This is a genomic window from Paenibacillus sp. PK4536, from assembly GCF_028594455.2.
GTDB lineage: Bacteria > Bacillota > Bacilli > Paenibacillales > Paenibacillaceae > Saccharibacillus > Saccharibacillus nuruki.
In genome coordinates this window covers 299,842-357,512 of the sequence record NZ_CP126313.1, presented here as the reverse complement: position 1 = coordinate 357,512, position 57,671 = coordinate 299,842, and the positions used below count along the sequence as shown (strand labels likewise).

The following is a 57,671-nucleotide window of genomic DNA, read 5'->3' as shown; positions in this document are numbered from 1 at the left end:
TACCAGTATATTAATACAGACAGAACCGAATACATAGAGTGCAACAGGGATCATAAATAAAGCCACATTGCCTTCAAATCGACTACCACCGACCCATTTCAAAACCCCCATCGCAAAAATCAATCCTGCTGTTGAGAACAATACATAAGGTAATATACGAATAAGTGGATTGAATGGATTACGGAGTTCACCCGCTAATCGATGCGATACCCGAAGTCTAGCGATGATAGGAAGACTGTTAATATTGAGCATCATAAACGAGAACATACATATAAATGTAAGAATGGACGTATTGTCGTAACTACTGGTCGGATTGAATAATGATCTGACTTCTACCGCCAGATTACTAGCTGTTCCTTGTGCTTGCTCTATACTCATGCCTGTTCTGGATAAGGCAGGGATAGCCAATTGCATATTTTCATAGCCTGTAATTTCTTGCATGGCGGTTCGAATAAAGGTAACCGCTTGAGAATTGGTATTATCTAAAATCAACCCGATTCGATTCGGTAAAGAGCGATTATGATTTTCTTCAAGTCCTTTGGGCAAAGAGATTACGGCTAGATATTGCTCATGGTAAAAGTAAGATTCAGGATTATTCGTATAGGAAATAATCTGATCGACCTGTATATATTGAGAAGCATCTATCTTCTGAATCAATTGCCGGCTATAGGAAGTATTATCTTGATCCACTACAATCACTTTGGATTCATTGATTTGACTGCTTGGTAGTAGCAAAGAGTAAGCTAACACAGCTACCAATGGGAAAATGATCGCAATGATAGGATATTTCGATTTGATTAGATAATGCCATTCATCAAGAAGTGATTTCATCAATATTCACCTCAGTAGTCATGCCGGGCAATAAGCTAGCTGATTTGTCTACATAAATACGAACCTGAAAAGTAGCCACATCGGCTTCGCCTTTTTCGCGTGCCATTTTAAGATTTGCAAATTGAGGAGCAGCGGTAATATAACGAACTTCACCATTTAAGTCTTTATGAAGAGCAGGAATATTCACTTTTATTTTTTGTTTAGCATGGAATTTGGTGGCTTGATCTTCACTCACATAAAGATCAAAATACATTTTATTCGTCTCTAAGGTAACGATAGGTGCGCCTTGACTGATATTTTCGCCTACTTCTGTACTGATTGCTGTAATTTTACCGTTACTTGGGGCTTTGAGAATCAATCTTGATTTTTTGAGTAATAATGTTTTTAATTCGATTTGTTGTGCATCTTTTTGTTGTTGAAGTAAATCTACAGCAAGTTCTTGATCTGCTAATTGTTGACGTGCTTGTTGGACAGTATCCAATTGGGTCTGAGAAGTCTGAATCGCTAATTCTGCACCATGTAATTCTGTCTGCGCTTGTGTCACACTTACATTTGCTTGATTGGATTGTTCTACTGCTTGTTGGGTACGTTCATTGGCTTGTGCTCGTTCTTCTAAAGTTGCACCGTTATTCAGCTTCACTAGCGCTTCTTGTTGTTGGTTTAATTGATTTTTAGCAAGGGTCAAAGACTGTTCTACATTGTCCATATCGGCTTTGGTACTGAGCCCGGAATTGTATAATTTTTGTGTACGATCATGATTGATTTGAGCCGTTTGAAGACTTTGGGTCGCTGATTGGATAGCAATTTGTTGTTGCTTGATATCTTCTGCTCGTGCACCATTGTTGACTTCTTTTTCAGCCGCTTGTACTTGACGATGAGCAGACTGTGCTTGGCGCTGAGCCGCTTGAGCACTTTTAAGAGCAGACTGACTTTTACTCTGAGATACTTGGGATTGTTCTATCGCTAATTGAGCTTGTTTTTCCTGTGTGCTTGCTTTGGAATAACCCAATTGAATCGATTTTTGCTGTTGCATGATTTGTGTATCATACTGTTTTATTTGTTTTTGAAGTTTTTCAATTTGCAAGTCGACATCTGTAGAATCAAGAGTCATTAAGATGTCTCCTTTTTTAACTATTTTTTCTTCTGTAAAAGGAATGTTGACGACTTTACCACCTACTTCTTCAAAAGAAACATGGACGCTGTCTGAACTTAAAGTAGAACTTTTGGAAGTTTGTGAGACTGTAACTTGATCATGCCCTTTGGCTTGCAACAAGAATCCACCACTAAGTAAACATACAATAGAAATAACAGGAATAATAAGACTAGCCACTTGACTGCGATTCATGAATTAAACGCTCCTTAATCTAATATAGAGAATGTTATAATGGATTTCTGAAAATAAAGTAAGCCGGCTAACTAAATGATAGAAAAGACATTATTTATGTCTGATCTGATAAGAGTTATAGACTTCTTCACCTTCAGGAATACCTAATTTGATTTTTTGAAGCAATAACAATAGCATTTCTTTTTCTTCTTCAGAAAGACCGCTCATAATTTTAGAAGTACTGAGAAAATGAACAGGTAATAACTCATTCATTAATGCCATGCCGGTATCTGTAAGATGCGCAATACTCATACGACGATCAGAAGGATGATCTTTTCTAAAAATCAGATGATCACGTTCCATACGTTCTAACAATCCTGTTACGGTTGCTTTGGTAATACCCGCTCTTTCAGCTAGTTCTGATGCAAGAAGCCCTGTATTTTGATTGCGATATAACAAGATCAATAGAGCGAACTTACCACTAGAGACATCGAATTTTTCAAATCCATTTGAACTGACTTTGAAAATGTTAGAAGCGGTACGCATAAAAAGAAGCATGGCTTCTGTAGCCGAAATATCAATTTCAGGTACAGATTTTGAAAATTCTTGAAGCATTTCTCTGGTAGGTAGATCACGTATATCAAAGTCCATATCTAATTCGTCCCTTTCAAACAGATTAGCCGTCATATCCATGTATAGTGAAGCAATTTCGACAGCTGCCCGATTCGTTATCACCTGATTATACAATGGAAGTTCTTGAGATGTCTCATGTTCTGACGAAATTAAATAATCCAAAAATACCAAACTCCTTTATTATTTATTTTTTAGTAAGCCGGCTAACCATTTGATAAAAAAATATAGAACGACTTTTAGAATAGGATTGTGATTCCTTTAGCTACGTTATAATAATTCAAATTTATTCTTTTGACAAGCTAAATATTTTTGAATATCCTACTTCTTAGCATCCCCAAACCTGAAGAGACGCATATGTAAACGCCATCTCCAGAAGGGAACAAGATCATTTTTTAGCTGTTATTATTTCTTAATCCAATCGGTTGTCTGTTGCTCTTCTTTAGCAGCACGACGTGCAAACCATGTGGCTAACAATGATCCGGAAATATTATGCCATACACTGAAGATTGCGCTTGGAACAGCCGCTAAAGGATTAAAGTGAGCTGCGGCAAGACTTGCACCTAGCCCTGAATTTTGCATACCAGTCTCAAAAACAATCGCTTTACGTTGAGCAGGATTCATACGGATCGCTTTGGCAAATAAATAACCAAGCAGATATCCTAGCCCATTATGTAAAATCACTACTAGGAAAATCAACAATCCTGTTTCTACGATTTTGTCACGATTTAAACCGACCACTATCGAGACAATCAGTACGATTGCGAGTGTAGATACAAAAGGCAAAGCCACGGTAGCTGCTTCAGCTTGTTTGCGAAATAATGATTTTACGATCACACCCAGTACAATCGGAACGATAACCACTTTAAGAATATCAAGAATAAGACTGCTTGCACTGATATCCATCCATTGTCCAGCAAGTAATGAAATCATCGCAGGTGTAGCTAGTGGAGCAATCAAAGTCGATACAGAAGCAATAGATACTCCAAGCGCTACATCTCCTTTGGATAGAAAAGTCATCACATTAGAAGATGTTCCACTTGGACAACAACCGACTAGAATAACACCTACAGCAATATCCGGTGGAAGTTGTAACGCAATCGCTAGACCATACGCAAGCAAAGGCATAATAATATAGTGTCCGACTACCCCGAGCGCTACATCCAGTGGACGGCGAAAAACTTCGCGGAAGTCAGCGGAAGATAATGTTAACCCCATACCAAACATCACAATTCCAAGCAACAACGAAATCTGTCCTTTCAAACCGGTAAATAAAGTGGGCATAAAAAATCCAAGTAAAGCAAACAATATCACCCAGATCGAAAAGGTATCCCCTACAAACTTACTTACTTTGGCAACAGCATTCATGATGTGATCTCCTATTCTACGTAATATAGTTCATCCAACGTTGATTGTCTCGACAATAATATTCAGGTAGATAGCACCTTAATTATATTATTCTCCACCAACGCTTTAATGCGTAAAAACTAAAGTATGCAAATTTTACTATAAAAGATTTTACATGGCTATTGTTTTTTATTTCACATATAAGGCATGATAGATACATAAAAGCCAACTTCATTTGATAAAAGGAGAGTCAAATATGCCTACAAACAGTGATATTGCTCAGCGTTATCAAGTCGGTATTTTGTTATTTGATGAAGTAGAAGTGATGGATTTTGCAGGGCCGTTTGAAGTGTTTTCGCTTGCTGAGACTGTAGATAAGCAGAAATTATTTCAAGTCCATACGTTATCTCCAGAGGGTGAACTTATCAGCGCTCGTAATGGATTAAAAGTACAACCTGACTATGCGATTCAAGATATGCCAATACTTGATATTTTGGTTATTCCAGGCGGGTATGGGGCGGAAGAGATCATTATTCATGATCCAGTGATTATCGAGTGGATTCGTACACAAGCCAGTCAGGTCAAGGTACTAGCTTCTATCTGTACAGGCGCATTGGTGTTAGCAGAAGCGGGATTATTGGATGGACGGGAAGCCACCACACACTGGATGGATCTTGATCGGTTACAACAAGATTATCCTGAAGTAATCGTCAAATCAGGTGTGAAATTTGTAGATCAAGGATTGATTATGACCTCCGCAGGCATCTCCGCAGGGATTCATTTGGCATTACATATTGTAAGTAAATGGGTTAATATAGAGTGTGCTCGTACAGTGATTAGACGAATGGATATAGATATTGAGATGTAACAGCAAGCACTTATTATGGAGAAAAGAGTGATTAACGATGTTTCACGGTCAGGCGATTTTGCCAGCAGCCAAAAGTATGAAGCAATTCGAACAAATCTTATCCAGTTCGTATGAATATGGTGTGTTTTTGGATACTCATATTGCACAACTCAAAAATATTTATAAAATGGCAAATCAACATCAGAAGAAAATGTTTTTGCATGCCGATCTGGTACACGGACTTAAAAATGATGAATATGCCGCAGAATACTTATGTCAGGAAATTAAGCCTCATGGGATTATTTCTACGCGTGGTAATATGATTTTGAAAGCCAAGCAAAAAGGGGTGATTGCGATTCAGCGTGTATTTATGCTGGATACAATCGCATTAGAAAAAAGTTATGCTCTACTGCAAAAAACGCAACCTGATTATATCGAAGTGTTGCCGGGTGTTGTACCACATATGATTAAAGAAGTGATTGAACGGGCGAATATTCCTGTTTTTGCAGGAGGCTTAATTCGGACTGCTGATGATGTAGAACAGGCGCTTGCGGCAGGTGCTACAGCGGTGACGACATCTAACGATCATCTGTTTGCTCACTACCGTACAGACAAGTGAAAAACACCAATCATGAAGATCACATGAAAATTGTCATGTTGACACCGCTTACATGTTACGATATGATGAACTTATCAAGTTAATAATGTGACGGAGAACCGGAGAGCCACGCAAAGACCCCCTGTACCTGATGGGGTGGTTTGCAGTGGCTTTTTCTGTTGTCTATCGGTTGAAATAACTTGCTACTTTGAATGGAGGGAATTTAATGTCACCATTTATAGCTGAATTAGTAGGAACCATGATTCTTATTGCATTAGGCGCTGGCGTTTCTGCAGGTGTTGCTTTAAAAGGATCATTTGCAGAAAGTTCAGGCTGGATGGTTATCACTGCAGGTTGGGGTCTTGGAGTAGGAATGGCGGTGTATGCCGTAGGCGATATTAGTGGCGCACACTTGAATCCAGCTGTAACCTTAGCACTTGCGTTTAATGGCGATTTTGCATGGAGTCAAGTTCCATCGTATATTTTGGCACAGATGATCGGAGCGATGGCAGGTGCATTGCTGGTCTACTTACAATACTTACCACACTGGAAAGCAACTCCAGATGCGGCTACCAAATTAGGCGTATTTTCAACGTCTCCAGCGATTAAGCATCCTGTGGGAAATATGTTGAGTGAAATTATCGGTACATTTATTTTTGTCATGGTATTGTTATCTATGGGTGCAAATCAATTTACAGAAGGTGTTCATCCATTAATTGTAGGTTTATTAGTGGTTAGTATCGGCTTATCGCTTGGAGGAACAACCGGATATGCGATTAATCCAGCGCGTGATCTGGGCCCTCGTCTGATGCATACTTTATTACCGATTGCAGGTAAAGGACCTTCCAATTGGAGATATGCTTGGGTTCCATTTATCGGCCCATTGTTAGGCGGTTCAATTGGCGGCTTATTTTACAAAAATGTATTCCAGGGTCAAAGCACACCGATATTATGGGTGCTGTTAGTGGTGACGGCTGTTTGTTTATTTGTCGCTCATCGTTCAGGTCGCAAAACACAAGATTCTGTTTCTCACAAAGCAACAGCTTAAATTAAATATATTTATACTACGTATATCACTCGAGGAGGAACTTATTTATGGAAAAATATATTATGGCACTGGATCAAGGAACAACAAGCTCACGCGCAATTTTGTTTAACAAAAAAGGTGAAATTGTGTATATGGCACAACGTGAATTCCCGCAATATTTCCCTAAACCAGGTACTGTTGAGCAAAATGCGAACGAAATTTGGAGTTCAATTCTAGCGGTTATCGCTTCTTGCCTTTCTGAATCGGGTATCAAGCCTGTACAGATCGCAGGAATCGGTATTACAAACCAACGGGAAACGACAGTAGTCTGGGATCGTAAAACAGGTGATCCAGTCTATAACGTACTGGTATGGCAATCTCGTCAAAGTGCTGAAATTTGTGATGATCTTAAAAAACGTGATCTTGAACAGACATTCCGTGACAAAACAGGGTTGTTAATCGATCCTTATTTCTCCGGTACTAAAGTCAAATGGATTCTGGATCATGTAGAAGGTACACGTGAACGTGCAGAACGTGGTGAATTGATGTTCGGTACAATTGATACATGGCTCATCTGGAAATTATCTGGCGGTAAAGCACATGTGACGGATTACTCCAATGCTTCTCGTACTTTAATGTACAATATTTATGAGCTGAAATGGGACGAAGAATTACTGGATATCTTGGGTGTTCCTGCTTCCATGTTGCCAGAAGTACGTCCGTCTTCTGAAGTGTATGCACATACCGTTGATTATCATTTCTTTGGTCAAAATATTCCGATTGCTGGTGCAGCAGGAGATCAACAAGCTGCATTGTTCGGACAAGCTTGTTATGAAAAAGGATCAATCAAAAACACATACGGTACAGGTTGCTTTATGCTGATGAACACAGGGGAAGAACCGATTCGTTCAGAGCATGGTCTAATTACAACGATTGCTTGCGGTGTAGACGGCAAAATTCATTATGCGCTAGAAGGAAGTATCTTTGTAGCTGGTTCTGCTATTCAATGGTTACGTGATGGTCTACGTATGTTCCGTGATGCCGCAGACAGTGAAGCTTATGCTGCTCGTGTAGAATCGACAGATGGCGTATATCTTGTCCCTGCTTTTGTCGGACTAGGAAGTCCATACTGGGATAGTGAAGTTCGTGGAGCGGCTTTCGGTCTTAGCCGTGGCACAACCAAAGAACACTTTATCCGTGCAACACTTGAGTCATTAGCGTATCAGACCAAAGATGTATTAACCGCTATGGAAAGTGATACAGGACTTAAAGTCGAATCACTTAAAGTGGATGGTGGGGCAGTGAAAAATAAATTCTTAATGCAGTTCCAAAGTGATATTCTAGGTGTTCCTGTAGATCGTCCTGTAGTGAATGAGACAACTGCTTTAGGCGCTGCTTACCTTGCAGGACTTGCAACAGGATACTGGACAAGTCTAGATGAGATTGCAGCAACACATGAAGAATTGAACGATCAATTTACACCGAATATGGAAGAATCTCGTCGTGAAAGTCTATATGCTGGCTGGCAAAAAGCGGTTCATGCAACTATGGCTTTTAAATAAACGATCCATTTTTATAGCTCTAAAGTAGAACCCTTTCTCGCAGTAAGAGAAGGGGTTTTGCTCTGCCTATTTTCAAAAAGTTAATGCAATACCATTTATAATATGCTAACATTTCAAATGATAATGATAATCTTTATCATTTGAAAGAATCATATACTATAAATAAAAGGCGGTTATAGAGCATGTGTATTTTCAAAACATTCGGTATGATCTTTACCACAATTCTCTGTGTGGCAATTCTAGCAGCTTGTGGTCAAAGTACAACACCAACAGCTTCAACATCTGCACCAACATCAACAGATACACCAGCACCAGCGACTGATTCCACCATTACATATCAAGCGGCAAATGGAGAAGTTAAGGTTCCTAACCATCCTCAGCGTGCTGTAGTACTTGCAGATAGTTATTACGGGTATTTATATGCGCTAGGGATTAAGCCTATTGCAACGATCGATTATGTTTTTCAAAGTACATTTTTGAAAGAGTCAACAGAAGGTGTCACTAATCTTGGCGATAAGCCAGATGTAGAAAAAATATTAGCCCTGGATCCAGACTTGATTGTCGTCTGGGATAATGATGCGAATATAGAAAAATATCAGCAAATTGCACCTACAGTAGCGATTAAGTATGGTCAATATACGTATCAAGAGCAATTACAAGAAATCGGCAAAATGACAGGTACAGAAGATAAAGCCAAAGAATTAGCAGCAACATGGGAATCTAAAATTAAGGAAGCCAAACCTAAAGTACAAGCGGCTGTAGGTGACAAAACCATTTCTATTCTTCAGCCATATGCAAAAGGCATCTATGCTATGGGTGATACCTATGGTCGTGGTGGAGAAATTATCTATGGAGCACTAGGTCTCAAAGCTACACCAATGATGCAAAAAGAAGGAATCGATAGCGGTGCAGGTTTTGCGAGTATTTCTTTAGAAAATCTACCTGATTTTGCAGGCGATTATATTTTCACTTCACCATGGGGTGGAGATGATGATAAAGATGGGAACACCGTATACAACAGTAGCCTATGGAAAGACTTGCCGGCTGTGAAAAGCAATCATGTGTACCGAATTGATCCGGTCGCCTATTATTTCAACGATCCTATTTCAATGAATGCACAGTTTGATTATATTGTGAAAAGCTTAACTCAATCCCAATAGATCGCTCAAAATGTCTAAAAAATTGTCTAAATTCTTTGCTACCCTAAAGCATCTATGGTACAATAGAGTTAACAAGTTAATAATAACGTCATGAGACTTTGGAGAGACCACGAGTACACGCGGTAGATAGTAGCCGTTTTAGTGTAATTATTCGTGGTCTCTTTTTTATTGCTTATGATTGGTAAAATAAACCATGTACAGCGTTAAAAATAAGGAGGACGTAAAAATGAATACAACATTTTCGGCACAAAATAGAGCAAATGCTTTAGAGCATATGAGTAGTGAAGTACTAGATGTATTGGTTATCGGTGGCGGAATCACTGGATCAGGAATTGCACTAGATGCGGTCACACGCGGTATGACAACAGGTCTAGTCGAAATGCAAGATTATGCAGCAGGTACATCCAGCCGTTCTACCAAATTAGTGCACGGTGGATTGCGTTATTTGAAGCAATTTGAAGTGAAAATGGTAGCTGAAGTGGGTAAAGAACGTGCAGTCGTTTATGAAAATGGCCCGCATGTCACTACACCGGAATGGATGCTTCTTCCTTTCCACAAAGGCGGAACATTCGGTAGCTTCAGTACTTCGATCGGTCTACGTGTATACGATTACTTAGCAGGCGTCAAAAGAAATGAACGTCGCAAAATGTTGAGTGTCAAAGAAACAATGGGTAAAGAGCCATTGATCAAAAAAGACGGTCTGCAAGGTGGCGGTTATTATGTAGAATACCGTACCGATGATGCTCGCTTAACGATCGAAGTGATCAAAGAAGCGGTAAAACGTGGTGCTTATGCAGCTAACTATACCAAAGCTTCTGAATTTATTTATGAAAATGGCAAGCTGAAGGGTGTTAAAGTCACCGATACGATCAGCGGTCAAGAATATAGCATTTTCGCACGTAAAGTGATTAATGCAGCGGGTCCATGGGTGGATACGCTTCGCCAATTGGATAAATCCAAAAAAGGTAAAGTGTTACAAATGACGAAAGGAATTCATTTGGTGATCGATCATGAGCGTTTCCCACTGGAACAAGCTGTGTATTTTGATACACCAGATGGTCGGATGGTATTTGCGATTCCTAGAGATGGCAAAACGTATGTAGGAACAACCGATACGGTCTACAAAGCAGATCCTATTCATCCGCAAATGACACTGGAAGATCGTGATTATGTATTAAAAGCGATCAACTATATGTTCCCAACAGTCAAAGTAACAGCGGCTGATGTCGAATCAAGCTGGGCAGGTGTACGTCCACTGATCTATGAAGAAGGTAAAGATCCTTCTGAAATTTCGCGTAAAGATGAAGTATGGCAATCGGCAAGTGGATTGATCACCATCGCAGGTGGTAAATTGACCGGATATCGTAAAATGGCTGAAATGGTTATCGATCTAGCTGCTGAATTGATCGGTAAAGAGCAAGGCAAAAAGTTCAAAGCTTGTCAGACCAAACACATGGCGATGTCTGGTGGCGATGTCGGTGGTTCCGCTAACTTACCTGCTTTTATTTTGCAACAAGGGGATAAAGGTAGACAAGCAGGCTTAACACATGAACAAGCTGAATATTTAGCAGGATTCTACGGATCAAATGTAAGTAAATTATTTGATCTGGTACGTCAAGCCGATCCGATTGCAGATGAGCTAGGATTACCAGCAGATATTCGCGCACGTATTGCTTATGCGATTCAAGAAGAAATGACTGTAAAACCTGTCGATTTCTTTATCCGTCGTACAGGCGCATTGTTCTTCAATATCAACTGGGTACATGAATGGAAACAACCTGTGATCGAGTATATGTCTAGACGCTTCAACTGGACAGCTGATCAAAAACGTCGTTATACAGATGAACTAGAAGGTCATTTACATGATGCTGTAGTGCCTTCAGATGCTCCAACTAAAAGCGAATTTGCTGTTTAAAATAGATTGAAATATAAATGTTCTCTAATCCAAGACTCTTCCTTTATAGGGGGAGTCTTTTTTTGTATTTAGAGTAGTCAACTACGACTTTAGTCTAGGGTCTTTTTCTTCTATAGACTGATGAGTTGCTGATCAAGATATGCTACAGTGTAATTAAGAAAAAAGGTATAGAAAAGGGGTGTGTAAGGATTATGATTAAACGGGCTGTTCTTGCACCAGTATTGTTGTTATTAGGAGTATATTTATTTTTGAATCCAGGTGGATCGACAGGAGTAGGTACGATTTTTGCTACATTTTGGCCAACACTATTTGTGATTCCGTTAGGGCTATTTTTTCATTGGTTACACTTTTCGCTTTTGGAATCGAAAAAGACAGGGTTGTTAATTCCAGGAGGTATTTTACTTGGAGCAGGTGTAGTGAGTCAGATTGCTGCATTATTTGATCTATGGTCAGTCGTATGGCCGGGTTACATACTTGCAGTAGCAGTAGGATTATTTGAATTTTACTGGTTAGGTTCGCGTAACAAATGGTTGTTAATTCCGATTAATATTTTAACGGTATTGGGATTGTTGTTTTTGGCTGTATTCTCTTTAGATTCGATGTTGCATCATGTGGTATTTGTACAACCTTTAATCGCACTGGCTTTTCTATTAGGTGGAGCATGGTTGTTAGTAGATCGGAAGCATAAAGTAAAATAACATATCGTACGATGTGCCAAAGCAAATAAAAAAGCGATTAGCCCCTACATAGGATGCTGATCGTTTTTTTGTGCTTGATATCTAGCCTTTTTTTGAATTTTCTAAAGCATAATTAGCAAAAATGGGTAATATACTTCATATGTCTACATGTATACATACATTGATCTTATATATAGATAGATCATACAAAGGGGAGCAAGGTATGGAATTTTTGAATTTGATATTGGTTATTGTGCTTATTTTATTAACAGCCTTTTTTGTAGCATCTGAATATTCGATTATTCGTGTACGTATTTCTAAGATTAATCAACTGGCTGAAGAAGGCAATAAAAATGCAGTCGCTGTCCAGAATATTATTTCTAAATTGGATGAATTTCTATCTGCTTGTCAGTTGGGGACAACATTAACCTCGCTAGCACTAGGTTGGTTAGGAGAATCCACGATTGAAGAATTACTGCATCCTGTATTTGTTTGGGTACAAGTACCAGCAGGATTGGAATCGATTATATCGTTTATTATTGCTTTCTTATTATTGACCTATTTCGAAGTGTTGATCGGCGAACTGGTTCCCAAATCGTTTGCGATTCAATTGGCAGAGCCGATGGCGTTATTTTTTGCTCGTCCGATGATGGTCTTTTACCGAATCACATATCCGTTTAACTGGGTGTTAAGTCGTTCGGCACGTCTGATTACAGGTTTATTTGGAGTTAAGCCGATCTCTGAGCAGGATGCAGCGCAAAGTGAAGCTGAATTGCGATTCGCACTGTCTGAAGGATTCAAAAGTGGAAATATTACACCGACCGAATATCGTTATTTGAATAATGTATTTGAATTTGATGAATTAGTCGGTAGTGAAATTATGGTGCCACGTACAGAGATGAAGTATATTGGACATGAAGCCCAGTTGACTGACTTCTATGAGCTGGTTAAAGAAGAACCGTACAGTCTTATTCCGGTGGCTCTAGATGGAGATAAAGATCGAATTATTGGTTTGCTCAATGTCAAAGAAGTCTTGCGTGATGCTGTTAGTCATCCGCATACACCAACAGATCCTATCGCTCCCTTTATCAAGCCAGTACTACAATTAATAGAGACGGTGCCTGCTCGTGAATTGCTCGGACAAATGCAAAAACAAAATATTCATATGGCGGTATTACTAGATGAATATGGCGGCACAGCAGGTATGGTGACATTGGAAGATATTTTGGAGGAAATTGTCGGTGATATTCCGTCCAAGTCCGATATCGAACCCGCGGCTACGCCTGCTATTCATAAGCTAGGTGACAAGCATTATCGTCTACAACCGTTAGCATTGATTCATGAAGTGAATCGTCGTCTAGGCACAGATATTGAAGCGGGTGAAGCCTATACGATTGGTGGTTGGATCTGGGCGCAGAAATTCAATATTCATGAAGGTGAATCGGTACGGGTGGAAGATTATGAATTTACGGTGACTCGTATGGAAAATCGTCATATCAAAGAAATCGAAGTGACTACGTTTGAGGAAGAAGATGAAGAAGAGCAAGACTAATCATTTTCGTCTATTCCATGAGAATGGTATACTATAACAAGTTCGTATACTCAAAGAGGTGATTATAGATGGCTAAGAAAAATAGAGCATCTGCAAGACCGACAGCTACACCAGCACAAGATCGACCAGCCACACTCAAAGACATGCTAAGCGCTGATGTACTGGATAAGCTCAAAGCACAAGCCAATGAGCTTAAAGTCGAAGAGCAACAACGCAAAGAACAACAGCAACAAGAAGCAGATGATGCACGTAAAGCAGAACAAAAACGTCGTGATAACGATTTTGAATATTTGCTTGAAAACACCAAACAAGACTGGAAAAAGTTCAAATAAATAGATCAGTTATGGTGCTGAATCTACAAGCATTATAGTCTTGAACAGGTATACAGAAATGAACTAAATGCCGGTATTGTGCTCGCAGGAGTGCCGTATCGGCATTTGTTATACATGCTAAATACAGAAAGTAGGAATAAGTTATGAGCGGGCAGACAAGAGCAAATATCAAAGCAGGAATTGAAGTCGATATTGTACTCAAACAAGATCAACGAACCAATAAATTAACAAGAGGGATTGTCAAAGATATTTTGACTAATTCACCGAATCATCCACATGGAATTAAAGTGCGTCTTCAATCAGGAGATGTAGGACGAGTTAAAAATATTATTAATAGCAACGTGTAATGTTTAATGTCTAGTAGAAACAGTCGAAAGGATGATCACTAATGAAAAAGAATAGACTCGGTACATCCGATTTAATCGTAGGTGAGATTGGACTAGGTTGTATGTCTCTTGGAACAGACGAGAGCCAAGTGATTCCGCTACTTCATGAAGCACTTGATCTAGGCATTAACTTTTTGGATACGGCTGATATTTATGATAACGGGCACAACGAAGAATTGATTGGAAAAGCGATCAAAGGTCGCCGCAGTGAAGTGATTATCGCCAGCAAAGTAGGAAATACCCGTGTAGAAGGTCAAGAAGGCTTAGTCTGGAATCCTTCCAAAGCGCATATTATGGAAGCTGTGAAAGACAGCTTACGACGCTTACAGACAGACTATATTGATCTATATCAATTGCATGGTGGTACATTGGATGACAATATGGATGAAACGATCGAAGCTTTTGCGCAATTAAAAAGAGAAGGGCTTATTCGCGAATATGGTATTTCGTCGATTCGTCCGAATGTTATTCGAGAATATGTGGATCGTTCCCATATTGTCAGTGTCATGAGTCAGTACAGTATTTTGGATCGTCGTCCTGAAGAAGAAGTATTGCCATTACTCACGCAAAAAGGGATCAGTGCGATCGTACGTGGAGCTGTAGCAAGTGGAGCATTAGCAGATGGACGCGAAGACAAAGCACAGAAGGGCTACTTGGACATTAGCGGGGAAGATGTTGTAAGTCTACGACAACAATTAGAACCTCTTACACAAGCAGATAGAAGCCTTTCACAGACTGCTATTCAATATGTGCTGGCTCATCCGGCAGTTGCTGTACTTGCAGCAGGAGCAAGTTCTTCCCAGCAACTTCGTGAAAACGTAGAAGCAGCTTCTTCACCTGCGTTAACCGATGATGAATTGCAATTGATTCGTTCAATTCGTCCAGCTAATCAATACACACAACACCGTTAAACTTAATCGTTAAATATATGAAAAAGCATTCATATTCGCATTTTAAATAATTATTCTATTTTTTTGTGCTCATATCGGTCTAACGGTCTTATTTTGGGTTAATAATAAGACAGTGTAGTTGAGAGGAGAATAACAATGTGGAATGCGCTAATGTGGGGTGCGATAGCAGGCTCTGCTGTTTTATTGGGAGCTTTAGTTGCAATGTATTTCAATATGCCCAAAAAGATTATCGGCTGGATCATGGCATTTGGTACGGGAACACTGATCGGTGCGGTTGCTTTTGAATTACTATCGGATGCGGTAGAAGATGGAGGGATCTGGGCAACAGGTATAGGATTTATGGTAGGTGCGATTGTATATACAGCATTTGATCTATACATATCCCGTAAAGGGGGAGCCAACCGTAAACGTTCCTATATGAGCAATGGAGAACCTTCTTCATCGTCTACGTCATCATCCAAAGAAAAAGAAGGAAGCAGTCAAAGTGGACTTGGGATATTTGCCGGTACAGTAATGGATGCGATTCCTGAATCGATTATGATCGGAGCCAGTCTACTTGCAGGTCAAGGTGTTAGTCTGGTATTGGTTATTTCTATCTTTGTCAGTAATATTCCTGAAGGGTTATCCAGTACGGTAGGACTGAAGCAAAGTCATTACTCACGAGGCAAGATTTTTGGTATGTGGGCAGTCGTGTTAGTGATCTCTGCATTAGCTTCAATGGCAGGCTATCTATTTTTAGAACTACTACCTAATGAGATCAAAGCAGGTATCGGTGCTTTTGCCGGTGGAGGTATTATTGCTATGATCTGTTCTACGATGATGCCAGAAGCTTATGAAGACGGTGGCCCATTAGTAGGATTGATCGCTTCACTAGGTCTATTAACAGCACTATTATTAAGCATTGGATCGTAATTGTTAATCACATTCTAGCTGTGTTACAAAAAGAGCTTATTCGGTGTATATTCTATCGATAAGCTTTTTTTGTCATCTTCTCAATCATTTGGTATACTAATTGATAATCATTATCAGTAGGGGGAGAGAGTCGTATGCGGGGAACACTTTTTACAGAAATGTACGCAGGTAGAGACTTGCTGATTTATTTACCACCTTCTTATGATAAAGCATCGTATCCGTTGCCAGTGGTATATGTCCATGATGGTGGAGATGTATTTGATTTGGTATTGAACGGGACATTATATAATTTAGAACAACGCTTTGCTGCTGGAACTTTACCTGAATTAATTCTAGTAGGGATTGCTGCATATGATCCTCTGGTTGAATATACGCCGTGGTATGCACGTGCTCTTTATCCGGGATTGGGTCATGGGGATTTTGGCGGACGAGCAACTGAATATTTGAATATGATTGTCCATGAGATCAAACCGTGGATTGATCAGCACTTTTATACAGATGATCGTCCAGAGATGACAGGGATTGTGGGTAAGTCTTTGGGTGGTCTGGTGTCTTTATTTGCCGCTTATGTCTATCCACATGTATTTGGTAGAATCGGATTAATGTCGGCTTCGCTCTGGTATGAAGGCTTTATCGAATTTATGAGAGAGCGTCAGCATTTATCTTCTGATCTGCGGATCTATATGGATCTAGGCAATCTAGAAGGTGTAGGCAAAGCGAATCGTCAGCGCTTGATTCAGACCTGTACAGATGAAGCAGTGGATATTTTGTTAAATAATATTCCAGCATCACATTTCTACTTTGAACGCATCAAAGGTGATGATCATGATCCAGAAACGTTTTATCAGCGTTTTCCTGATCTGATGGGCTGGTTATTTGATAAAAAAACAGTCGGTTTATTGAAATAATGAATCCTTTTAATCCAGTGATCATATACTATTCTTGCTAAATAGGCATAAAGAGCAGATAATAAAGATAGCAACATCTTCATATTAAGAGATTATATTTAGTTATTGTTGCTTTTTAATATCCTAAATCTAAAGGAGGCTTCACTTCCTAATGGAAAGAATAGAATCGGAAGATCAATACCGCAATTTGATTAATGGTGATGACCTGACTGTGATCAAATTTGATACCAACTGGTGCCCGGATTGCAAAACGCTTGATCGTTTTATGGTCGATATTATCGAAAAAAATAACGATAAGCAGTTTTTTGCCATGGATGCTGAGAAGTTTCAAGATTTGGCAGAGCAAAATGAAGTAAGAGGTATCCCAAGTTTATTGGTATATCGCAATGGTGAGAAAATCGCTCATTTGCATAGTAAATTTGCTAAAACACCCACCCAAGTTGCTGAATATCTAGCAACTGTAGAGTAAGACACACAAAAACGCCCGAATGGAATAATTTCCGTTCGGACGTTTTTATATACATATTATAATGCTACAGAGATATAATTAGCTTTGTACAGATAATTCATTTACCGTTAAATCTTTACGCTTCATAATCAAATGTTCCACACTTCTGAAATGCCCTAACAATTCATGAGCCTCATCATCACTTAGACCACGAATACTTTCAACTAATTTATTAGACATGATTTTGTACATGCCATCTAGTGCTTCTTCACCTTTACTGGTGATCGAAATACTCACATATCGGCGATCCTGATCGGATCGTGTACGTTCAATCAACTCTTCTTGTCCTAACTTATCGCAGATTTGTGTAACGGCACTAGTAGTCAGACCTGTTGCCCGGACAATGTCTGTACCATATTGACTGCCGTTTGCTAGCAAGAAGTGTAGGATATACACTTCTGTAGCATTGGACTTAAGTTGTCTCATCAAGGTGGGAAGTTCCATAATACGTGGCATACGATCCACAAGTGTTAAATAACTTTTGAGAAGTTCATTAGACGTTTCCAAATTGTAAATCCTCCTTCGATATATATAAATAAAACTCTTAATTAACTATCGTTGCATACTGCACTATACAACAACAATTAACAGTAAAAAACGAAAGTAAATATGAAAAAGATACTAAGGTTTCGAACATTCTTAAAACTTCCTTAACATTATAGTAATTTGTTACCATACTATCGTCAATGCAAATTCGACAGATTGAGACAAGTAAACGTTATCATTGACGTAAAATTGAACATTTTTTATAATTAAAACTAAAAATATTGTATTTGGCTATCATTTGGTGTGATGACCAATCTATTACAAATCATAAAGGTGGCTGCTATACATTGAATAATTCTTCACTTTCTTTTATAACCATGGATGAAATTGTGCGTGAAGGTGATCCGATTTTGAGGAAAGTGGTCGATCCTGTCAAACTTCCATTATCAGAAGAAGATCGAAAACGCGCGAATCGAATGATGGAATTTCTAAAAAAATCACAGGATGAACAGTTAGCCGAAAAATACGGGCTACGTCCGGGCATTGGATTGTCAGCTAACCAGATTGGTTGGAATGGAAGAGTGTTTGTTGTGTACTTTACGGATGATCAAGATCGTCAACTGGAATATATTTTTTGTAATCCCAAATTAGTGAGCCATTCAACAGCAATGGTATATCTTGAGCATGGAGAGGGATGCTTGTCAGTTGATCGTGATGTAGAAGGGTTCGTACCACGATATGAGAAAATAACAATTAAAGCATTTAATCCAGAGGGTAAGCCGTTTACTTTGAAGCTAAAAGGTTTTGCAGCTGTGGTGATGCAGCATGAATTAGATCATTTGAACGGTGTGATGTTCTATGATCACATGGATAAAAAAGATCCTAACCGCTTGCCAGATGTCGAATTTATCCGCCCACTGTAATGAAGATTGCGGTTATATGTTCTTATTATAACACACCGTTGGATATTATGGATGAAAATGGATTAATATTATTAATAAACTAAGTTATTATTATATCGGTGAAAAGACTGCTGTTATGAAGGCAGTCTTTTTAAATTCGTTATATGATATGATAAATAGAACGAAACAAAATCTCAAAGTATGGTATGATTCTGATTTCTGTAAGCGTTTTATCTAAAACGGCAAACAGATGTTGTAGAAAGTAGGGTGAGTCATGTGGAAGCCGTTTATTGAACGAATTAATAATGTGAAAATAAAAAACAAATTGATTTTTGCATACATTTTTATTGTTGCGCTTCCTATATTGGGAATAGGTGGGGTTGTAGTCGATTATTTTAGACAATCCGCTTTGGACAATGCGATTGCACAGACCACTAATAATGTAGAACGTGTCAAAAACCAGATGGATACGATGTTACGTGTACCGATCGATATTTCCAATAAGTTATTATTTGATTCCAGACTTAGCGATGTAGTCAATACAAAGTACACCAAAGTATATGATCTTGTGGTGGCTTACAATAATTATCAAGAATTTCAAGAATATCTACGCTTATACTCTGAAATCTCAGCAATCCGATTCTATACCACTAATAATACGATTCAAAATAACTTGGAGTTTATGAAAGTAAATAGTGAAGTACGGGATAGTAAATGGTATCAGACCGCTATCAATAGTCGCAAAATCAACTGGATCTATCGCAATGATGTGGAGATTAGTGAGACCAAAAAATTAAGTCTGGTACGCAAAATTAATTTTACTGACTATACAACCAATGGTGTGTTAGTGATTGAACTTAGCCAATCGTATCTTAATTCGATATTGAGTGCAGAGCCATTTGAGACGATGATTCTGGATAACAGCGGGTATGTAGTCGCTGCTAAAGATGTGTCTTTAATCGGCAAAACGTTAGGTGACCCCGAGTTAGGGATTGGAACAGATCTACAAGGTAAAGGAATCTATGAACGCAGTGTCAAAGGACAACTGTCCAATATTGTTGTCGATGAAGTGATGCCAGAAAGCAGTGACAATGGCTTGAAGATCATTTCAGTCTTTGCGAATGAAAGTATTGTTCGAGACTCGAATCGTATTATTCTTATTGGTACTGGGTTACTGGTGTTAATTTTATGTACAGGATTAATGTTCTTATACTTGATCTCTCGCCTGATTACACGCCGTCTATCCGGTCTAAGCCGTCAAATGAACAAAGTAGGTACGGGCGACCTTAAAGTGGTTTCTCATATTGCAGGAGCCGATGAGATCGGTCAATTATCACGTAAATTCAATGATATGGTAGTCAGTATACGGACATTGATGGATCAAGTATATGAATCCAATGAACGTAATACTCGCCTTGAAGTCAGTCAAAAAGAAATCAGCTTTAAAATGTTAGCCAGTCAGATCAATCCTCATTTTTTATTTAATGCGTTAGAATCGATCCGAATGAAAGCTCATATTCGCGGAGAGCAAGAAATCGCTTATATTGTACGTTTACTGGGCAAATTGATTCGTAATAATTTAGAAATTGGTATGAAAAATACCACCTTACAAGGTGAAATGGAATTAATTAAATCATATCTGGAAATTCAAAAGTTCCGATTTGGCGAACGATTGAATTATGAGTTACTGATTGATCCTCAGACCAAAGATGTAGCGATTCCGCCGCTGATTATTCAGCCACTTGTCGAAAATGCGATTATTCATGGTCTGGAAAGCCGTGAAAATGGTGGACTGATTATTATTCGTACACTGCGTATTGATCATGATGTCATGATTGATGTGATCGATAATGGAACAGGAATATCAGAGGAACGATTACAATGGGTCAAAAATTCTCTTAAAGTGGATGAAAGTCAGGAAGGCGATCGTATCGGACTACGCAATGTGCATCAGCGCTTGATTTTGTCTTATGGTGCGTCCTATGGACTTCATATCTCAAGTATGATCGGAGAAGGCACTCAAATCTCATTTAAAATACCAGCAACAGATTGAATAAAGTCAGGGGGCAATAAATAATGTTTAAAGTAATGATCGTAGATGATGAACCGGCGATTCGTGAAGGACTAAAAACAATTATTAATTGGAACGAGATTGGATTTGAAGTAGTGGATGCTGCGGTAAATGGACGAGATGCACTACAAAAATTTGAGCGTTGGAAACCAGATTTGACGATTATGGATATTCGTATGCCGGGGATGAGCGGGCTGGAAGTGATTGAACAGATCCGAGAACAGTATCAACATGCTCATTTCTTGATTTTGAGCGGACATGCAGACTTTGAGTATGCACGTAAAGCACTTGGATACGGGGTCGATGGATATTTACTCAAGCCTGTTGATGAAGATGAGATGCAAGATGAATTACGCCGTGTGTATGGATCTCTTCATCGGCAACAGCAAGATATGATTGTTCATATTCCTGAGACACCATTATATGAAAAAGTAGAACAATTTCTAGGATCTTCTTCTGCTTCTCAACAAGGAGAGGACATACTTGATCTAGATTGGGAACGTTACCAAATGATTATATTGGAGTTTTGCCATTTGCATGGTGAGGAAAGTATTCAATTATTTGCTCAATTGCAGAAGTTCTCAGATTGTACTTCCGATCAACATCATCGTCTAATTTTTCGAGCAGGTCACTATATCGGGCTACTTACCGAAAAACCGTATGTCCAAAATCATGAATTAATACAATTGAAAGAACAGCTATGGTCACTGCTACATGCTCAACCTGAAATGTATCTAGGAGCAAGTGATGTGGTTAGCGATCAGGAGGATCTTCGTTCCATCTATCAAGAAGCATTATCTTTTATGGGGCAACGATTCTGGTCTGATGATCATGGCGTATTATCGAAAGAACTGGCTGAAATCTGGAAAAAAGAAGAATCCAGTGCTGAAGCTCCGTTAGCAGGAGAATGGTCAGATCGTCTTTATTACACTGTCGATATTCGCAATCTAGCTGCGGCAGAACGTGTACTGAATGAATTGTGTGATGTATGTTGGAAAGCTCGCTTATCCGAACGTGAAGTAAAAAGCTTGTGTTCTCATGTGTTATCGCTGGCGCTTAGTCGATTACCTGCTAGTGTGCCAGGTTCAGGATCGGCTGTACAACAATGTCTATCTTTGATTCCTGAATTGTATGCTGTATCTACAACCAAACAGATGATTGCTCTGGTAGTGAGTCGATTAGATCAATTGTTACAGTCGATCAACCATGGGACTCATGAATCGGTGATGAAGCAGATGACTGATTTTATCCAGCGTAATTACAGTGACAATCTCAAGCTTGAACTGCTGGCTGAAATTTTTAACTACAATAGTGCTTATCTTGGCAAAATGTTCAAAACCCATACGGGTGAGTCATTTAACCATTTTCTAGATCAGGTACGGTTAGAGCAAGCCAAATCATTGTTGGCACAAGGAATGAAAGTGCATAAAGTAGCTTCACAAGTTGGCTATGCAAATGTTGATTATTTCCATAGTAAATTCAAAAAATATACAGGAATATCTCCTTCTGCTTATCGAGATCAAGAAAGTACAGACTCCTAATCACTAATTAGCAGGGGGTGTTTAATCTATTTTGGACAAGCTATGGAGGGATAAGTTTACTTTCAAACTGGTAATGTAAGCGATATCTAATTTTTATATGAATTTATGTATAATTTAGAAGGTATAAATAGAAAGCGCTTTCTTTTATAATCGGTATATACCCCTAAGTCGTATGACAATAGGGATGAAGAAGCGGACCCGAAAGGGATGAATGATCGATTATAGGAAGGTGGACTGTATTATGGACACAACAACCAAGCGTGCTTCTTCTAAAAAGGGAGAGCAAGTATCCAAAACAACGATCAAAAGAGGCGGCGGCTTCTGGAAATTATTTAAACAGCAAAGATATCTTTATCTGATGTCACTGCCGTTTGTGATCTGGGCATTTATTTTTAGTTATGTTCCTTTGTGGGGCTGGACCATGGCTTTCCAGAATTATAAGCCAGCCAAATCGTTTTTTGATCAGAAGTGGGTTGGATTTGATCAATTTACAGCCTTATTCGCAGATCAGCAGTTTTACTTAGCTCTCCGCAATACGTTAGCGATGAGCTTTATGGGTCTGATTTTTGGATTCGTTGTTCCTGTAATCTTCGCTATTTTGCTTAATGAAGTGAAAGGGATGTTTTTCAAAAGAACGGTACAGACCGTTTCGTATCTTCCTCACTTTGTATCATGGGTCGTTGTAGCAGGTATTGTAACCAAATCGTTATCGACTGATGGTGGTATTGTCAATGAACTATTAGTATCGATGCATATTATAGATCAACCGATTCAATTTATGGCTCAGGGCAAATGGTTCTGGGGAATTGTAACCGCTTCAGATATTTGGAAAGAGATGGGTTGGAACACGATTATCTATCTTGCAGCTATCACGGGTATTGACCAGGAACAGTATGAAGCTTCTCGTGTAGATGGAGCAGGACGCTTCCGTCAGATGTGGCATATTACACTTCCAGGTATGCGCACCACGATTACCGTGCTGTTGATTATGTCGATCGGACATTTGGTGAGTATCGGTTTTGAGAAGCAATTCTTGCTCGGTAACAATTTGGTACAGGATTATTCACAAGTGCTTGACTTATACGCGTTGAAATATGGATTGGAAATGAACCGTTATTCTTACGGTACAGCTATTAGTATTTTCAACTCGGTGATTAGTATTATCTTGTTGTTTACAGCTAATGGAATTTTCAAGAAAACAACCAAAGAAAGCATTATGTAAATAATTCGTATTCAAAAGGAGGCGAGCGACCATGGCAGCAAACAAAGCATTTAATGCGACCAGAGGCGATAAAATATTCGATATTTGTAACACGATAGTGATGTTAATGGTACTTATAGTCACGTTATATCCTTTCTTGAACGTACTGGCTATTTCGTTAAATCAATCGACAGATACGGTTCGAGGCGGTATTCATATTTTCCCGAGAGCGTTCACTTTAGAGAACTATGCAACTATTTTCCAGTATCAAGGATTGTTAACAGGGGCATGGATCTCGGTACTCAGAACAATTGTAGGGACTATACTTGGATTGCTTAGTGCTTCGATGCTGGCATTTACACTAAGTCGGGTCGATTTTCAAGCTCGTAAATTCATTTCTACATTTCTAGCGTTAACGATGTATGTGACTGCTGGTCTTGTGCCTACGTTCTTGTTGATGAGAGATTTGCACTTGATCGGAACATTCTGGGTCTATGTATTACCTGGTATCGTCAGTGCATTTAACGTATTTATTATCCGCTCCTTTATCGATGGCTTACCATACGCACTACAAGAATCAGCGAAGCTAGACGGAGCGAATGATTTTACAATCTATTGGAAAGTTATTTTGCCACTATGTAAGCCAGTACTAGCTACGATTGCCTTGTTCCTAGCTGTTGGACAATGGAACTCATGGTTTGATACGTATCTGTATAATGCAAGCAGTCCAGAATGGACTACCCTACAGTACGAGTTGATGAAAGTATTGCAACAAAGTACACAACAAAGTGGTGCAGTCAACGCAAACGATATGGCAAAACAAATGGCAAGTATTTCACCAGAATCGATTCGTATGGCGATCACGATTGTAGTAACGTTACCGATCTTGGCTGTGTATCCGTTCTTGCAAAAGTATTTTGTAAGCGGTATGACACTGGGTGCTGTTAAAGCTTAATGTTGGCTATCGGGTGGTGTCTCACCACCTTAGCATATAGTGTTTTCTAACCTGCTCTATGATCAAAGTAATATCTATATTCAAAAGGGAGGCAATTTTAATGCCGAGAAAATTATTCAGATATGCTTTAGCTCCACTATTAGTGGTTGCACTTGCGAGTGTCACTGCATGTGGAAGTTCAGATCCAGTAGAAACAGAAACATCTGATGTATCTACACCGATGACGATTTCATTTTTTGGTTCTGATGCGAACCCAACGTGGAATGGTATGCAAGACGAAGTAGGTAAAGAAATCACAAAAGCAACCAATGTTACAATCAATGCCGAGTACGATGTAAGTGGCGGAGGTACACAGAAAATTGCTTTGATGACGGCTTCAGGTACGTATCCAGATATGATCTTCCCTAAAGGTTCAATTACCAAATTAGTCGAAGCAGGGGCATTGATTGACCTGACTGACCTTATTAATAAATATGGTCCAAATATCAAAAAAGTATATGGAGATGACCTTGCTCGTCTACAATACAGCAAAGAAGATCCTTCGATCTATGTATTGCCAACCAATGCTGGCGTAGGCCAAACAAGCTTTGACGCAGGTGGTGGATTTGAAGTTCAACATGCTGTGATGAAAGAAATGGGCTATCCTAAAATCGAAACTGTTAAAGATTTCGAAAAGGTATTAAAAGATTACAAAGAAAAACATCCAACAATCAATGGACAACCAACGATTCCGTTGTCATTGAATGCTGATGATTGGAAAATTATGATTACGGTTACAAACCCTGGTTTCTTAGCGACAGGTGCACCGGATGATGGAGAATTCTATATCAATCCTGAAACGTATGAAGCACAACTTCATTACAAACGTCCAGAAGAAAAAGAATACTTCCGCTGGTTAAACCATATGTATAACGAAGGTTTGTTAGATCCTGAGACGTTCACACAAAAAACAGATCAATACAATTCTAAAATTGCGAGTGGACGTGTTCTAGGTCTAATCGATCAGGATTGGGATTACCAACAAGCTGAAAATGCTTTGAAATCTTCAGGTATGCCTGAACGCACATACGGTCATTATCCTGTACAGTTAAATACAGAAACAAAAGATCGTTCTTTCCAAGATATCGGAGCACCTGTAGGTTATGGTGTAGGGATTACAACATCTGCTAAAGATCCTATTCGTATCATCAAATTCTTAGATTGGATGTCTTCTGATGAAGCTCAAATCTTGAATCAATGGGGTATCGAAGGTAAGCACTATGAAATGAAAGATGGCAAACGCGTTATTCCTGCGGATGTTCAAGATAAAAAAACCAACGACAACACGAACTTTGTTAAAACAACGGGTGTCAGTGGATATACTGCATTTGGTGTTCATTATGGAGATGGAGTAAAAGATTCAACAGGTAACTACTACACTACCAACTTCCCTGAACAAATCATTGCTGGTTACACTGCTGCTGAAAAAGAAACATTAAAAGCTTATGGTGCAACAACATGGAAAGATATCTTCCCACAAAAAGATGAATTCCCTGTTAAACCATGGGGTGCGGCTTATAACTTACCAGCACCAGATGATCAAGAGTACACAGTAAACTTCCAAAAAGGACAAGATATTGTTCGCAAACGTATTCCTGAAGCAATCTTAGCTTCTCCAGAAGAGTTTGATACTGTTTATGATGAAATGGTTGCTGAGCTAAGTACAGAACCGATGAAAAAAATGGAAGCATCGTATACACAATTAATCAAAGATACGGTTGAATTGTGGAGTAAACCTGTAGCTGCCAAATAAACAGGAACTACACATCACAAAAAAGGTAACACTATAACAAGAGGGGCTTCGGATTCACGAAGCCCCTTTATGTATGAATTGAATAGGGAGGTCAAAATATGATCGATCAACAGAGCAAGCCATTATGGCAACTATGGTACAACCAACCTGCACAACTCTGGGAAGAAGCGTTGCCTATTGGAAATGGTCGTCTGGGTGGAATGGTATTCGGAGGAATCCAGCATGATCGTATTCAATTAAATGAAGATACATTATGGTCAGGTAAGCCTCGTGAGACAATCAACAGAAGCAGTCTAGCTCAATTGTCCAAAGTACGAGAACTTATTCTGGATGAGCGATTAGAAGAAGCACAGTCGATCATTAATACTCAAATGTTAGGGCAAGATACAGAAGGGTATCAACCGGCTGGTGATCTGTGGGTGGATCTCGAGTATTCTTCCGATGAACCTGTGATTACAGATTACCGACGTGAGCTACTATTAGATCAAGCTCTAACTCGTACTTCATGGCAAGCAGATGGACAATATATAGAAAAAGAAGTATTTGTCAGCTATCCGCAGCAAGTTATGGTCTACCGCTTGCGTACTCATGGAGAGCAGCCACTGAATATCCGTGTGCGCTTAGATAGTGTGCAACCTCATCGAATCTATACACAAGATCATGAATTATCTTTAAGTGGATATTGCTTACCAAGTATTGAAGATTATCGCCAGTATGAACCACCGTACAACTATGATGCCGAAGCAGAACATGGTATTCATTTTCATATGGGGGTCAAAGTGTATCTGGATCATGGTCGTATTCAGGCTCAAGAGGAGCAATTATGGATTCAAGATGCTCATGAAATCATGATTGTATTGTCGATAGTAACTGATTTTGAAGGGTACGATAAGCCCTCTGGAAGCAGTGGACGTATCTTGTCCGAAGAAAGTCTAGCGTTTATCAATGAAGCAGGAAGTATTGGATACGAATCATTGTTACAACAGCATGTCGATGATTACAGCCGTCTATTTAACCGTGTAGAGTTAGAATTAGGCGAGGAACAAGCTCAAGAGACTTCCACTTCTGTTGTCAATCATGAATTACCGACGGATCAACGGCTACAGCAGTATCAACAACATCGTCATGATCCAGCATTAGAAGCACTTTATTTCCATTATGGAAGATATTTGTTAATTGCGTCTTCGCGCCCCGGAAGTGAGCCTGCTAATCTACAAGGGATATGGAATGAACATGTCCAAGCACCGTGGAATAGTGATTACACAACCAATATCAATACCCAGATGAATTATTGGCCTGCTGAAGTATGTCAGTTGTCTGAATGTCATCAGCCGTTATTCCGAATGATTGAAGATCTGAGTCAGAGTGGTCAAGAAGTGGCGAAAGTACACTATGGGGCTAAAGGTTGGACGACACATCACAATAGTGATCTCTGGCGACTAGCTGTACCGACCCAAGGCGATGCAAGCTGGGCATTTTGGCCATTAGGGGGCATCTGGTTATGTGCCCATTTGTGGGAGCATTATGAATACAATCGAGATTTGGACTTTTTACGTGATTCTGCTTATCCCATTCTCAAAGAAGCTGCACAATTTGCGCTTGATTGGTTAGTAGAAGATCGTCAAGGCTATCTCGTGACGATTCCGTCCACTTCACCTGAAAATAAATTTCTGACCGCAACAGGTGAACCATGCAGTACATCAGCGGCATCAACTATGGATATGACTCTGATCCGTGAATTATTTCAGCATTGTATTACCAGTACAGCATTGCTAGAAGTCGATCAAGAGTGGGCAATCACACTCCAAAAGGCTTCTGAGCGCCTATATCCTTTTCATATTGGTCGTCATGGTCAGTTGCAAGAATGGTATCGAGATTATGAAGAGCACGAGCCAGGGCATCGCCATGTATCTCATTTGTATGGTCTTTATCCCGGCAATGAGATCAATCGTTATCAGACTCCTGAGCTTGTAGAAGCTGTGCGTGTCTCGCTGGAACGACGTATTCAGCATGGTGGCGGACATACAGGTTGGAGTTGTGCATGGTTAATTAATCTCTATGCTCGTCTATTAGATGGAGAGACGGCTCATGAATTTGTAAGTACATTACTGGCACGTTCTACATATCCCAATTTATTTGATGCTCATCCTCCATTTCAGATAGATGGTAATTTTGGTGGAACAGCAGGTATTGCTGAAATGTTGCTACAGAGCCATTTGCAAGAACTGCATCTACTCCCTGCTTTGCCAAAAGTATGGAATAAAGGTAAAGTCAAAGGGCTGCGTGCGCGTGGTGGATATATTGTTGATATGAGCTGGCATCAAGGAGAATTGCTTGAAGTCACAGTAGAATCACCGTTTCATGGAACATGTCGATTAGTGAGTTCTACGGCTTTGCAATTAGATGATCCGTTGACTGCTTGTACGGTTACTGAACCGAATCATTCACAACATGACTTTGTACTGGAGTTTACTGCTGAAGCGGGCAGAAGTTATAGATTGATAGCAAATAGCTAAATATCGCAACTTATTCGTTGTCAAAATCAATGAATATGACGCTTATTTATCTTTTTCCTTCTATATATAAATATATTCTTATTAAATATGAAAATATTATTATAATGATGAGATCGAGAAAAAAAGCCATATTTTCTGTTCAAAGCAGAGAATATGGCTTTTTTCTATAAGAATATTCACGATTTGTTTATATTTTCAAAGAAATAAAAGAGAAATTAAAAGAATATGAATGAATACCGAATCAAAAAGGGTGAATTGTGGTAATAGATACTATAACCTAGCAACGTAATTGGTAAAGTGCTCCTACATTTGGAGTCACTATGGCTACTAACATGAAGAGGGGAGTGCTTTAATCATGGCGACAAATACAAAAGGCCGTTCAAATTCACCCGGAAAAAATGCTCGTGGATTAACTCGTTTGCTAACGATCATCGGTTGGATCGCTTTTGCTGTGGGTGTAGTAACGATTATTTTGAATATCCAACCTTTTAACGATAACAATGCTGGACTGATGATGGGGATCGGATGTGTAGTAGGTAGCGTGTTTATCTACTTTATTGGTAAATCGATCGGTTCAATGCAAGTGCGTAATGAAGAAGGAAAAGAAAGTATCAACGACGATTAATCGTATCTTTTGTAACAGAACGTTAACTTTTTCAATTAAATACATGCTCCTTTAAGAATTAGTTCTTAAAGGGGCTTTTTTACGGAATCACAATATGATAATATATAAATAATGTGAAAAGATTCACGATAACCTGTTAATAAATTGACAGATTTGTTAACAAGTCAAAAAAATGTGGAATTTACACCTTCTATGGATACGCAAATAGCACACTTAGTGTTAACATAGAAATGTGTGGTTTCAATATTATGAACGTCTTAAACGTTATGTGAGAAAGGGGATTAAGATGAACAAAAAACCGGGTTCTCGTCTTATGATGTGGGTTATGATTATTGTGTCGGTTCTGTCACTGGCTTTGACAGTATGGGCGCTTTATGCAGGTAGCCACAATTACTTTGTTCTCGATCCGAAAGGACCTATTGCAGCAGGACAAAGAGATCTAATCGTGATTTCAACGATTCTAACTGCCATTGTTATTGTTCCGGTAACAATACTCACTTTTGTTATAGTGTGGAGATACCGTGACAAACCAGGTAGAAAGGCAAAATACGATCCGGATTTCAACCACAGCACCAAACTTGAAACCATCTGGTGGGGGATTCCAATCATCGTTATTGCTGTACTTGGTATTGTAACTGTTCGTTACACCTATGCATTAGAACCTTCTGTAGCGATTCAATCACAGAAGCAACCTATTACAATCCAAGTAGCATCTATGGACTGGAAATGGTTATTTATGTACCCGGAAGAAGGTATCGCTTCTGTGAACTCGATTACGATTCCAGAAGATACACCTGTACGATTTGAACTGACTTCTGATGCACCTATGAACTCATTCTGGGTTCCAGAACTTGGTGGACAAATTTATACGATGTCGGGTATGGCTATGACATTGTATCTACAAGCTGATCATCAAGGAACATTCTTTGGATCAGGTGCTAACTTCAGTGGTGAGCACTTTGCCCAAATGAGATTCGATGTGAATGCTGTATCTGACGAGCAATATCAGACTTGGGTGAATAAAGTTAAAACCGAGTCTAAACCTATGAGTATGGAAACATACCAATCACTAACGGTTCCAGGAACAGCTGACAAACAGACGTTCTCTGCATTCCCAGAAGGATTGTTCCAACAACTCGTAACCAAATACTTGCCAGGTGGTTTGGCAGGCGGTAAAGATCGTGCTACTCATACCACTCCTTCAACTCAGATCAATGAGAAAGAAAGTGAAGAAGGACAAAGTGATATGGGAACCAATGAGCATGATGGTATGGAAATGAACGATCAAGAAAGCACGGACACGAATACTAGCAATTAAGTTCAAAGTTATTTGAAATTAGTTGTACCGTAGCGTGTGACATAAAAGACAGGGAAAGGAGCTCCCCGATGCTCGAGAAAATTAAAGATTTTGCATCTGACTTTTTCGTCACCGGCGACCCACTAATTTACGGTGCAGATGTATCTATCGGACTTGCGATGATTGCTATCGTTGTGGGACTCACCTATTTCAAAAAATGGGGCTGGTTGTGGCGTAATTATTTAACAACAGTTGACCACAAAAAAATCGGTATCATGTATATTCTTGCTTCGATTTTGATGTTGTTCCGTGGCGGCGTGGATGCCATTATGATGCGTACTCAACTCGCATTCCCAAATCTCGAATTTTTACATCCTGAACATTATAATCAGGTCTTTACCACGCATGGCGTAGTTATGATCCTGTTTATGGCGATGCCATTTATGTTCGGTCTCTTTAATATCGTGGTGCCTCTTCAATTAGGAGCACGCGATGTAGCTTATCCATTCTTGAACGCACTAAGTTTCTGGTTGTTCTTCTTGGGCGCAATGTTATTTAACTTATCTTTCGTTATCGGTGGTTCACCGGATGCAGGATGGTTAAGTTATCCACCGCTATCAGAACTACAATTTAATCCAGGACCTGGACAGAACTTCTACATCTGGGGTATTCAGATCTCAGGTATTGGTTCACTTGCAACAGGTATTAACTTCATAGTAACGATTATCAAAATGCGTGCTCCAGGCATGACATTTATGAAGATGCCTATGTTTACATGGTCTGTATTTGCAACATGTGTCATTATCATTTTCGCTTTCCCAATTTTGACTGTTACACTAGCATTATTGTTTATTGATAGGTTTGCGGGGGCTCACTTCTTTACACTCGATGGTGGCGGTAACCCGATGATGTATATCAACTTGATCTGGATGTGGGGTCACCCTGAGGTATACATTGTTATATTACCGGCGTTCGGTATTTTCTCCGAAATCGTCAGCGTATTCTCACGTAAAAAGCTATTTGGTTACACATCCATGGTATTCGCCATGTTGATTATTGCATTCGTATCCTTCTTTACCTGGGCGCATCACTTCTTCACGATGGGTTCCGGCGCAGATGTTAATGCGTTCTTCGCATTATCTACGATGCTTATCGCTATTCCAACAGGGGTTAAAATCTTTAACTGGTTGTTTACGATGTATCGCGGTCGAATCAGGTTTGATCTACCGATGCTTTGGACGATCGGATTTATCCCATGTTTTATTATCGGTGGTATGACAGGGGTTCTATTGTCTGTAGCTCCTGCTGACTTCCAGTATCATAACAGTTACTTCCTTATTGCTCACTTCCACCAAGTTCTTATCGGTGGTGTAGTATTCGGTTACTTTGCTGGTATGTACTACTGGTGGCCAAAAATGTTCGGTTTCAAACTGAACGAAACATTAGGTAGATGGGCATTCTGGTTCTGGAACATTGGTTTCTATGTATGTTTCATGCCTCAATACCTGCTTGGTCTAATGGGTATGACTCGTCGTATTAGTACATTTGATTGGGACACTGGCTGGGGTCCATTAAACGTTGTATCCACTATGGGTGCATACTTGATGGGTGTTGCGTTCTTGTTCCAAGTTCTACAAATTGCTTACAGTATCAAACATCGTGAAGTCGATACGACTGGCGATATCTGGGACGCTCATACTTTGGAATGGAGTATTCCTTCTCCTGCACCAGAGTATAACTTTGCAGTGGTTCCAGTTGTGGATAGTAGAGATCCGCTATGGGTTGAGAAACAGCGTCGTGCGGCTGGTAAGCTTCCGAAGAATCCGCCGAAACCTGTATATGCACCAATTCATATGCCGAAAAACTCTTCGATTCCAATTATAATGTCAACATTCTTCTTTATTGCCGGATTCGGCTTTGTCTTCTTATGGACATGGATGGCGGTTCTTGGTCTGATTGGTGTAGCAGGTTGTATGATTGCTCGCTCGTTCCAATACGACACCGACTATTACATTCCAGTTGAAGAAATTGAGAAGACGGAAGCATCGATAAGGGGGACGGTCTAATGGCACAAGCTGTATCACAGCATGGTCACGACCATGATCATAGTCATGACCACGGGCATCACGATCCGCAAGAAATGAAACTTCTTGGTTTCTGGATCTTCCTAATTACCGACGTTATCTTGTTCGGTACATTATTTGCAACGTATGTAGTTCTTCATAAAAACACTGCCGGTGGTCCCGGTGGTGCAGAAATATTCGAAATGCCAGGCGTTATTGCTGAGACATTTATCTTGTTAACAAGTAGTTTCACAAGTGGACTTGCTGTACTTGCTATGAACAGAGGAAATGTTAAACAACTGATTTCTTGGTTGATCGTTACTTTTGTTCTAGGTGCGGCATTTATCGGGCTTGAAGTCACTGAGTTCGTGAAATTGATTGAAGAAGGACACGGAATCTCTGCAAGTGCATTCCTGAGTGCATTCTTTACGCTTGTCGGGACTCACGGACTTCACGTTTCAGTTGGTCTCGTCTGGATGTTGTTATTGATTATTCAATTGTCACGTCGTGGAATCACTGATGTGACACGCGGTAAGATTAACGTCATCAGCTTGTACTGGCACTTTTTGGACGCGGTATGGATCTTCTTGCTATCCGTCGTCTACTTGTTGGGGGTGATGTAATATGGCGCAGCATTCAACAGATTCACATGCACATGGTGAAGATCATGCTCATGGCTCGCTTAAATCTTATATCATTGGTTTTATCCTTTCGATCATCTTAACGATTATTCCGTTAGTTGTTGTTATGAACCATATGTTCCAAGCAACAGCAACGATTCTAATCATTATGATCACTGCGGTATTGCAGTTCGTTGTACAGCTATTCTTCTTCATGCATGTACGCGATCGTACGGGTAACCAGCCTCGTTGGAACGTTATGGCTTTGATCTTTGGTCTAGCGATTGTACTGGTTGTTGTATCTGGTTCTGTATGGATCATGGCTTACAACGGCGTAGGATACTAATCTACAGATAAAAGACTTAGCGGTATGATAGTACAATAAGAGCTTTCTTGTTCAATCGGATACAGATGTTATTGATCTGTAGAAGAAAGAGCAAGAAAGCTTTTTTTATATGTTTGCTTGTAATAGAAGATCAATTTGTTCTATTTTAAAGGTGAAAAATCTAGTCAAACATGTACATATCTAGCTAATCACACCATAGCAAATTCAACACTTTTCTTATAGATTCATGCAATACAGGCAGTATAGCAAAAAGAGACGGATTCTACTGTGATAAAAAGTAGAATTCGTCTCTTTGCTATCAATAAAGAAAAATAAATGAATACGATAGATATTATAATTTATTGCTGTATAGATCGATGTTTTCAACGAAATACCCATAATTTACTGACAGTATAATTGATACCGAGACCGAATATAGTCACTACTATTTTGGCAATCCAGACAGGAATATGATCAGCAACCAGACTAATTGCACACGCTGTAATCGTAGCTACTGCTATATTCACGAGTAAAAAGCGAATCATTTCACGAATATCCCAACCAGTGCCCTGTGCAAATGTCCAACGTCGATTCCATAGATAACTGTTGAGTGTGCCAGCGCCATATCCGATAAATTGAGCGGCTACAACGCCAGTAAAACTCTGTAATAGCATAAATACGATAAAGTCGATTACTGTATTGGAGACGCCGACGGTAGCAAAGCGAACCGCTTGATTCGCAAACAATTTAGAAACTAGCATGACGTTGTTCGCTTACGACACGATGTTGTTCTGGTAAGGATTCATGAGCAGGTAGCGGTTGTTCTTGCGTAAAATTTCGAGTCTGTTGTATCAGATACAAAGGACGTTGCTTCACCTCATCATAGATCCGACCAATATATTCACCGATAAGACCAAGAATAACTAGCGTGATTCCATTTAAAAATAAAATCGTTGCAACGATTGAAGCCCAACCGGGTGTTGTAGAGAAGTGTAATAATTTCTGAGCAAGTACAAAAATCAGATAAAAGAAGCTGAATAGCGATACAACACTACCTAGAATACTGGCTAATTTTAAAGGCTTGAGCGAGAAGGCAACTAGTGCATCCGATGCAAAGCGTATCATTTTTTTGAGTGGATATTTAGTTTCACCTGCAAACCGTTCTTCGCGTACATAACTGATCGAAGTCTGACGGAATCCGACCCAGCTCACAAGACCACGAACAAAGCGATTGTTTTCTTTCATTGTTTTCATTGCTTCACATACTTTACGATCAATTAAGCGAAAATCACCTGTATCTAATGGAATATCGATATCGCTTAATTTGTTCAGTGTGCGGTAGAACATCGAAGCTGACCATTTTTTGAAGCCTGTTTCACCTTTACGTTCTGCCCGAGTGGCATAGACAACATCGAAGCCTTCTTTCCATTTCTCAATCATTTGCAAAATTAACTCGGGTGGATCTTGAAGATCGGCATCTATCACTACAATCGCTTCGCCTTGAGCATGATCCATCCCGGCGGTGATCGCAATCTGATGACCAAAGTTACGGGAAAAGTCGATCCATTTCACAGAAGCATCACTTGCACAAAGTTGATTAACAATCGAAGCGGTCTGATCACGGCTTCCATCATTTACAAAAATTAATTCATAAGATTCATGAGTCTGTTGCATCACTTCAGTCAGACGACGATAACATTCCAGAACAACAGCTTCCTCATTATATACAGGTACAACGATTGAATAGCGCATAGTTCATTCCTCCTTATAGATAAACCTTGATCTTATAGAGACAGACCATAAAGTTAAGATTGATGTAATTCATATAATGTAAGTTGAGAACTTCTTCCACCGCCACCACGCTGAGAACTTGAAGATACTGTATCTACTGCTGTTGTAGCCTCAGTACTCCATTCACTTTGTGAAATAACAGTACCATGTGTTTGCACCCATGTGGTTAAGTCTGAACTTACGCTACCCATACCGCCACCCAGAACTACATATTTGAGTTCGCCATCGGCTACCAGAGCCTCTAATTGAGTAGTAGTCAGTGCAGTATCAGAGCCTTTGAACCCACCCCATGCGATAACAGGAGAGCCTGTAGTTAGAATCATAGGCGTTGCTGTCTGAGAAGAAGAAGTAGCAACTAGATATTTTTCACCTGTGTTATGTTGTTGCAAATAAGTAATCAAACCTTCATCAACACTGCTACTGTTACTGCGTCCACTGGATGTTGATAGTTCGGGTCCAGCAGAAGGTTGTGTGGAATTGCCACCATAAAGTGCTGGAGTCATCGACCAGTAAGCAGGAACTACCAATAAAGCAACCAGAGTAAGTGCCAAAGATAAGGTTGATGTCATGCGATGAGTACGAAGCGCAATCACCCAAGCGATAACACCGATCACAGCAGTTGCGATCCCAAGAACCATTTGATCTAAAGAAATAGTGATATATAATCCAGTAGCGATACCGACAAACATAAATATCGTCAACCAGTGCTTGTGTATATTTTGCCATAGATGAGCGATCGCTGCACCTGTCAGAGCCGCAATCGCAGGAGCCATCATAATAAAGTAATATCGATGTATATGCCCTGCAATACTAAAAAAGAGAATCATAGGCGCTAACCATGCTGCCCAGAATAAAATGATATGTCGTTGCTCACGCCGTTGAATCCATAACATCAGCGCGCTTAATAAAGCTAAAGGAAGGAACCATACGATTTGTCCAGCATTGGCTGTACTGAAAAGTCGAAAAACACCAGCATCACCAGCATCATTACTACCTCCAGAACTACCCATGCCACCACCGCCAGATCGTCCGTTTCCTCCATCATTACCGCCACCAAAACCACTTTGTGGTGGAGCAGTTCCGCTTATAGCGTTGGTTGGAGTAGATGCTGTATTCGAAGTGGTTGTCTGTGTTGCCTGATCAGATAGTGTTGTAGCTGTTGTAGACTGAGATGTGACTGCTGAAGCTTTCGCTGTCGACGATGCATCTTTACTATTTACAGCACTGGCAGTACTACTGTTACGACGACTATCAGGTGTACCAGCAGGCATATTGCCACCACCACCAGATTCTCCAGTTAAACGACTGATACCGTTGTACCCGAGAGCCAATTCAAGTACAGAATTGGATGTGCCGCTACTCCCTACATAAGGACGTTGATCCGCAGGAGTGACATCCACAATGACTGCCCACGATAACGAGATCACTCCCAGTAATATGCTGGCAGTTAGTAAATGAAGCCCTTTTTGCTTCCATTGCCCTTTGCGAGCGAACCAGTAAAGCAGATAGAAAGCAGGAAGAACCATAAACGCTTGAAGCATTTTTGTATTGAATCCTACACCCACCAGTCCAAATGCTATACATAAGGTGAGTAATTTTCCACTACGTACACTTTTGAATAAAAAATAAGAGGCTAGCATTAGGAAGAATACAAGGGTACTATCTGCATTGTTGGTGCGACTGACAGCTACAGCTATCGGAGTTAAAGCTAAGATCAAAGCCGCTATTCGTGCTGCGTTAACTCCAAAGTGAGGCTTGATGATCAGATATAGTAAAATGACCGATCCAGCCAATCCAAGTGCTGAAGGTAAGGCCAAGCTCCAACTATGAATCCCAAATAGTTTGGCGCTCATTGCTTGAAGCCAAAAAGCGACAGGAGGCTTATCAATCGTAATAAATCCACCTGGATCATAAGCATTGAAAAAGAAATTATGCCAGCTCTGCACCATGCTTGTTATAGCGGCAGTATAGTAACTGTTCAGATCACCTGATTGATTAATGTTATATAGCGAAAGACCCGCAGCTAGTATAACCAGTATAGCTAGTATGGGATCTATCCTTCGAATGCGGGATTCTTTCACCTGTATATCCTCCTTTGTGAATCACGTCTGTGCAACTTTATGTAAAAAATATAACAAGGCTTTATGAACAAAAAATGAACGTTCCCTTAAAGGCGGTTAAAGATTGCTATAATTCCATATAAAAAAGCGAGAAAGCCTTGAGAAACAAGGAATTTCTCGCTTGATGAATAGCAGATGAGTAGAGCCTGAATCGGTAAAGCAATCTTTTAATTTTCATAAAAGTATAATGATCTCAAAAAGATAGATACATTTGCATTCTCATGTATGGGTTAGCGGTAAAAAGACAGTCATTGTAGTACCTTGTCCATCTTCACTGTTTCCTTCGATGCGTCCGCCATGTAAGCCAATAATTTTCTGCACAATTGATAGCCCTAATCCGTTCCCTCCTGTCACAGAAGTACGCGAAGTATCGACTTTGTAAAAGCGATCGAAAATATGTTCTAAATGCTCAGGAGTGATCCCACAACCGGTATCTTGTACCGATACTTTGATCCATTGTTGATCTTGAGTAAGCGTCATATAAATATTGCCTTGTTCAGGTGTAAACTTAATCGCATTAGACAGTAAATTAATCCAGACCTGACTGAGTAAATCTTCATCACCGTTAAATGTGATCTTATCGAGATCCGCCGAAAGATCGATATTTTTCTCTGTCCAAAGAGGCACACAAGAAGCAACAGACATCCGTATCTGTTCATCAAGGCGGAAAGGCACCATGTGTAGCTTCACGACATCTAACGAAGCTAATTTCAACAGATTACTACTGAGCTTCGATAAACGTTCACTTTCCTGTTCGATAATCGTTAAATGCCGAACTTGTTCAGGCGAAGCACTATCTCGCAAAGCACCTGCAAAACCACGAATAGAGGTAAGCGGGGTCTGAATCTCATGTGATACATTGGATACAAATTCTTGGCGCATCGCTTCAATTTTAGATAGTTCTCCGATCATTCGGTTAAAGTTGCGACTTAATTCACCAATCTCATCTTTGCGCCGTAGATTCACACGAACTTGATAATCACCTTTGGCTACACGTCTGGTCGCTTCAGATAATTTGGCAATAGGTTTGGCAATTAAGCGTGCTGCAAATAAAAACAACACCACACCAATCACTAACATGACAGACAAGACCAGAATCATCCACCGATTAAATTGATTGACAAAATGACCGGGTGCTGGGCGAGCAAAAAGAGCATAGTTTTGACCATCACGTTCAAAGGGTACACCTACATAACGAGGTTCTTTTTCATCTTTAGTATTAAACAGTGAGAGATTAAAACTAGGCACTTCGGTATTGGTAGTCGGTATAGCTGTAGGATGATAGATTTGACCATTTAATACTTCTTGTTTGATCGTTTCTGGAATATTCCATTGATTCAAAGGATCTGCTGGAAGCTTTAGCTTGGGTTTGCTCGAATGATCCGATGTATCTGTATCTGTTGTTGAATCCGGAGGCGTCGGAGGCACAGGAGGTGGAGAAAGACCAGGTGGACCTCCGGGACCATCACCAATCGAACGGTAGGTCGTTCCATCTGCTCCTATAACGACAATCTGCATCTGTCCGCCTTGACTATCCAGATATTTTTGAATCATATTTTTGGGGATAGAAGATTGAATCTCAGCCATAGATTTGGCATCTGTCAAAATGCGATCTTCTACAAAGTTAACTTGTTGCCTTTGAAATACCCAATCTGACATGAGTAACGTAATCACAAAGCTAGCGACGACGACTGCGATAAAGGTAAGCACAAGTTGACTGTATATATTTTTCAAACTTATTTCACCTCAATCCGGTAACCAATGCCCCGAATCGTCTGGATCGCAAATCCATTTGCTTCTGTAAAACGATCACGTAGACGCTTGATATGCACATCGACCGTACGCTCATCACCATCGTAATCATGTCCCCATATCTTCTCGATCAATTGATCACGTGTAAAGATTTGCCCCGGGAATCCAGCAAGTGTATACAATAGATCAAATTCTTTGGCAGGTAACGCTTGTAGACTGCCATTCGTATCGGCTTCTTTGGTCGAAGCATCCAGTCTTACATTGCCTATCGACAGCGATTCTCCTGAAAAAATACGATAGCGTCGCAATAATGCTTTGACACGCATCACCAATTCTTCTGCGACAAAAGGCTTCGCTAAATAATCGTCTGTTCCTAAGCGGAATCCTTTAATCTTATCTTCAGATTCCCCTTTAGCCGTGACCAGTAGAATCGGTACATCTCCATAATAACGACGAATATCTTGAGTCAGTTGCCACCCATCCATATGAGGCATCATCACATCGAGAATAATCAGATCCCATTTGCCATTGCCAAGCATATCGAATGCTTCTTTGCCGTCTCGTGCGGTATGCACACTATATCCTTCACGGCTTAAATACATATGAATTAATTCCAAAATGGAAGGATCATCATCAGCGATCAAAATACGTACCATATTGTAACGCTCCTTTAAATGTAATTAGAAATAGTATGCCAAGTGCTTAAACTATCATATCAGATCAATATGAAGAATAGATGAACAGCAAATCGTTCATCTATCGTCGATCTTACCATCAACGGAATTAGGATTATATCAACGAATTTGAAAAAAAATCCAAAAAGTAAGATTAATCTCTTCACAAAATGAACGATATGAACTAAAATGAACTTATATGAACGTAAAGTATAAAAAATTGCACTTATTGAGAGGATGACTACTAATGGAAAACCGCTATGTGTCTCACCCGAACGATGTGAAATCTTTTGATACAAATCGACTACGTGAAGAATTTTTGATCGAATCTTTATTTCAAACGGATGAACTTGTAACCGTTTACAGCCATGTGGATCGTTATATTGTAGGTTCGGCCGTTCCTGCGTCCAAAGAGATCAAATTAGAAGTAAATCTTAAAGATATTGGAACAGACTTTTTTTTAGAGCGTCGTGAGATTGGGATTATCAATATTGGAGCTCCCGGTAAAGTAACCGCAGATGGTCAGGAATATGAAGTAGCTGCTAAAGAATGTCTGTATATTGGACTGGGTACCAAAGAAGTTACTTTTTCAGGTAGTGGTAATGAACCTGCTAAATTTTACTTTGTATCCACACCAGCTCATCATCAATATCCAACCGTAAAATCAACGCAAGAAGATGCTACACCTAGTCATCTGGGAGATATCAAAACATCGAACGAACGTACCATTTATAAATATATTCATCAAGGCGGTATCAAAAGCTGTCAGTTAGTGATGGGGATTACAGAACTTGCTCCCGGTAATATGTGGAATACAATGCCTTGTCATACTCATAACCGTCGTTCAGAAGTGTATCTGTATTTCAACTTGGATGAGAATGCGACTGTGTTCCACTTTATGGGCGAACCGCAAAATACCAAACACCTTGTTGTACGTGATGGACAAGTAGCAATTTCTCCAAGCTGGTCGATCCACAGTGGTGTCGGTACGAGCAATTATACATTCTGCTGGGCAATGGCTGGAGAAAATCAAACGTTCGATGATATGGACGCGGTTGCTATGAAAGATTTAAAATAAACCCAAAACCATTCCGGAATGATACTGGAAGGGACGGGGGAATTATGAGTGCATTAAAGCGTCATGAACGCATTATGGAAATATTAATATCTCATCAAGAAGTAACGGTTAGTCAATTGAGTGAGATGATGAATGTAACTGGTAAAACGATTCGTGAAGATTTAGCCAAGCTTGAAGATATGGGATTATTAACCCGTGTTCATGGCGGAGCGGTTCTGGCACAGAATGATCAATATGGTATTCTATCCGGTCAAGGGACGAATACTAAGCATATGCCTGAAAAGGCAGAAATCGCAGAGCGAGCTCTTCGCTATATTCAACCGAACGATATTATTGCGTTAGATGGAGGCAGTACCACGCTTGAGATCGCCAAAAGACTGCCTTCTTTTCCATTAACCGTAGTCACTAATGATCTATTTATCTTAAGTGAACTGGCAAAGCGTGAACAAGTACGGTTGGTTGTACCGGGCGGAGAACGGACACGAAATATGTTGATCAGTTCGCAGGCGGTAGAGTATGTACGGGGGCTTAATATTCACAAAGCATTTGTATCATCGACAGCTCTTCATCCTGAATTTGGATTGTCGATCTATACCGGTGATCTGGTTCCTTTCAAAAAAGCATTGGTCGAAACAGCGCAACACGTCTATGGTGTGGTCGATCATCAAAAGTTCGGACAATTTGCATTGTGGACATTTGCGACTTGCCAACAGCTCGATATGATTATTACCGATAGCGGTTTGTCTACCGAGCAAGTAGCTCATTTCCAACAATCTAATATTCCACTGGATATCGCTTAAAGTAATTCGCTTGTGAAGAGAGGATGATTATATTCATGAATAGTTTTGATTTGACGGGTAAAGTAGCTCTAGTGACGGGATCAAGCGGGGGTCTAGGACAAGGAATGGCACTAGGGCTTGCTCAAGCAGGCGCAGATATTATCTCGGTCTCGTATTCGAGTAGTAAAGATACGGTTGATAAAGTACAAGCTTTAGGACGTGAAGCGCTTGAGATCGAAGCGGATCTAAGCAAGCATGATACGTTAGAAGATGTAGTCCATCAGGCGTTAGCTTTTAAAGGCAAAATCGATATTCTGGTTAACAACGCAGGGATTATCCGACGTGCTCCAGCGGTTGAACATCCGTGGAAAGATTTTGCAGATGTGATTGATATCAACTTGGAGACGGTGTTCTATCTATCTCAATTGGTTGGTCGCCATATGATTGAGCAAGGAAGCGGTAAAATTATCAGTGTAGCTTCGATGTTATCGTATCAAGGTGGTATTAATGTACCAGGTTATACCGCAAGTAAGCATGGTGTAGCAGGCATTACCAAAGCCTTAGCCAATGAATGGGCAAGCAAAGGGATTCAGATTAATGCGATTGCACCGGGTTATATGTTGACTGATAACACTGCACCGATTGTTGCTGATCCTGCACGATTCGATGCGATTACAGATCGTATACCAGCCGGTCGTTGGGGAACTGCCGCAGATATGCAAGGGCCGGTCGTCTTTTTGGCATCCAAAGCGTCTGATTATCTGAACGGGCATGTTATTTGTGTAGATGGCGGATGGATGGCACGTTAATTGGAACTTTATCATCATTAATTTCAGCAGAATATAGATGCTAGAATGAACCCAAGAAAGGCAGTGTGATGATGAAACAAGGAGTACTTGCACATATCTATGGACAATTACCGCTTACCGAACTAGCTGCTAAAGTATCTGAAGGTGGATTCACTTCGGTTCAGTTAGCACTTGCCAAAGCGATCTCAGATATCGATACGTCTAATGGTCGATTAAGCCCGGGGCTTGCGAATCATATTGCTGAACAGTTTGATCGTCAGGGCGTACGGATTGCTGTACTGGGTTGTTATATTGATCCTGTTCATCCTGATCTTAGTGAACGTCGTCATGGCATCGAACGATTCAAAGAACATTTACGATATGCACGTGACTTTGGCTGTAGTATGGTCGCTACGGAAACAGGCGGATATACAACATATCAAGCATCCGAGCCAGAACGTTATGCTGAAGTGGGTTGGCGTGTTCTACAAGAAACCATGTCTGAACTAGCAGAAGAAGCAGATAAATGGGGCGTACATATGGCAATAGAACCTGTTGCTGATCATACGCTTCACTCGACTGAGCTAATGGCTCAATTGATAGAAGAGATTCCTACAACAGCGATTGGGATGCTTTTTGATCCTTGTAATATGATGAAAAAAGAACATCTGGAGAATCAAGAAGCTTTTCTGCGGGATACATTTGAAAAGTTGGCAGATCGTATGTTGTTGATTCATGCGAAAGATTTTGATTTTGCACCAGATGGCAGCAAGCCTTATCGTACAGCAGGTACAGGTATACTGGATTATCCGTTATTTTTCCGCTTGCTTAAGCAGTATAAGCCACATATCGATATTTCACTGGAAGGTGTACCGTTAGAAGACCTTCCACAAGCTTCATTATATATGCGTCAAATCTGGCAAAACGTACAATCTTAATAGGTGATCGACTACCATTTTTCGATTTCCTCCTCTGAAAGAACAGCCGTATATCAAGGGCTGTTCTTTTTGTATAAATGTAAAATAAATGGCGAAAATCTATTGAGTTAATAGACTTGTCTAGCTAATGTCTGGTTAAACGCTTCCTGCAATAATAAGGTTTCTGCTTTCTGATTGACTGCATGATCGCCAAGTATAGCATCCATAATAAAAGCATCATTTAGCATCTGCTGGTACAAGGAAATAATTTGGCTATCTGACCATTCTGTTAATATCTTTGTTTCGGCTGGAATAATCGGAATATGAGCTTGTTCAACCAAACGAAGATTTTGTTTGATTGCTGTAGCTATCTGGAGTAATGTCTGTTCATTTCTTGCAGTGTCGATATCTACGATTCCATCCTTGGTGTAGAAATGCTTATTAGCAATAGCTATGGCAGTATGCGAAATATGGAAAGCCTGAATATTTGACTGGATATCGTAATGTAAATCTACTAATTTGAAAAGTTGAGCAAGCTGGGTTACTCTTTCAGTTTGTGTTCCATCTATTTCACCAAAAATAGTTCCTTGATGCTTTTCAGTGCTAAATTGGGCATATAAAACACCATTTTTGAGATCTCCGCCTGCACCCGGGAACCCCGGCAGTAATCGATCACCAACAAGATCAAGCCACGCATCATATCCAACAGTGTTAGTCAGGGTAACAATAGTTTGGCTCTGGTTGTTTTTAAGCACAGCAAGAGCAGACTCGGCTTGATCATAACGTACAGGAACAAGGATAAAATCATAAATATCATCGTCAGCAAGCTGTTCAATCGTTGGGATAGAAATGTGCTTGATCGTTCCGCTGTCATTGTATCGCAAGCCATGGTGTTGTAAATCTTTTAACCTTTCGCCTCTGGCTAATACAGTAACATCTACTCCATACTGAGCCAATCGAAGTGCATATATACTGCCAACCACGCCAGCGCCAAATATCAAGATTCTATCTTTAGCTATATTCAATTACATTCTCCCTCTCTGCAAATCATAGTTACAGATTGCTCATGCCATATCTGTCTGATAAAATAATAGTGTTGTCTAATGATGATTTCAATCGACAGATGCAGTGAAAAGTTGTATAAACAACATATTCTGAAGTCTGATGTCTAAGAAGGTGTTCATGATATGGAAAAACAACAAGATCCGAGAGTTTTGCGTACAAGACAGTTAATTCGAGAGTCTTTCATAGAGTTGTTGCAGAGTATTCAATTTGAGTCGATAACGATAAAAGATATTGCTCAAAAAGCTACGATTAATCGTGCTACATTCTATACTCATTATGAAGATAAATATGCACTACTGGATGAGGTTATAGAGCAAGCTTTCAAAGAGATGATTCCTGAACAGGTAATACATGCAGAGGCATTGACAGAAGAAATAGGAGACCAGATCATCTTGCTTACTTATCGTTACATTGTAGATTTTCATCAGACATGCAGGCTGGATTCCAAATCAATTGCTACTCTAGTAGATAGCCAAATCAAAGGTATGCTACAAAAAACAATTGAAGATATATTATCAAAAGAAAAGGAAAATCATCAGTATATAGAGATTCTAGCAGCGATCACAAGTTCAGCAATTTATAGTGCTACTTATCAATGGTTTAGGTTGGAGAAGAATAGCCATGCCGACTTATTGTTAGATATTGTTCGCCCTTATATTATGAGAGGGTTATCTAAACAGTTATAGAGATCTTATTTACCATCTTTAAATATATTTTGAAGAACAGCCTTGATCCTAAGGCTGTTTTTTTTGTAGAATGTGGCAAAATATTAAATGATTGCTATCGTCATAGATAAGCTTCATACTTTAAGTTCATGTTTAATTCTTCTTAACAGCTATATGAAGAAGCAGATAGGAATACCAAGAAGGAGGATATCATGACTCAATTACTACATCATCGCAATCGGAAAGTAGCATTGATTACTGGAGCAGGGATCGGGCTTGGACGAGGCATTGCCAAAGTACTTGCTCATAAAGGATATCGCATTGCACTTACCTATCATTCAGACTCGGATGATATTGATAACGTTACTCAAGAATTATCCCATATTTATGGAGCACAGCCATTTGCCATTCAGACCGATCTGACTCAACCGGATCAGCCGGAATCGATTGTGAAGCAGACGTTAGAGCATTTCGGACGTATTGATCTACTGGTGAACAATGCAGGTGGAGGGATCGGTTCAGCCTTGCTTGATTTGGAAATGAAGAATCTGGATCACTCGATTCATCTGAATTATCGTGCACCGATACTGGCTTCCAAATTTGCAGCTCAAGCGATGATTGATCAAGAAATTGCAGGCAATATTATCTTTATTACTTCTTCTCGTGCTGAACGGGCTTACCCTACAGATAGTATCTACGGAGGGATGAAAGCAGCTCTTATTCGCTCAGCCTCTTCATTTGCGCTTGAATTTGCTCCTTACGGGATACGAGTGAATTGTGTCGGCCCGGGGGCTACAGTCAATCGACTTGAACAAGATGCGATTAAAGAACCTCTAGGTCGCAAAATTCCACTGGGTCGTATGGGCACACCGGCTGATATTGGCGAAGCCGTAGCATGGTTATCTTCAGAAGAAGCTTCTTATATCACAGGTATTAATTTGCGTGTAGATGGCGGTCTGATTTTGCCCGGTATGCCTGAAGATATGTCTCCAGAAGCAGGCTATGGCTGGGGAACGATTCATCACCATTTAGATAAAGATTAATCCTCATTTTATAGGTGTAATACACGAAGCTTGCAGACTTCTATTGTTGAAGTATGCAGGCTTTTTATTATATTTTTGTTATAAATGAAAGTATCCTTCATGAAAACTTCATTTGACTATAAGCTCCATTTTCCTCATAATTGGTAGTAGTTTAGAATGATTATAAATTGCATGCAATTAATTGTAAAAATTATCTATAATGTCTTATTTTATTATCATATACTCAATCATTTGAGTGTGGAGATCATACTCATCTTAAAATATGGAGGAATTCAATATGTATAAATCAATTATTGTTGGAACAGGTCCTGCTGGACTTACAGCCGCTATCTATCTTGCTCGTGCTAATCTTAGCCCACTCATTATCGAAGGACCACAACCGGGTGGACAATTAACAACGACTACAGAAGTTGAAAATTTCCCGGGCTTCCCTGATGGAATTATGGGTCCTGAATTGATGGACAACATGCGCAAACAAGCAGAGCGTTTTGGAGCAGAGTTCCGTACTGGTTGGGTCAATAGTGTAGATTTGGCAGATCGTCCGTTCAAATTGCAAGTCGAAGGCATGGGCGAATTGGTGACGGAGACATTGATCATTTCTACAGGAGCTACTGCTAAATATTTGGGTATTCCAAATGAACAAGATAATATCGGACGTGGTGTAAGTACTTGCGCAACGTGTGATGGATTCTTTTTCCGTGGTAAAGAAATCGTAGTTGTCGGTGGAGGAGACTCTGCTCTAGAAGAAGCTAGTTTCTTAACTCGTTTTGCTTCTAAAGTAACACTGGTTCACCGTCGCGAAGAATTGCGTGCTTCCAAAATCATGCAAGATCGTGCTCGTTCTAATGACAAAATCGAATGGGCTTTGAACCAAAACCCACTTGAAGTCGTTGCTGGCGATAGCGGTGTAACAGGACTTAAAGTGATGAACAACAACACAGGACAAGAAGAAATCATTCCTGCACATGGCGTGTTCGTAGCGATTGGTCACCATCCGAATACAGGTTTCTTAAATAATCAATTGACAACAGATGCCAATGGTTATATCGTATCGAATCCAGGTACTTCAGAAACGAATATTCCAGGCGTGTTCGCTTGTGGTGATGTGCAAGATACTCGTTACCGCCAAGCGATTACAGCAGCAGGTAGTGGATGTATGGCTGCAATGGACTGTGAGAAATTTATTGAAGCTTTGGAACATCAAGAAGTCGTTATGGGTTAATATCTACACTAACTTCACATATATAACGTATACAGATAGCAGAATCGCTTCATGTTCTGCTATCTACATAATCTAATTTAATCAAAGGAGTGTTACATTATTATGGAAAAAGCGATCGTTTATACAAGTACAAACTGCCCACATTGCAAGCAGGTGAAAAGTTTTTTGAATGATAAAGGTATTGAGTTCGAAGAGCGTAATATCGAATTGGAAGAAAAATATGCAGAAGAAGCTTGGAACATGGGTGTACGCGCAGTTCCAGTCACATTGATCGGCGAATACAAAATCATGGGTATGAATATGACTCAATTCAACAAAGCTTTAGCAGAAGCATAAAATAAGCAAAAAAATAAACGGTAGCCCGGATAAAGGGTTGCCGTTTTTTTGATGTTGACTGCAACAATAATAACAAAGGAAAGATATCATACTGTGCAAAAAATGAGCTCTAGTTGCTTGAGCAGATATCACGTTTTTTTATTCAAGTTTTTTTCATTCAAGTACTAAGGTGGTATCTAAAACAAAAACTGGGTCACCGCACGAAAAATCATAAAGAATCCAAAACCGGCAATCAAAAAGGAAACGCCCTGTTTGCGTCTTGCTTGTGAGAAGTTAAACACACTCAGGCTGACTAATGGCACGATAATAAAAGAAAATAAAAACAACATTACGTAAAAAGGCAGCGAAATGTCGGCAGTTCCCAACAGATTCATGGTAGCTCTCTCCGTTTCACATTCGTTCGTGTTGCATAACACATAACGAAATTATAGACCGAAAGAGCAACTGATTTTACACTAAAATAAGGCAAATTTACGTCAAATTTAAGATAAATAATTCACAATTGATACCAAAATTAATCAAAAATGTGTCTGACCTCTATTAAATCGATACTTTGACCCGACCTAGAAATTGCGAAACTGCCATATACGCTGTACCAATTACAGTCGATTGATCGCCTAATTCAGAATATTGAATCATTAATTTTTGTCGGTGATACGGCAAGGTGCGTCTGGATACTACTTCTTGTAGGTAAGGATCGATCCAAGGTTCTGCTTGTCTCATATGTCCACCGATAATGACTAATTCAGGATTGAACCCATTGACCAGATTCGTTATCCCGATACCAAGATACTCCCCTATTTTCTGAAATAAATCTCGGGCTTCCGGTTCATCGAATTCAGCACGTCTGACCCAATCGGCTGTCGTACTACCCGGAATCGGTTCTTTGATCGAATGATCATAAGCAAGCTCAGAAGCATACAACTCCCAACATCCCTGACTACCGCAAGAGCAGGGAAGACCGTAAGATTCCACAGACATATGCCCTGTTTCCCCAGCATAACCGCGCGAGCCTTTGTACAATTCGCCTTCAATAATAATTCCTGATCCTATTCCTGTGCCTACACTGACATAGACTAGATGTTGTGCTTGTCTACCTGCACCAAACTGCAATTCGCCTAATGCCCCCGCATTCGCTTCATTATCGACAATCACCGGAATCTGAAAAAGATGCTCTAATTGCTCCCGCAAAGCGACACCTTCCCATCCCAGATTGGGCGCAAACAATACATTTCCTTGTTCATCCACCATACCCGGTACGCCCACACCCATACCTACAATTCCATGGATCGAATCAGGCAGATGCTGCAATAATGTATTTACCTCTGCTTGTAGTTGCGCAATCACATCTGAGACTTGATGACTGACTAGAGAGGCTGTCGATTTGGCAATAATTTCACCTTCCAGATTAGTCAAAATCAATATAAGTTCATTCACTGTAATCTCGACGCCTGCGGCATAGCCTGCATTTTTATTAAATAGTAAAATGAGTGGCTTGCGTCCGCCACTGGATTGTCCTTGACCGGATTCTAGCACCAGTTGATCATCGATTAGCTCCTGCACTAGATTGGAAACGGTCGCTTTGTTAAGACCTGTAGATTGCGATACTTGGGTACGTGAGAGTGGAGCATATTGGCGAATATTATCGAGCACGAGCGATTTGTTTATTTTTTTGACCAGTGCTTGATCACCTGTGATTTTCATGGTTTTCTTCCTTTCAGATGACTATTCACTAACTTTGTTTAACCGATAGACAAAGTATATCATATATGTTAGGATAGCGATGTAAACGATTTCTTTTTGGTCATAATAGTAATATGGTTCTGCCCAATGATTGTTAGATGATCTACTTTAGGCGCACCTTCTCTGCTTGTTAAGCCGCTCTAAAAGAGATTTTTGTAACAATCTCCATACGAATGATAAGAGGAGGATTTTATTGATGGCTTACTTTGCAAATATTGAGAAAATTACTTACGAAGGTGTTCAATCCAAAAATCCATATGCTTTTAAATTTTATAACCCGACTCAAGTGATCGCTGGTAAAACGATGGAAGAACATTTGCGCTTTGGTATGGCTTACTGGCATACGATGGTTGCAGGTGGAGCTGATCCGTTTGGTGTGAATACAGCAGTGCGTCCTTGGGATTCGTATACAGGTCTTGATCTTGCCAAAGCTCGTGCAGAAGCTCTATTTGAATTGATGGATAAGCTAGATATGCCTTACTTCTGCTTCCATGATGTGGATATCGCTCCTGAAGGAGATAGCTTGCGAGAATTTTACAGCAATATTGATACAATTGTCGACCTTTTAGAAGGATATATGAAGCAATCCGGTAAAAAATTGCTTTGGAATACCGCAAATATGTTCAGTAACCCGCGCTTTATGCATGGTGCAGCTTCTACAAGTAATGCAGATGTGTATGCTCATGCAGCCGCTCAGATCAAAAAAGGTCTTGAAGTGGGTAAACGTCTAGGAGCAGAAAACTATGTGTTCTGGGGCGGTCGTGAAGGGTATGAGACGCTACTTAATACAGACTATGCGCTAGAGCAAGATAATATCTCGCGTATGTTCCATATGGCAATTGATTATGCCAAAGAAATTCAGTTCGATGCTCAATTCTTGATCGAACCCAAACCAAAAGAGCCAACAAAACATCAATATGATTTTGATGCAGCCACAACGATTGCATTCTTGCAAAAAAATGGTCTGGATAAACATTTCAAATTGAACTTGGAAGCAAACCATGCCACGCTTGCAGGTCATAATTTCCAACATGAATTACGTGTTGCTCGTACCAACGGCATGTTGGGATCACTGGATGCCAATCAGGGCGATCTATTGATCGGATGGGATACGGATGAATTCCCGGTAGATCTGTATGCGGCGACGTTAACGATGTATGAAGTATTGCAAAATGGCGGTCTAGGCAAAGGTGGCGTTAACTTTGATGCAAAAGTCCGTCGTCCTTCCTTTGAGCCAGAAGATCTGTTCTTAGCTCATATCGCTGGTATGGATACTTTTGCTAAAGGATTAACAACAGCAGCTCGCTTGATCGAAGATCGTGTATTCGAAGACTTTATCGACAAACGGTACAGCAGTTTCCAAGAAGGTATTGGAGCAGATGTGTTGAGTGGTAAAGCAACATTATCTTCACTTGCAGAATATGCGCTCAATAACGAAACGCCTCGTGCAAATGAATCCGGTCGTGAAGAGTGGTTGAAATCGGTTCTTAATCAGTATTTGGTGACGGAATAAGAAGGAGACACTTTAAGGATTAGTTTGTGGGAATAGTGGGTGCAGTGGGATGGAGTTAAGGCGCTCCGAGAATCTGTTCTTCTTATCGTCGCTGGTAAGGTTGGATATCTTGGGTAGACTGCCGGGCAGTCGATATCCAACCTTAAAGGCGAGCGCTTCGCTCTTTCAGAAGAATAGATTCTCTTCGCTTGGGCGTGTGGTCACTGTGGATTAAGATATAAGATTAGAGCAAAAGATAAGGTCAAAGGCATGTCTCCCTTATTCCCTTGTGGGGAGGGAGGCATTTTTTGATGAGGTGAGCATTTTGGGAAAATGCTTTTGGTTTGATTTGGGTAGAAAGACAAGATGAGTATGGTAAGAATAAAGTTGTTGTTGTAATGATACGTGAATAGAATTATGAATTTTGAGATCTATATAACATAAACACATGTACAAGGAGGGGTAAGGATGAGTTATGTAATTGGGGTCGATTTGGGGACAAGTGCGGTGAAGACGGTGTTGGTGGATAAGCAGGGGAATATTGCTTATGAGACGTCTGAATCGTATCCGTTATCTCAGCCCAAAGCAGGGTATAGCGAGCAAAGTCCTGAAGATTGGGTGAAAGGGACACTAACGTCGCTCCGTCGGTTGGTCGAGATTTCAGGAGTATCGCCTGATGAAATTGAAGGGTTAAGCTTTTCGGGGCAAATGCATGGATTGGTATTATTGGATGAAGACAACCATGTGATTCGTCCAGCGATTTTGTGGAATGATACACGTACCAGCAAGCAGTGTCGTCAGATTGAACAGGTATTAGGCGATGAGTTGTTGCAGATTGCTCGTAATCGGGCATTAGAAGGATTTACGTTGCCCAAAATCTTATGGGTACAGGAAAATGAGCCTGAACACATGGAAGCAGCGCGTGTATTTTTACTCCCTAAAGATTATGTGCGTTATCAATTGACCGGTGATCTAGCGATGGATTATTCAGATGCCGCAGGTACATTGTTATTGGATGTAACAGGGAAAAAGTGGAGTGAGAAGATTGCTTCTGCTTTCCATTTACCGATGTCTTTATGTCCACGTCTAATCGAATCATTTGAAGATGTAGGTGGATTGTTGCCTGAAGTCGCTGAACAAACAGGACTGAGTGTGAATACACGTGTCTATGGTGGTGGTGCAGATAATGCGTGTGGCGCTATCGGTGCAGGGATTCTCAGCGAGGGACAGACGATGTGTAGTATCGGCACATCCGGTGTAGTGTTGTCTTATGAAGAACGTAAAGATTTGGATTTTGAAGGTAAAGTGCATTTCTTTAATCATAGTGAACAAGATGCTTTTTATATTATGGGTGTAACGCTGGCGGCAGGGTATAGTCTGGAATGGTTCCGTAGTGCATTTGGCAAAGATCTTTCTTTTGATCAATTATTGCATGGTGTTAATAATGTAGAAGCGGGCGCAGAAGGATTATTGTTCACCCCTTATATTGTAGGCGAGCGCACCCCTCATCCAGATGCGGATATTCGTGGAAGCTTTATCGGTATTGATGCCGCGCACAAGTTACCGCATTTTGCACGGGCTGTATTGGAAGGCATTACATTTTCACTTCGTGAATCGATTGATATTTTACGTGAATCAGGCAAAACGATTACTTCTGTGGTCTCGATCGGTGGTGGAGCGAAGAATGAGACATGGCTACAAATGCAAGCCGATATCTTTAATGCCGAGATCGTTCGTTTAGAAAATGAGCAAGGCCCAGCGATGGGAGCAGCTATGCTGGCGGCGTATGGCAGTAGATGGTTCCCGTCTTTGCAAGATTGTGCAGCAGCTTTCTTACGCCCAGCGAAGTCATATCAGCCGGATGCGAAGCGAGCTGAGAAGTATAATGAGTTGTTTGCGATTTATCAGGATATTTACGCACAGACAGCTGAATTGAATAAGCGATTAGCGGCTTTTCGAGGATAGATAGAAGTGTAGAACTCAACAATAACTTAAAACAAAAACCTTCTTTTACATTACAAAGAAGGTTTTTTGTTTTAAAGTGAACTTGTAGAATCGTGGTGTTTTTTAATATAAATTTCACTTTTACAAAGAATGTCGAAGGGTAAAAATATTTTTGATAAAAGCTTCTTTATGAGCTGTATATTCTTGAATACCTTCACTTTGAAAATTAACAAATGATTGTTTAATCGTCTGATATTCTATTTTTTTCTCTGGATGAGTATTTAGATAATCTCTAAAGAAAATAAGATTTTTCCAAATATCACTTTCGAACGGTACCATATGAATAAAATGAGTTTTGATCTCGAAATGAGTATCTTTAAATTTGGCATATACATATTCGTTTTCTCTTTGTAATTTCAAACGATAAAATCCAATCGTTTTCAAATACTCATCATAGGTGTCTACTTGATCTAAATGATCGACTCCAAGAAGAATATCGATGACAGGCTTGGATTTGATATTTGGTATCGCTGTGCTTCCAATATGCTGTACTCTAAATTCTTGTAATGATGTAACAGCACATATACTTGTTTTGATTTCTTTAAATAGTATGTTCCAATAAGGATCATAATCAACAAGCTTTACTTGATTTTTGGCAATTCCCAATTCGTTTTGCATAGAGTTACACATCCTTTAGTATAGATGAAGTATATAACTTGATAACAGCTAATTAGGAAGGATAATCCATATGAAATTGCGTATCCCATTGATACTTTTATCTTTGAGTATAGCTTTATACTTATCCTATTATATAGGCTTGATCTGGGATGATAGTACTCAACAGCTATCTTATAGTTTATTTTTAATAAGTTTTATATTTTTATTTGAAAAAACAAAGATGAGTGAACAAAAAGTGAATAAGTTGGTAGGGTTAGCTATAGGGGGAGCTGCGATGTTTTTAGGCTCTCTAGTAGAAACTCAAGATTGGTCATATCTGATGAACATACTGATATAAAAAAGGAGCAATAGCGATGAAAAACAAAAATATTCCGATCACAATCTGTATTACAGTCGTGATCAGTGCATTTATTTTTCATTTTGGAATAGAGTACTACAAAAAACAAGTCACTCAAGAAGTCGTCAATTATTTGGTACTTGAACAAGGTTATCAAAGTACAGATATTGCTGAAATCAAAACGTATATCAGTAAAGCACCTGTAGTCAGCGCAAGTGTAATATTCAAAGACGAGCGAAATGCAATGTATATGTATAAATCCAACAATGGACAAATGGAGCAATACAGTTGTATTCCTGCTATTAATGATTTGAAGCAAAAATATATCCATGCAGAAAATCCATAATTATTATTCTATATATGAGAAATTTAAAAGTATTAATAAAGTAAATTATATTGAAGTTATACGTAAGCATTTCGATGCTGATTACTCTATACTATACTCGTCCTTTTTCTCTTTATCACAAAAATGTTTAGTATCTGAGAATAAATGTGTAATAATAGACATATGTTTAAACAAGTGTCGGAGGAATTCGTTCCATTATACATTTCAAATGTAAGATACATGATTTTTACATTAAAAAGAGGAGGAATCGCAATGGACAAACGGTACTGGTTGATTGGTGGAGTAAGTGGTGCGGTATTAGCACTTGCCGGAACAAGAATGGTATGGAATACAGCGGTCAAAGCGCAGACGCCTAAGCGTATTCCTGTAGAGCACAAGCCTGATATGCCTTATCAAGATATTGAATTTGTAAGTGACGGACTGAACATTCAAGGATGGTTTATTCCAGCGATGACTACGGAGAAGAAAGAACATTCAGCAGATAACCAAAGCTCCCAAGATCAAGCAGTTCCTTTAACGACAGTAGAACTTGCACCGCTGATGATTATTGCTCATGGTTGGGGTTCTAATCGTTCTCGGGTGCTTCGTTATATTGAACCGTTATGGCAAGCAGGTTATGCGATCTTAATGTATGATGCACGTAGCCACGGACATAGTGATCCAATCGAAGCTCCTTCTGCGTATACATTTCGTGATGATATTTTGGCGGCAATGGATTATGCAATTCGTATTGCTGAGATTGATCCCGAGCGAATCGGAGTGTTAGGGCATTCGATGGGTGGACTGGGAACGATTTTGTCGCTTCCTTATGGATTACCGGTACGAGCGGTCATTACAGATTCGATGCCTGCTCAATTTGAAAGTGTGCTCGAAGCTGAATTTAAGCGCCGAGGGTTACCATTATTTCCGATGGCAAATATTATTCCACGAATCTGGTTTTATCGTTCTCATATTTCACTCAAAGAATATCAGCAGAAAAATACAGTATTTTCAATCAATGAAGCACGCAAAGAAGCAGATTTGCCCATCTTAATGATTCATTCGCGCGGGGATGCCTTTATTCCACCGACAGAGTTAGAATTTGTGATGGGACAAGTTACTCCGCCGATAGAGACTTTATTTGTAAATACGAATGGACATAGTTCTTCGCAAAAAGACCCGCATTTCTGGGCAAAAGTTCTTCCTTTTTTAGATGAACATGTGAAGCATGCAGAGCCTAGAGTCAAAGCTATCACTCCACCACTAGCGATAACCAAGAATGTTACGCAGAAAGTAAACATTCGTAGATGGAAAAGTCCAATCACATGGCTTAAATCAGTAAACGAAAAAGCTTCTACAACCGATAAGTAAGATATAGCTATAGAGTAATATTATTCGTTAGTAATATAAAAATGGATACATATATCCGATAAGATAATGCGGTTGTGTACAATCCAGTTTATAACGACTATAATTAAGCGTATAACCTATAAAGCGAATAGAACTCATTCACAGATCATATAAGGAATGATAAAGGTTATGATTGCGAAGTTGCTCACTCACTATAGTTATTCTCACCTATTACCTACACGATGAAGGGCGGTTACGTCTGCATGAATAGATCAAGTCAACTTTGGGTGAAAACCCTTTTAGCAGGAACATTAGTATTCTCTGCGGTTCCAGCGATTTCGTTTAGTGGTAATACTGCATATGCAGCGACTTCACAGATCACAGTCAATAGCACAACTGATATTGTAGATCAATTGTACAAAGGATTAATGAATCGTAGTGCACAAGTCACCTTTACGTACAAAGGAAGTACAGCCAAACTCAAATCCATGTTACAGGATTCGTTTGAGACCGCATTAGAAAAAGATCCTTATACGATGTATATCTTAGATAGCTATGGTCTGACATGGCGCAGTAATGCGTATTCAGCCTTAGTGACTGTAGATATGAAGTATCGGGAAACAGTAACTCAGACCAAATATGTGAATGAAAAAGTCGTTCAAACCGTGGCTCAGATCATCACACCGGGTATGAATGATCACCAAAAAGTCAAAGCTATTCATGACTGGGTAGTACAACATCTGAAATATGATGAAACGTATACTCGTTATACGGCTTATGAAGCATTATACGATGGTACAGCTGTATGTCAGGGCTATGCATTACTTAGTTACGCATTGCTCAAACAAGCAGGTGTAGAAAACAAAATCGTTGAAGGTACAGCAGGCGGTGAACTACATGCTTGGAACCTTGTCAATATTGATGGGAACTGGTACCACATGGATACGACATGGGATGATCCATTACCGGATCAAGGCGATGGCGTCGATACCAATTACTATCTACGTACAGATGCTCAGATGAAACAAGATCATAACTGGACCAAAACATATCCTGCGGCAACTGTTGCCTACAAAGATACGTTGAACACATTGATTGCATCCGGTGGGGATACTTCAGGATTTTACAAGCAATTGGAGCAAAACTTGAATTATGCTGTAGATAATTCACCAGCAGCTGTGAATTCAGCAGTAGACCTTAAAGAGCAAGTGAAAAATGCTAAAGCAAGCGGACAATCGTCATTGGTGTTTCGTTACAATGGCAATATCACTAGTTTGAAAAGCGATCTAAGTCGCCTATCTGCTGTAGGAATCAAGTCTATCTCGTACACGGTACAATCGCTAGGTAGTTCAAATGATCTTAAAGTAAATTTATCTTGGAAATAAAAATATAAACACAAGCAAGGATCGGAGCAAGTAACCGATCCTTTTTTTGTATGATTTATAAGGTTAGATAGCAAGGAGCATAATACGTATAGAAAGCACTCCATTTCTAGAAAAATAAGGGACGGTATCCGATATAAAAAGCTAAATGTTAATTCGGTATTGTTATACTTTGTAGAATGTCTATAAAATTTGAACAATGAATATACTTTTTGAGTCCTATATTCTTTTGTTTATTTATTAATATAAAAGCTATTTAATTAACAAATACATTAACTAAATATACATAAAAATACAAATAAATGGATAGGTTTAAAGTTGCTTTAATATTATATTGTACATAATTGAAAGCGCTTTATAATTAAATGT

General features: G+C 39.7%; 54 protein-coding genes (1 of these 54 running past the window's edge). 40 read left to right on the top strand and 14 right to left on the bottom strand.

Annotated elements, in window-relative coordinates; translation table 11 throughout:
- The 4 genes from PO903_RS01775 to PO903_RS01760 all read right to left on the bottom strand — a co-directional run.
- A protein-coding gene (locus PO903_RS01775; RefSeq protein ID WP_273592444.1) for an ABC transporter permease crosses the window boundary here: on the bottom strand, window positions 1-831 show its 5' portion. The gene continues 393 nt to the left of window position 1, outside the view; 831 of the gene's 1,224 nt are visible here — the first part of the coding sequence; the start codon lies at window positions 829-831; its stop codon lies beyond the left edge, outside the window.
- Window positions 815-2,176, bottom strand: coding sequence for an HlyD family secretion protein (locus PO903_RS01770; protein WP_273592443.1), 1,362 nt, complete (start codon window positions 2,174-2,176; stop codon window positions 815-817). Before PO903_RS01770 ends, PO903_RS01775 begins: the two co-directional genes overlap by 17 nt.
- Window positions 2,177-2,266: 90 nt before the next feature.
- Entirely contained in the window at window positions 2,267-2,950 is a 684-nt protein-coding gene (locus tag PO903_RS01765; protein ID WP_241669443.1) for a MarR family winged helix-turn-helix transcriptional regulator, read from the bottom strand.
- 240 nt (window positions 2,951-3,190) lie between these two features.
- Window positions 3,191-4,153: a bile acid:sodium symporter family protein gene (locus tag PO903_RS01760; RefSeq protein ID WP_069325676.1), complete on the bottom strand. Its 963-nt coding sequence runs from the start codon at window positions 4,151-4,153 to the stop codon at window positions 3,191-3,193.
- Window positions 4,154-4,388: 235 nt separating this feature from the next.
- Between PO903_RS01760 and PO903_RS01755 the strand changes: the two genes are divergently transcribed.
- The 14 genes from PO903_RS01755 to PO903_RS01690 all read left to right on the top strand — a co-directional run bounded on the left by PO903_RS01755 (window position 4,389) and on the right by PO903_RS01690 (window position 17,388).
- Window positions 4,389-5,000: a DJ-1/PfpI family protein gene (locus PO903_RS01755; RefSeq protein ID WP_273592442.1), complete on the top strand. Its 612-nt coding sequence runs from the start codon at window positions 4,389-4,391 to the stop codon at window positions 4,998-5,000.
- 37 nt (window positions 5,001-5,037) lie between these two features.
- Window positions 5,038-5,598 (top strand): glycerol-3-phosphate responsive antiterminator, encoded by a 561-nt coding sequence (locus PO903_RS01750; protein WP_069325674.1) that lies wholly within the window; start codon window positions 5,038-5,040, stop codon window positions 5,596-5,598.
- A 205-nt stretch (window positions 5,599-5,803) separates the two neighbouring features.
- A complete protein-coding gene (locus tag PO903_RS01745) occupies window positions 5,804-6,625 on the top strand; it encodes an MIP/aquaporin family protein (RefSeq protein ID WP_069325673.1) in 822 nt (273 codons plus the stop codon).
- 47 nt (window positions 6,626-6,672) lie between these two features.
- On the top strand, window positions 6,673-8,166 hold the full coding sequence (gene glpK, locus PO903_RS01740; RefSeq protein ID WP_069325672.1) for a glycerol kinase GlpK: 1,494 nt from the start codon (window positions 6,673-6,675) through the stop codon (window positions 8,164-8,166).
- A gap of 182 nt (window positions 8,167-8,348) precedes the next feature.
- Window positions 8,349-9,326 carry an iron-hydroxamate ABC transporter substrate-binding protein gene (locus PO903_RS01735; RefSeq protein ID WP_273592441.1) on the top strand — a complete coding sequence of 326 codons (978 nt, stop codon included), beginning with the start codon at window positions 8,349-8,351 and terminating at the stop codon, window positions 9,324-9,326.
- Between the two features lie 226 nt (window positions 9,327-9,552).
- The gene (locus tag PO903_RS01730) at window positions 9,553-11,241 is read left to right on the top strand and encodes a glycerol-3-phosphate dehydrogenase/oxidase (RefSeq protein ID WP_137225596.1); all 1,689 of its coding nucleotides are present in this window, start codon (window positions 9,553-9,555) and stop codon (window positions 11,239-11,241) included.
- Window positions 11,242-11,432: 191 nt separating this feature from the next.
- Window positions 11,433-11,939: a hypothetical protein gene (locus PO903_RS01725; protein ID WP_069325669.1), complete on the top strand. Its 507-nt coding sequence runs from the start codon at window positions 11,433-11,435 to the stop codon at window positions 11,937-11,939.
- A 202-nt stretch (window positions 11,940-12,141) separates the two neighbouring features.
- A complete protein-coding gene (locus PO903_RS01720; protein WP_137225594.1) occupies window positions 12,142-13,470 on the top strand; it encodes a hemolysin family protein in 1,329 nt (442 codons plus the stop codon).
- A 68-nt stretch (window positions 13,471-13,538) separates the two neighbouring features.
- Window positions 13,539-13,802, top strand: coding sequence for a YqkE family protein (locus PO903_RS01715; RefSeq protein ID WP_069325667.1), 264 nt, complete (start codon window positions 13,539-13,541; stop codon window positions 13,800-13,802).
- Window positions 13,803-13,945: 143 nt separating this feature from the next.
- Entirely contained in the window at window positions 13,946-14,149 is a 204-nt protein-coding gene (locus tag PO903_RS01710) for a YwbE family protein (protein WP_137225592.1), read from the top strand.
- A gap of 41 nt (window positions 14,150-14,190) precedes the next feature.
- Window positions 14,191-15,099 (top strand): aldo/keto reductase, encoded by a 909-nt coding sequence (locus PO903_RS01705; protein ID WP_273592440.1) that lies wholly within the window; start codon window positions 14,191-14,193, stop codon window positions 15,097-15,099.
- Between the two features lie 135 nt (window positions 15,100-15,234).
- Window positions 15,235-16,011, top strand: a complete 777-nt coding sequence (locus PO903_RS01700; RefSeq protein ID WP_069325664.1) for a ZIP family metal transporter — start codon at window positions 15,235-15,237, stop codon at window positions 16,009-16,011.
- Between the two features lie 134 nt (window positions 16,012-16,145).
- Window positions 16,146-16,919, top strand: coding sequence for an alpha/beta hydrolase (locus PO903_RS01695; protein WP_137225588.1), 774 nt, complete (start codon window positions 16,146-16,148; stop codon window positions 16,917-16,919).
- A 151-nt stretch (window positions 16,920-17,070) separates the two neighbouring features.
- Entirely contained in the window at window positions 17,071-17,388 is a 318-nt protein-coding gene (locus PO903_RS01690) for a thioredoxin family protein (RefSeq protein WP_069325662.1), read from the top strand.
- Window positions 17,389-17,466: 78 nt separating this feature from the next.
- Here the strand turns inward: PO903_RS01690 and PO903_RS01685 are convergent, their stop codons facing one another.
- Window positions 17,467-17,934 (bottom strand): MarR family winged helix-turn-helix transcriptional regulator, encoded by a 468-nt coding sequence (locus PO903_RS01685; RefSeq protein ID WP_273592439.1) that lies wholly within the window; start codon window positions 17,932-17,934, stop codon window positions 17,467-17,469.
- A gap of 326 nt (window positions 17,935-18,260) precedes the next feature.
- Here PO903_RS01685 and def point away from each other — a divergent pair, with 326 nt between their 5' ends.
- The 12 genes from def to cyoD all read left to right on the top strand — a co-directional run bounded on the left by def (window position 18,261) and on the right by cyoD (window position 33,842).
- Window positions 18,261-18,836: a peptide deformylase gene (gene def, locus PO903_RS01680; protein WP_069325660.1), complete on the top strand. Its 576-nt coding sequence runs from the start codon at window positions 18,261-18,263 to the stop codon at window positions 18,834-18,836.
- 253 nt (window positions 18,837-19,089) lie between these two features.
- Window positions 19,090-20,868: a sensor histidine kinase gene (locus tag PO903_RS01675; RefSeq protein ID WP_273592438.1), complete on the top strand. Its 1,779-nt coding sequence runs from the start codon at window positions 19,090-19,092 to the stop codon at window positions 20,866-20,868.
- A 23-nt stretch (window positions 20,869-20,891) separates the two neighbouring features.
- Entirely contained in the window at window positions 20,892-22,427 is a 1,536-nt protein-coding gene (locus PO903_RS01670; RefSeq protein ID WP_273592437.1) for a response regulator transcription factor, read from the top strand.
- Window positions 22,428-22,668: 241 nt separating this feature from the next.
- A complete protein-coding gene (locus PO903_RS01665) occupies window positions 22,669-23,649 on the top strand; it encodes an ABC transporter permease (protein ID WP_137225582.1) in 981 nt (326 codons plus the stop codon).
- Between the two features lie 31 nt (window positions 23,650-23,680).
- On the top strand, window positions 23,681-24,583 hold the full coding sequence (locus tag PO903_RS01660; protein WP_069325656.1) for a carbohydrate ABC transporter permease: 903 nt from the start codon (window positions 23,681-23,683) through the stop codon (window positions 24,581-24,583).
- A 100-nt stretch (window positions 24,584-24,683) separates the two neighbouring features.
- Window positions 24,684-26,375: an ABC transporter substrate-binding protein gene (locus tag PO903_RS01655; protein WP_137225580.1), complete on the top strand. Its 1,692-nt coding sequence runs from the start codon at window positions 24,684-24,686 to the stop codon at window positions 26,373-26,375.
- Window positions 26,376-26,473: 98 nt separating this feature from the next.
- Entirely contained in the window at window positions 26,474-28,891 is a 2,418-nt protein-coding gene (locus PO903_RS01650) for a glycoside hydrolase family 95 protein (RefSeq protein ID WP_273592436.1), read from the top strand.
- Window positions 28,892-29,246: 355 nt separating this feature from the next.
- Window positions 29,247-29,516, top strand: coding sequence for a hypothetical protein (locus tag PO903_RS01645; protein WP_069325653.1), 270 nt, complete (start codon window positions 29,247-29,249; stop codon window positions 29,514-29,516).
- Between the two features lie 286 nt (window positions 29,517-29,802).
- On the top strand, window positions 29,803-30,834 hold the full coding sequence (qoxA, locus tag PO903_RS01640) for a cytochrome aa3 quinol oxidase subunit II (RefSeq protein WP_069325652.1): 1,032 nt from the start codon (window positions 29,803-29,805) through the stop codon (window positions 30,832-30,834).
- A 68-nt stretch (window positions 30,835-30,902) separates the two neighbouring features.
- Entirely contained in the window at window positions 30,903-32,879 is a 1,977-nt protein-coding gene (locus PO903_RS01635) for a cbb3-type cytochrome c oxidase subunit I (RefSeq protein ID WP_069325651.1), read from the top strand.
- On the top strand, window positions 32,879-33,499 hold the full coding sequence (cyoC, locus tag PO903_RS01630; protein WP_137225574.1) for a cytochrome o ubiquinol oxidase subunit III: 621 nt from the start codon (window positions 32,879-32,881) through the stop codon (window positions 33,497-33,499). Before PO903_RS01635 ends, cyoC begins: the two co-directional genes overlap by 1 nt.
- Before the next feature lies 1 nt (window position 33,500).
- On the top strand, window positions 33,501-33,842 hold the full coding sequence (cyoD, locus tag PO903_RS01625; protein ID WP_069325649.1) for a cytochrome o ubiquinol oxidase subunit IV: 342 nt from the start codon (window positions 33,501-33,503) through the stop codon (window positions 33,840-33,842).
- A 362-nt stretch (window positions 33,843-34,204) separates the two neighbouring features.
- On the opposite strand, the gene PO903_RS01620 is transcribed toward cyoD, so the two are convergent.
- The 5 genes from PO903_RS01620 to PO903_RS01600 all read right to left on the bottom strand — a co-directional run bounded on the left by PO903_RS01620 (window position 34,205) and on the right by PO903_RS01600 (window position 40,140).
- Window positions 34,205-34,582 (bottom strand): GtrA family protein, encoded by a 378-nt coding sequence (locus PO903_RS01620; RefSeq protein WP_273592435.1) that lies wholly within the window; start codon window positions 34,580-34,582, stop codon window positions 34,205-34,207.
- Window positions 34,569-35,573: a glycosyltransferase family 2 protein gene (locus tag PO903_RS01615; RefSeq protein WP_137225276.1), complete on the bottom strand. Its 1,005-nt coding sequence runs from the start codon at window positions 35,571-35,573 to the stop codon at window positions 34,569-34,571. Before PO903_RS01615 ends, PO903_RS01620 begins: the two co-directional genes overlap by 14 nt.
- A 53-nt stretch (window positions 35,574-35,626) precedes the next feature.
- Window positions 35,627-37,693, bottom strand: a complete 2,067-nt coding sequence (locus tag PO903_RS01610; RefSeq protein WP_273592434.1) for a glycosyltransferase family 39 protein — start codon at window positions 37,691-37,693, stop codon at window positions 35,627-35,629.
- A 258-nt stretch (window positions 37,694-37,951) separates the two neighbouring features.
- Window positions 37,952-39,466 carry a sensor histidine kinase gene (locus tag PO903_RS01605; protein WP_273592433.1) on the bottom strand — a complete coding sequence of 505 codons (1,515 nt, stop codon included), beginning with the start codon at window positions 39,464-39,466 and terminating at the stop codon, window positions 37,952-37,954.
- A gap of 2 nt (window positions 39,467-39,468) precedes the next feature.
- On the bottom strand, window positions 39,469-40,140 hold the full coding sequence (locus PO903_RS01600) for a response regulator transcription factor (protein WP_273592432.1): 672 nt from the start codon (window positions 40,138-40,140) through the stop codon (window positions 39,469-39,471).
- A gap of 265 nt (window positions 40,141-40,405) precedes the next feature.
- Here PO903_RS01600 and kduI point away from each other — a divergent pair, with 265 nt between their 5' ends.
- The 4 genes from kduI (at window position 40,406) to PO903_RS01580 (ending at window position 43,741) form a co-directional block, all read left to right on the top strand.
- Entirely contained in the window at window positions 40,406-41,236 is an 831-nt protein-coding gene (gene kduI / locus PO903_RS01595) for a 5-dehydro-4-deoxy-D-glucuronate isomerase (RefSeq protein ID WP_069325643.1), read from the top strand.
- A 44-nt stretch (window positions 41,237-41,280) separates the two neighbouring features.
- A complete protein-coding gene (locus PO903_RS01590) occupies window positions 41,281-42,036 on the top strand; it encodes a DeoR/GlpR family DNA-binding transcription regulator (protein ID WP_069325642.1) in 756 nt (251 codons plus the stop codon).
- Between the two features lie 35 nt (window positions 42,037-42,071).
- Complete coding sequence (kduD, locus tag PO903_RS01585) at window positions 42,072-42,824, top strand: 2-dehydro-3-deoxy-D-gluconate 5-dehydrogenase KduD (protein ID WP_137225285.1); 753 nt, start codon at window positions 42,072-42,074, stop codon at window positions 42,822-42,824.
- A 68-nt stretch (window positions 42,825-42,892) separates the two neighbouring features.
- Complete coding sequence (locus PO903_RS01580) at window positions 42,893-43,741, top strand: sugar phosphate isomerase/epimerase family protein (protein ID WP_350339076.1); 849 nt, start codon at window positions 42,893-42,895, stop codon at window positions 43,739-43,741.
- A 107-nt stretch (window positions 43,742-43,848) separates the two neighbouring features.
- Here PO903_RS01580 and PO903_RS01575 read toward each other — a convergent pair whose 3' ends face one another.
- Window positions 43,849-44,745, bottom strand: a complete 897-nt coding sequence (locus PO903_RS01575) for a ketopantoate reductase family protein (RefSeq protein ID WP_069325639.1) — start codon at window positions 44,743-44,745, stop codon at window positions 43,849-43,851.
- Between the two features lie 162 nt (window positions 44,746-44,907).
- Between PO903_RS01575 and PO903_RS01570 the strand changes: the two genes are divergently transcribed.
- The 4 genes from PO903_RS01570 to PO903_RS01555 all read left to right on the top strand — a co-directional run bounded on the left by PO903_RS01570 (window position 44,908) and on the right by PO903_RS01555 (window position 48,051).
- Entirely contained in the window at window positions 44,908-45,471 is a 564-nt protein-coding gene (locus PO903_RS01570; RefSeq protein WP_069325638.1) for a TetR/AcrR family transcriptional regulator, read from the top strand.
- A gap of 191 nt (window positions 45,472-45,662) precedes the next feature.
- Window positions 45,663-46,493, top strand: a complete 831-nt coding sequence (locus tag PO903_RS01565; RefSeq protein ID WP_069325637.1) for an SDR family NAD(P)-dependent oxidoreductase — start codon at window positions 45,663-45,665, stop codon at window positions 46,491-46,493.
- A gap of 277 nt (window positions 46,494-46,770) precedes the next feature.
- A complete protein-coding gene (gene trxB / locus PO903_RS01560; protein WP_069325636.1) occupies window positions 46,771-47,715 on the top strand; it encodes a thioredoxin-disulfide reductase in 945 nt (314 codons plus the stop codon).
- Between the two features lie 102 nt (window positions 47,716-47,817).
- The gene (locus tag PO903_RS01555; protein WP_069325635.1) at window positions 47,818-48,051 is read left to right on the top strand and encodes a glutaredoxin family protein; all 234 of its coding nucleotides are present in this window, start codon (window positions 47,818-47,820) and stop codon (window positions 48,049-48,051) included.
- Between the two features lie 176 nt (window positions 48,052-48,227).
- Here PO903_RS01555 and PO903_RS01550 read toward each other — a convergent pair whose 3' ends face one another.
- Together PO903_RS01550 and PO903_RS01545 are read right to left on the bottom strand one after the other, a co-directional pair.
- The gene (locus PO903_RS01550; RefSeq protein WP_069325634.1) at window positions 48,228-48,425 is read right to left on the bottom strand and encodes a hypothetical protein; all 198 of its coding nucleotides are present in this window, start codon (window positions 48,423-48,425) and stop codon (window positions 48,228-48,230) included.
- Window positions 48,426-48,591: 166 nt separating this feature from the next.
- Complete coding sequence (locus PO903_RS01545) at window positions 48,592-49,755, bottom strand: ROK family protein (RefSeq protein WP_273592431.1); 1,164 nt, start codon at window positions 49,753-49,755, stop codon at window positions 48,592-48,594.
- 235 nt (window positions 49,756-49,990) lie between these two features.
- On the opposite strand from PO903_RS01545, the gene xylA reads away from it, so the two are divergent.
- Both xylA and xylB read left to right on the top strand, forming a co-directional pair.
- Window positions 49,991-51,307, top strand: a complete 1,317-nt coding sequence (xylA, locus tag PO903_RS01540; RefSeq protein WP_069325632.1) for a xylose isomerase — start codon at window positions 49,991-49,993, stop codon at window positions 51,305-51,307.
- 447 nt (window positions 51,308-51,754) lie between these two features.
- Window positions 51,755-53,251, top strand: a complete 1,497-nt coding sequence (xylB, locus tag PO903_RS01535) for a xylulokinase (protein WP_273592430.1) — start codon at window positions 51,755-51,757, stop codon at window positions 53,249-53,251.
- 120 nt (window positions 53,252-53,371) lie between these two features.
- Here xylB and PO903_RS01530 read toward each other — a convergent pair whose 3' ends face one another.
- Entirely contained in the window at window positions 53,372-53,908 is a 537-nt protein-coding gene (locus tag PO903_RS01530) for a GrpB family protein (protein ID WP_273592429.1), read from the bottom strand.
- 70 nt (window positions 53,909-53,978) lie between these two features.
- Between PO903_RS01530 and PO903_RS01525 the strand changes: the two genes are divergently transcribed.
- The 4 genes from PO903_RS01525 to PO903_RS01510 all read left to right on the top strand — a co-directional run bounded on the left by PO903_RS01525 (window position 53,979) and on the right by PO903_RS01510 (window position 57,305).
- Window positions 53,979-54,245, top strand: a complete 267-nt coding sequence (locus PO903_RS01525) for a hypothetical protein (protein ID WP_069325629.1) — start codon at window positions 53,979-53,981, stop codon at window positions 54,243-54,245.
- Window positions 54,246-54,261: 16 nt separating this feature from the next.
- Window positions 54,262-54,591 carry a DUF3139 domain-containing protein gene (locus PO903_RS01520; RefSeq protein ID WP_273592428.1) on the top strand — a complete coding sequence of 110 codons (330 nt, stop codon included), beginning with the start codon at window positions 54,262-54,264 and terminating at the stop codon, window positions 54,589-54,591.
- A gap of 252 nt (window positions 54,592-54,843) precedes the next feature.
- The gene (locus tag PO903_RS01515; protein WP_273592427.1) at window positions 54,844-55,941 is read left to right on the top strand and encodes an alpha/beta hydrolase; all 1,098 of its coding nucleotides are present in this window, start codon (window positions 54,844-54,846) and stop codon (window positions 55,939-55,941) included.
- A 242-nt stretch (window positions 55,942-56,183) separates the two neighbouring features.
- The gene (locus tag PO903_RS01510; RefSeq protein WP_069325626.1) at window positions 56,184-57,305 is read left to right on the top strand and encodes a transglutaminase domain-containing protein; all 1,122 of its coding nucleotides are present in this window, start codon (window positions 56,184-56,186) and stop codon (window positions 57,303-57,305) included.
- Window positions 57,306-57,671: the final 366 nt, after the last annotated feature.

Excerpts from the sequence above, each read along its gene's own strand:
- PO903_RS01530 (WP_273592429.1), bottom strand. The coding sequence starts at position 53,908 with ATGCAAAACGAATTGGGAATTGCCAAAAATCAAGTAAAGCTTGTTGAT.
- PO903_RS01550 (WP_069325634.1), bottom strand. The coding sequence starts at position 48,425 with ATGAATCTGTTGGGAACTGCCGACATTTCGCTGCCTTTTTACGTAATG.
- PO903_RS01525 (WP_069325629.1), top strand. The coding sequence starts at position 53,979 with ATGAAATTGCGTATCCCATTGATACTTTTATCTTTGAGTATAGCTTTA.
- kduD (WP_137225285.1), top strand. The coding sequence starts at position 42,072 with ATGAATAGTTTTGATTTGACGGGTAAAGTAGCTCTAGTGACGGGATCA.
- PO903_RS01565 (WP_069325637.1), top strand. The coding sequence starts at position 45,663 with ATGACTCAATTACTACATCATCGCAATCGGAAAGTAGCATTGATTACT.
- PO903_RS01755 (WP_273592442.1), top strand. The coding sequence starts at position 4,389 with ATGCCTACAAACAGTGATATTGCTCAGCGTTATCAAGTCGGTATTTTG.
- PO903_RS01665 (WP_137225582.1), top strand. The coding sequence starts at position 22,669 with ATGGACACAACAACCAAGCGTGCTTCTTCTAAAAAGGGAGAGCAAGTA.
- PO903_RS01635 (WP_069325651.1), top strand. The coding sequence starts at position 30,903 with ATGCTCGAGAAAATTAAAGATTTTGCATCTGACTTTTTCGTCACCGGC.
- PO903_RS01645 (WP_069325653.1), top strand. The coding sequence starts at position 29,247 with ATGGCGACAAATACAAAAGGCCGTTCAAATTCACCCGGAAAAAATGCT.
- PO903_RS01650 (WP_273592436.1), top strand. The coding sequence starts at position 26,474 with ATGATCGATCAACAGAGCAAGCCATTATGGCAACTATGGTACAACCAA.
- PO903_RS01690 (WP_069325662.1), top strand. The coding sequence starts at position 17,071 with ATGGAAAGAATAGAATCGGAAGATCAATACCGCAATTTGATTAATGGT.
- PO903_RS01745 (WP_069325673.1), top strand. The coding sequence starts at position 5,804 with ATGTCACCATTTATAGCTGAATTAGTAGGAACCATGATTCTTATTGCA.
- PO903_RS01515 (WP_273592427.1), top strand. The coding sequence starts at position 54,844 with ATGGACAAACGGTACTGGTTGATTGGTGGAGTAAGTGGTGCGGTATTA.
- PO903_RS01510 (WP_069325626.1), top strand. The coding sequence starts at position 56,184 with ATGAATAGATCAAGTCAACTTTGGGTGAAAACCCTTTTAGCAGGAACA.
- PO903_RS01620 (WP_273592435.1), bottom strand. The coding sequence starts at position 34,582 with ATGCTAGTTTCTAAATTGTTTGCGAATCAAGCGGTTCGCTTTGCTACC.
- PO903_RS01655 (WP_137225580.1), top strand. The coding sequence starts at position 24,684 with ATGCCGAGAAAATTATTCAGATATGCTTTAGCTCCACTATTAGTGGTT.
- PO903_RS01710 (WP_137225592.1), top strand. The coding sequence starts at position 13,946 with ATGAGCGGGCAGACAAGAGCAAATATCAAAGCAGGAATTGAAGTCGAT.
- PO903_RS01545 (WP_273592431.1), bottom strand. The coding sequence starts at position 49,755 with ATGAAAATCACAGGTGATCAAGCACTGGTCAAAAAAATAAACAAATCG.
- PO903_RS01615 (WP_137225276.1), bottom strand. The coding sequence starts at position 35,573 with ATGCGCTATTCAATCGTTGTACCTGTATATAATGAGGAAGCTGTTGTT.
- glpK (WP_069325672.1), top strand. The coding sequence starts at position 6,673 with ATGGAAAAATATATTATGGCACTGGATCAAGGAACAACAAGCTCACGC.
- PO903_RS01750 (WP_069325674.1), top strand. The coding sequence starts at position 5,038 with ATGTTTCACGGTCAGGCGATTTTGCCAGCAGCCAAAAGTATGAAGCAA.
- PO903_RS01735 (WP_273592441.1), top strand. The coding sequence starts at position 8,349 with ATGTGTATTTTCAAAACATTCGGTATGATCTTTACCACAATTCTCTGT.
- PO903_RS01730 (WP_137225596.1), top strand. The coding sequence starts at position 9,553 with ATGAATACAACATTTTCGGCACAAAATAGAGCAAATGCTTTAGAGCAT.
- PO903_RS01520 (WP_273592428.1), top strand. The coding sequence starts at position 54,262 with ATGAAAAACAAAAATATTCCGATCACAATCTGTATTACAGTCGTGATC.
- kduI (WP_069325643.1), top strand. The coding sequence starts at position 40,406 with ATGGAAAACCGCTATGTGTCTCACCCGAACGATGTGAAATCTTTTGAT.
- PO903_RS01555 (WP_069325635.1), top strand. The coding sequence starts at position 47,818 with ATGGAAAAAGCGATCGTTTATACAAGTACAAACTGCCCACATTGCAAG.
- xylA (WP_069325632.1), top strand. The coding sequence starts at position 49,991 with ATGGCTTACTTTGCAAATATTGAGAAAATTACTTACGAAGGTGTTCAA.
- xylB (WP_273592430.1), top strand. The coding sequence starts at position 51,755 with ATGAGTTATGTAATTGGGGTCGATTTGGGGACAAGTGCGGTGAAGACG.
- PO903_RS01715 (WP_069325667.1), top strand. The coding sequence starts at position 13,539 with ATGGCTAAGAAAAATAGAGCATCTGCAAGACCGACAGCTACACCAGCA.
- PO903_RS01590 (WP_069325642.1), top strand. The coding sequence starts at position 41,281 with ATGAGTGCATTAAAGCGTCATGAACGCATTATGGAAATATTAATATCT.
- PO903_RS01695 (WP_137225588.1), top strand. The coding sequence starts at position 16,146 with ATGCGGGGAACACTTTTTACAGAAATGTACGCAGGTAGAGACTTGCTG.
- cyoC (WP_137225574.1), top strand. The coding sequence starts at position 32,879 with ATGGCACAAGCTGTATCACAGCATGGTCACGACCATGATCATAGTCAT.
- PO903_RS01705 (WP_273592440.1), top strand. The coding sequence starts at position 14,191 with ATGAAAAAGAATAGACTCGGTACATCCGATTTAATCGTAGGTGAGATT.
- PO903_RS01720 (WP_137225594.1), top strand. The coding sequence starts at position 12,142 with ATGGAATTTTTGAATTTGATATTGGTTATTGTGCTTATTTTATTAACA.
- PO903_RS01600 (WP_273592432.1), bottom strand. The coding sequence starts at position 40,140 with ATGGTACGTATTTTGATCGCTGATGATGATCCTTCCATTTTGGAATTA.
- PO903_RS01675 (WP_273592438.1), top strand. The coding sequence starts at position 19,090 with ATGTGGAAGCCGTTTATTGAACGAATTAATAATGTGAAAATAAAAAAC.
- cyoD (WP_069325649.1), top strand. The coding sequence starts at position 33,501 with ATGGCGCAGCATTCAACAGATTCACATGCACATGGTGAAGATCATGCT.
- PO903_RS01670 (WP_273592437.1), top strand. The coding sequence starts at position 20,892 with ATGTTTAAAGTAATGATCGTAGATGATGAACCGGCGATTCGTGAAGGA.
- PO903_RS01770 (WP_273592443.1), bottom strand. The coding sequence starts at position 2,176 with ATGAATCGCAGTCAAGTGGCTAGTCTTATTATTCCTGTTATTTCTATT.
- PO903_RS01725 (WP_069325669.1), top strand. The coding sequence starts at position 11,433 with ATGATTAAACGGGCTGTTCTTGCACCAGTATTGTTGTTATTAGGAGTA.
- trxB (WP_069325636.1), top strand. The coding sequence starts at position 46,771 with ATGTATAAATCAATTATTGTTGGAACAGGTCCTGCTGGACTTACAGCC.
- PO903_RS01700 (WP_069325664.1), top strand. The coding sequence starts at position 15,235 with ATGTGGAATGCGCTAATGTGGGGTGCGATAGCAGGCTCTGCTGTTTTA.
- PO903_RS01580 (WP_350339076.1), top strand. The coding sequence starts at position 42,893 with ATGATGAAACAAGGAGTACTTGCACATATCTATGGACAATTACCGCTT.
- PO903_RS01570 (WP_069325638.1), top strand. The coding sequence starts at position 44,908 with ATGGAAAAACAACAAGATCCGAGAGTTTTGCGTACAAGACAGTTAATT.
- qoxA (WP_069325652.1), top strand. The coding sequence starts at position 29,803 with ATGAACAAAAAACCGGGTTCTCGTCTTATGATGTGGGTTATGATTATT.
- PO903_RS01760 (WP_069325676.1), bottom strand. The coding sequence starts at position 4,153 with ATGAATGCTGTTGCCAAAGTAAGTAAGTTTGTAGGGGATACCTTTTCG.
- PO903_RS01660 (WP_069325656.1), top strand. The coding sequence starts at position 23,681 with ATGGCAGCAAACAAAGCATTTAATGCGACCAGAGGCGATAAAATATTC.